The organism is Streptomyces sp. B3I8 (assembly GCF_030816915.1).
Lineage (GTDB): Bacteria > Actinomycetota > Actinomycetes > Streptomycetales > Streptomycetaceae > Streptomyces.
Genome location: NZ_JAUSYN010000002.1, coordinates 567,548 through 625,218, shown reverse-complemented (window position 1 = coordinate 625,218; position 57,671 = coordinate 567,548). Strand labels below are relative to the sequence as shown.

The following is a 57,671-nucleotide window of genomic DNA, read 5'->3' as shown; positions in this document are numbered from 1 at the left end:
AGGTTGTAGCGCCTGCGGTCGGCGGGGTTGCGGCGGCGCTCGACGTGCTTGTTGCGTTCCATCTCGTCGATCACCGTCACCACGGTGGTCGGGTCCAGGTTGAGCAGCCGGCTCAGATCCTGCTGGGACAGCTCGGGCCCACCCGCCAGGGCGGCCAGCACGAAGAAGTAGCGGATGCGCATGCCGACCCGGGCCAGCGCCTTCTCGGCGTCCTCCACCAGCACCAGACCCGCCTTGTGCAGCAGGTACCCGGGGCGCTCGGCGATGAGGAAGTCCGCTCGCGGGGACTGCCGCGCCTCGGGCCGTCCGGCGTGGGTGGTGCGCGCCATGAACCCGCTCCTCTCGATGATACGAAACTCCGACCATCAAGATAGCAACGTTCCCGGCCGGAGATCCAGTCCGCATCCGGCCAGGACCTTGCGCGGGCCCGGTCCGCGTGACCTGGACGCACGCCGCAACCGGGTGTACCGGCGGGCCCGTCCGCGTGCGGGGTGCCGCGCGGGCGATCGCGCGCGGGCCCGGCGCGCGCACGCCGACGCTCCACCGGGCCCGGCGGTGCCGGCCCGAGCGGCCTGTTCACGCCCCCGTTACGGGCCGAGCGGCCGTCCACCCATGAAATGGCAAAATCTTCCGGCCGCCTTGCGGCCCGTTGTTCGGCGGAATGAGTGGTTCACCTGCACCGCGCTTGGTCGGACGCCTATCCGGGGTGCGCGGTACTGCCCCACGGAAGGGGCTCGGTAAACAAAAATGTGAGCTGGATCACAGGCTTTATGAATAGCTGCCCTGCTACGCTCCCTCTCCGTTGGCCGGAACATCACGCACAGTGGCTTAGGGGAGTGCATTGTGTAGGCTCGATTCGAGTCGCGTATCTGTCAGCCAGAGAGTCCGTACACGAGGCAGCGGGAGTAGCTTCGAGGGAATTCACGGGGAATAGCACGTCGTAGTCCGTTGTGGCCCGGCCCGGGTCACGGGGAACAGTCCGACGGCACATCATTCGACCGCGGGTCGTCGTGGGGGAATCGTCTCGACGCCAGGGTCCCGCATGCCCATCCATGCTGGTCAGCCCGGGTGTAGGTGCCTCCCACCCGGCCTCTCGATCTTCTCGTCGCCTTGCGCCGCGCCCTGTGCGGACCGCAATTCGACGTGCGCCATTTCATCATTCTCGGCTATCCGTCGCCGTTGACCGGCCGGTCGGTATGCCCTGCCCTCTCGTCAAAGACCGTACCTCTCGCGCGAAACGGAAATCGACGCGTCATGACCCAGTTAGAGTCCGAGTCACCCACTGTCACCCCCATCGCATTGGCGGAGTCGCTCGAGAAATGGTTCGGCGACCCCGGCACGGAGTCCAACTCCCTCAATTTTTCCTCAGCTCTGGAACTGGACGAGCGCAATGAACTGCCGGCCGCCGGAATCGAGCGGCTGCGCGGGTTCGGATTCAACCGCTTTTTCGTCCCGGAGCAACTCGGCGGTAACTTGCGCGCCGCCGAAGACATCCTCATGTTGACCCGTGTCATCGCCCGGCGGGACATGAACGTCGCCGTCAGCGAGAGCACCCAGGTGTGGATGATGCTCGCCTGGATCGGCGGCACCCCCGAGCAGCAGGCCAAGCACGCGGCCAGCGTGCTCCAGGGCGGGGTCGTGCCGTGCCTGGCCTACTCCGAGCCCGAGCACGGGGCCGACCTCGCGGCCAACACCTTCCGCGCCACCCCGGACGGCGGCCAGTACGTCCTGTCCGGCGAGAAGTGGCCGATCAACCGGGGCCGTACCTCGACCCACGTGGTGCTGCTCGGCACCACCGGCGACGGGACGACCCCGGCCAAGCGCCGGCAGTCCATGTTCCTCGTCGACCGCTCCACCGTGCTCTCCGGCGAGGTGACCGGCGTCCCGCGCGTCCCCACCTACGGTCTGCGCGGCTGCGACATCAGCGGTGTCGCCTTCGACGAGACCCGGGTGGACGGCTTCGCCCGGCTCGGCGCCGAGGGGGAGGGACTCGAACTCGCCCTGCGCGGCCTCCTCGTCACCCGCACCTTCTGCACCGGCCTGTCCCTGGGCACCGGCGACACCATGCTGCGCACGGTCGGCGACTTCCTCTCCGACCGTGTGCTCTACGACGGACCCGCCGCCGAGATCCCCTACGTCAACGAGTCCCTCGCCAACGCCTACCTCAGCCTGCTGGTGGCGGAGTGCGAGAGCCTCGTCGCGATGCGCGGACTGCACCTGTACACCGAGCAGTTCAGCATCTGGGGCAACCTCGCCAAGGTGCAGGTCGCCCGCCTGGTCGACTTCAGCGCCAAGGCGCTCGCCCGCACCCTGGGCGCCCGCTACTTCATGCGCGCCCACGAGCACGTGGGCACGTTCCAGAAGATGTACCGCGACAGCGCCGTCGTCTCCGTCTTCGACGGCAGCGAGCCCGTCTGCATGGACAGCATCGCCCTCCAACTGCCCGCCCTGGCCAAGGCGTACGGCAAAGACCGCGACGAGGACTGGCGCCCGCTGTACGACCTGCGGGCCGAACTGCCCGTCTTCGAGCCGCACCGCGTCAGCGTGTTCGGCCGCGGCCGGGACGCCACCTTCGCCAGCCTGCCCCACCTCCTCGACCGCCTCGCCGCGCTCGAACCCTCCGGCGGCCTCGACGCCGGCCGGCTGGCCGCCCTGCGCACCCGCGGGGAGGGACTGCGCGAGGAACTGGAGGCGCTGCTCGCCCGGGTCCAGGACGCCCGCCGCACCCCGGCGGGACAGGACCCGGCGGACACCGCGACGACGTCGACCAAGACCACCGCGCCCGCCCTGATCCGGATCGCCGAGGAACTGAGCGCCCTGCACGCCAAGGTGGCGGCACTCGGCATCTGGCTGTTCAACCGCGACCACCTCGGCGAGTTCTTCGCCGACGGCGCCTGGCTGGAGGCCGCACTGAACCGCGGCAAGGTCCACCAGTACGAGACCGGCGACCTCGACCCGGCCGCCGCCCGGACCCTCGCCGCCGAGATGCACCGCCAGCGCACGGAGGGCGAGTACTTCTCCCTCCTCACCGTGCGCATGGCCGAACCCGGCGCCCCCGAGGAGGACGGCACCGACCGGCCGTCCGCCTCGCCCACCGCCGCCTGAACGTCACCCACCCCCACCCGGACCACCGGAAAGGTTCCGATCCGAGATGAGCAGCACGGACATGACGCTGGACGACGTCCGCAACGTACTGATCAAGGCCGTGGCCGCCGAAGCCGGCATCGCCCCCGCCGAACTGGCCACCGACCGGCCCTTCACCTCCTACGGCCTGGACTCCATGGCGGCACTCACCGTCGGCATGGAGATAGAGGACTCCTTCGGCCTCACCGACCCGCCGGTGGACCTGCTCTGGGACCACCCCACGGTCGACTCCCTCGCCGAGGCGCTTGTGGTGCTGATCAACGGCGGGACGCCCGCCGACGGCGCCGTACCGGCCCGGACGGCCGCCGCGGACGGCAAGTGATGAGCAACCCGATACCCGCCAACCACCAGCAGGCCGGGCTCTGGTTCATCCACGAGACCGACCCCGGGTGCGCGGCCTACCACATCACCTTCGCCGCCGAGGTCACCGCCGACCCGGAACTCGGCCCCCGAGTCCTGGACGTCGTCGAGGACCTCACCCGCGAGCACGACGCCCTCCGCATCGCCTTCCGCGCCGGCCCCGAGGGGCCCGAGCAGTGGGTGTCCGGCACCGTCCGGCCCGACATCCGGCACGCCGACGTCCGCGGCACCGACCCGGCCGAGCTGCGCGACCGCATCCGTACCGACAGCCGCGAGCCGTTCGACCTCGCCCGCCCGCCGCTGTGGCGCGTCCACCTCTACCGGACCGCCGAGCGCACCTGGGTGTTCACCGTCGTGATGCACCACATCGCGATCGACTTCTGGTCGCTGGCGCTCCTGCTGTCCGAGGTGCGCGGCCGCCTGGAGGGCACCCCCAACCGGTTCACTCTGGACGGCGGCTCCTTCGCCGCCTATGCCGAGCAGCAGCGCGACTTCCTCACCGGCGAGCGGGCCGCCGCCCTCCTCGCCGGTGAGGAGGAACGGCTCGCCGACGCGCCGCCCGCCCTCGACCTGTACGGCGACCGGCCCCGGCCGCCCGCCCCGTCCTACGACGGCGCCTCGGTGCCCTTCGGCCTCAGTGCCGACACCACCGAGGCGGTACGGCGACTGGCGCGCGAGTCCTCCACGACGCCGTACACCGTGCTGCTCTCCGCCTACCTGGTGCTGCTCAGCCGGCTCAGCGGCCAGGCGGACGTCATGGTCGGCACCCCCACTTCCGGCCGTGTGCAGCGGCAGTTCCGCGACGCGCTCGGCAACTTCGTCAACACCGTCGTCGTCCGCGGCGAGGTGAACGAGGAGTCGACCTACCGTCAGCTCCTCGCCTCCTCCCGCGAGCGGGTGCTGCGGGCCACCCGGGCGCAGGAACTGCCCTTCCCCTGGCTGGTCCGGGAGCTCGCGCCGCCGCGCGACCCCAGCCGCACACCCCTGTACCAGGCCGGCTTCGCCTGGGACCGGCTGCCGTTCCTGAACGACATGGACGACTTCTTCCTGCTGGAGCCCGGCGAGGGCACCGAGCTGGAGCTGGCCGGGGCCACCCTGCGGCCGTACCCGCTGCCGCAGCAGGAGGGCCAGACCGACCTCTGGATCGAGATGGGCGCGGAGCGCGCCGGCGCCTACGCGGGCGTCCTGCGCTTCAACACCGACGTCTTCACCGAGCGGACGGCCCGGGAACTGGCCGCCTCCTTCGTCACCACCGTGGAGACGCTGGTCACCCGCCCCGACGAGCCGCTGGGCAGCCTGCCCCGGGGCGACGAGCGGCAGCGGACCCGGATCGCCGACTGGGGCACCGGACCCGCCCGCACCGTCCCCGAGGCCGGACTGCCGCACCTCTTCCGGGAGCAGGCCACCCGCACCCCCGAGGCGATCGCGCTGGTCGCCGGGAAGACCGGGGAGGAGCAGTGGAGCTACGCCCGGCTGCTGACCGAGGTCGAGACGGTCGCGGCCGCGCTGCGGACTGCCGGGGTCGTCGCCGGGGACCGGGTCGCCGTCATGGCCGACCGCGGCGCCCCGCTCGTGGCCGCCCTCCTCGGCGTCCTGGAGGCCGGGGCCGCCTACGTCCCCCTGGACCCCAGCCTCCCCGCCGAGCGGCTGGCCTACATGGCCGAGGACTCCCGCGCCCGGCTGCTGCTCAGCAGCGGCACGCTGGCCGACAGCCACGTGCCCGGCCTGCCGGTGCTCGACCTCGACGACCTGCCGCCCGCCGCCCCCGGCGGCGAGCGCGCCTTTGTCGGGGCCGGTGACCTCGCCTACGTCCTCTACACCTCCGGCTCCACCGGCCGCCCCAAGGGGGTGGCGATCCCGCACCACGCCCTGACCAACCTGCTCCTGTCGATGCGGGAGGACACCGGCTTCACATCCGACGACAGCCTGCTCGCCGTCACCACGGTCTCCTTCGACATCGCCGGCCTGGAGCTGTACCTGCCGCTGCTCACCGGCGGCAGGGTCCTCGTGTGCGACAGCACCACCGCGGCCGACGGAGCCGCGCTCGCCGTCCGCATCGAGGAGTCCGGCGCCACCTGGATGCAGGCCACGCCCACCTCCTGGCGCATGCTCCGGGACGCCGGCTGGCAGGGCTCCGAGCGGCTCAACGTGCTCTGCGGCGGCGAGGAACTCCCCCTTGAACTGGCCGAGTTCCTCAGCACCCGGGTGGCGAGCCTGCGCAACGTCTACGGGCCCACCGAGACGACCATCTGGTCCACCTCGGGCCGCGTCGACCCCGCCCGGGGCATCGACATCGGCACGCCGCTCGCCAACACCCGGCTCCACACCCTCGACCCGCAGGGCCGGCAGGTGGAACCCGGGTTCCCCGGCGAGCTGTGGATCGGCGGCGACGGCCTCGCGCTCGGCTACTGGGACCGCGAGGAACTGACGGCGGAGCGGTTCGTCACCGGACTCCCCGCCGCCCCCGAGGACCGGCTCTACCGCACCGGCGACCGGGCCCGCTTCACCAGCGAGGGCCGGCTGCTGCACCACGGGCGGCTGGACAACCAGGTCAAGCTGCGCGGCTACCGCATCGAGCTCTCCGAGGTCGAGACCGTCCTCGAAGCGGTCGACGGGGTCGCCACGGCCGTGGTCGTCGTCCGCGACGACCGCCTGGTGGCCTACCTGGTCGCCGAGTCCGGCGTCGAACTGAAGCAGGCGGACGTGAAGTCGGCGGCCGCGCTCTCCCTGCCGCCGTACATGGTGCCCGGCGTCGTCATGGTCCTCGACGAACTGCCGCTGACCGCCAACAAGAAGATCGACCGCAACCGGCTGCCCGAGCCCGTCGCCACCTCCGACGCCGGGTTCGCCAAGCCGCGCGACGCCACGGAGATCACCCTGGCGCGGATGTGGACGGAGATCCTCGGCCTGTCCCAGGTCGGCATCCACGACAACTTCTTCGACGTGGGCGGCCACTCCCTGCTCGCCGTCCGGCTCAGCGCGGCCATCCGCGAGGAGTGGGACGTGGACGTGCCGATCTCCGTCATGCTCCGCCAGGGCACCGTCGCGGAACTCGCCGCGCTCGTCCGCCGCGGCGGGCAGGACCAGGACGGCGAGCGCGTCCCGGTGGTCACCCTGCGCGAGGGCGACCCCGCCCACCCGGACCAGCGGCCGGTGTTCCTGTTCCACCCCTTCGGCGGCACCGTCTTCTGCTACGTCGAACTCACCCGCCACCTCCCCGAGGGCCGGCCCGTCCTCGCCGTCGAGGCCCCCGGCATCGAGAGCGAGGGCGAGGCCGAGGTCAGCGTCGAGGCCATGGCCACCCGCTACCTCGAGTACATCAAGGCCCTACAGCCGAACGGTCCCTACACCGTGGGCGGTTGGTGCTTCGGCGGCGTCATCGCCTACGAGGTGGCCGTCCAGCTGCGCGAGGCGGGCGAGAGCACCGACCTCGTGTTCGGCATCGACAGCCGCGCGCCCGTCGAGGAGAACATCCCGGAGTCCTCCGACGACGCGACGATCCTGTCGTGGTTCGCGCGGGACCTCGCGGTGCCCTACGGCAAGACCCTCGACATCCCGGCGGAGTACCTGCGCGAACTCGGCGGCGACGCCGCGTTCGACCACATCCTGAAGGAGGCCGCCGACCTCGGCGTCCTCGCCCAGGACGCCGACCGCGCGCAGATCCTGCGCTACTTCGAGGCCTACCTGGCCAACGGCATCGCCCTGCAGACCTATCTGCCGGAGCCCGCCGACGTCGACCTGGTGCTGCTGCGCGCCGTCGACGAGACCACCGACTACGGGCCCACGCTCGGCTGGCAGTCACTGATCGAGGGGTCCCTGGACGTCATCGACGTCCCCGGTGACCACAACTCGGTGATGTACCCGCCGCACGCCGAGAAGGCCGCCCTGGCCGTCGGCCCCCACCTTCAGTCGCACCCGGCCTCGCGCCACGGAGAAGGAGAGACGAACGATGAGCAAGGATGAGACGGTCAGGGCCGAGTACACCTTCAGCGTGCCTGTCCCGCCGCAGGAGGCGTTCGCCCGCATCTCGGACCCCGAGCAGGACCCGGAGTGGCAGGCGGCCGTCACGGGCGTCACCCTGCGGGGCGGCGAGCCGCGGCCCGGCTGCCGGTACGACATCGTGTTCCAGCTCATCGGCAAGCGCATGGAGTTCACCGTCGAGATCGACGAGTTCGAGCCGGGCCGCCTGTCGAAGTTCCACACGCTGAGCGGGCCCGTGTCCTACCAGGGCACCTACGCCTACACCGCCAACGAGGACGGCGGCACCGACGTGCACTGGACGTTCGACGTCCAGCCCGGGGACTACTTCGGCATCATGCCGAAGACCCTGCTGCGCAAGGTTCTCATCAACTCCGTCAAGAAGGACTCCGGCAAGCTCGCCGCCCGGCTCGGACAGGAGGCACGCACCCGATGAGCACACCCCCGGAGCAGACCAAGGTCGTCGTCACCGGCCTCGGCACGACCACCCCGCTCGGCGGTGACGTGGCCGCCACGTGGGACGCGCTCCTGCGCGGCGAGAGCGGCGTCCGCGTGCTGGACGACGAGCCGTGGACCGAGGATTCGCCGCCCGTCCTGGGCGGCCGCATCAAGGTCGAGCCCGGCGCCGGGCTCGACCACCAGCAGCGCCGCCGCTTCAGCCGCTCCGCACAGCTCGCGGTCACCGCCGCGGCCGAGGCGTGGAGCGACGCCGGGCTCGACGGCGCCTCCGTCTCCCCGCACCGCGTGGCCGTCGCCGTCTCGGCCGCGCTGGGCGACATGAACGCCATCATCAACGGCTGGGAGGCGCTCAAGGAGCGCGGCTGGCGGCGGGTGCCGCCGATGACCGTGCCGATGTCCATGGGCAACGGCTCCGCCGCGGCCGTGGCCCTGATGGTCGACGCCCGTGTAGGGGTGCACACCAGCGTCAACGCCTGCTCCTCCGGTACGCAGGCGCTGGCGACGGCGGTCGAACTGATCCGTCGCGGCGACGCCGACATCGTCGTGGCGGGCGGTACCGAAGCCCCGCTGCACCCCCTGGTCCTGGCCTCGTTCTCGGCCATGCGGGCCCTGTCCACGCGGGTGGACGACCCCGCCGCCGCGTCCCGCCCGTTCGACGCGGACCGCGACGGCATGGTCCTCGGCGAGGGCTCGGGCATCCTCGTCCTGGAGTCCGAGCGGCACGCCCGCGAGCGCGGCGCCCGGATCTACGCCGAGCTCGCCGGGGTGGGCATCACCTCCGACGCGTACCACATGGTGCAGCCGGACCCCGAGGGCGCCGGCAGCACCCTCGCGGTGCGGGCGGCGCTGAAGGAAGCCGGCGTCTCCCCCGAGGAGGTGGCGTTCTACAACGCCAACGGCACGTCCACGCTCCCCGGCGACGCCGCCGAGGCCAAGACGGTGCGGGACGTGTTCGGCGACGGCCGGGGACCGGCGGTCACCGCCCTGAAGTCGATGACCGGCCACACCCTGGGGGCCGCCGGCGCCCTCGAGTCCATCGCCACGATCCTCAGCCTGCACCACGGCCTGGTGCCGCCGACCCGCAACTTCGAGCGCCTCGACGACGGCGTCGCACTCGACGTGGTGCACGGCTCGCCGCTCAAGCTGGGCGACGGACAGAACATCGCGGTGAAGAACTCTTTCGGCTTCGGCGGGCACAACGTGGCCCTGCTCTTCCGGAGCGGCACGCGGTCCGTCCGCGCCGGGGAGCGGACGGAGGGCAGCGGCGGATGAGCGGGCACCACGACGTCCTCGTCACGGGGCTCGGCGCGCTGACCCCCCTGGGCGCCACCGCGGCCGACTCCTGGCAGGCGCTGCTCGACCAGCGCTCCGGCGTGCGCGCCCTGCCCGGGGACTGGCCCGAGGACCTGCCCGTACGGATCGCCGGGACGGTCACCGCCGACCCCGTCGACATCCTGGGCCGGGTCCAGGCGCGCAGGCTGGACCGCGGCGAGCAGCTCGCCGTGGCCGCCGCCCGGCAGGCCATGGAGGACGCGGGCCGGCCCGAGGTCGAGCCCGAGCGGCTCGCCGTGGTCGTCGGCACCGGTATCGGGGGCGTGCTCAGCACGCTCGGCCAGAACGAGCTGTACGCGAGTTCCGGCATGCGCAGGCTGTCCCCGCACGCCGTGCCCATGCTCATGCCGAACGGTCCCGCCGCCTGGGTCAGCCTCGACCTGGGCGCGCGGGCCGGGGCACGGGCGCCGGTCAGCGCCTGCGCCTCCGGCGCGGAGGCGATCGCGCTGGGACTGGACCTGATCCGGCTCGGCCGCGCCGACGTCGTGGTCGCGGGCGGCACCGAGGCCTCGGTGCACCCGTTCATCGTGGCCGCGTTCGCACAGATGAAGGCGCTCTCCCGGGACGAGGGCGACCCGGCCGGGGTGTCCCGGCCCTTCGACGCGGAGCGCACCGGCTTCGTGATGGCCGAGGGCGCGAGTGTCATGGTCCTGGAGCGCGCGGACTTCGCGCGCGCCCGGGGCGCGCGCGTCTACGGCGCCCTGGCCGGCGCAGCCGTCAACTCCAGCGCCCACCACATCTCCGCCTCCGACGCGGAGGGCCAGATACTGGCGATCCGCGCGGCACTGCGGGACGCGGAGCTGGAACCCGGCGACATCGGGCACGTGCACGCGCACGCCACCTCCACCGAGGGCGGTGACCTCGCCGAGGCCGACGCCGTCGCCAAGGCGGTGGGCGACCACCCGACCGTCACGGCGACGAAGTCCATGACCGGGCACATGCTCGGCGCCTCCGGGGCCTTCGGCGCCACGTCCGCGCTGCTCTCCGTCCACCACGGGGTCGTCCCGGCGACCCGGAACCTGCGGACGGTCGACCCCAGGATCCACCTGGACGTCGTCGCCGGGGAGAACCGTACGGACCGCCCCGCGGCGGCCCTGGCCAACTCCTTCGGCTTCGGCGGGCACAACGTCAGCCTCGTGGTGACGCGGGAGTCCTGACCGGATCGACGGCCCTCTCCTCCCTGACAGGGCCAGGGAGGAGAGGGCCGTCCGGCGTGTCACAGGGCCCGCGGTTGTGAGGGGGCTTCCGGGGTACGCGGGAGCCATGAGTACGCAATGGACGGTAACCACCGCGGCGAGCGGCTTCTCCGTCATCGGACCGGTCGTCGCGGGCGTGGTCGTGGTCGCGCTGCTGATCGGCGCGGTGTGGAAGGGCTACCAGACCCGACGGCGCGCGCCGGCCCCGCCCCGCCCCGAGGAACAGCCGAGGATGCCCGAGGGCGGCCCCGTCCGCGAGGAGCAGCAGGTGCGGGAACCGCACGAGATGCCCCGCGACGACGAGCACCGCCTCACCCCGCACGAGATGCCCGCCCACGGCAACGCCTCGTCCCGGACGGACCCGGAACAGAAGCGACCCCGCTGGAACCAGGGCGGCAGCGGCGGCTTCGGCAGCGGCGGCCCCGGCAGCACCTGACGGTCGCGGTGGACTCCGGCACCGTCCGGCAGTACGTACATGAGGGGCCCGCGCCGAGCGCGCGGGCCCCTCGACGCGCGCCCGCGCACCCACTCCGCCCGCGCCACCGGTGGTTTGGGGCCGGGGAGCCCGGCTACCCGGACAGGGTGACTACGACGACATCTCGGACGACGACTCAGGAGGAGCTCTTCCGGTTCCTGGAGGACCGCTTCGCGTGCGCCCAGACGTGTACCGAGTGTGCACGTGCCTGTGCCCTGCGCGCGAGCCTCGTGGATCCGGGCGGGCCGGCGGACCAGGAAGCGGTACGACGCAAGGGCATCATGTGCGCCGAGGTGTGCGACGCCACCTGCCGCGTCCTGTCCGAACAGGGCAGCCAGGACGAGGCGGCGCTCCGCGTCCAGGTCGAGTGGTGCCGGGCGGCGTGCCTGGAGAGCGCGCACGTCTTCGACGACCACCCGGGCGCGGAGGACACCGCCAAGGTCTGCCGCGAGTGCGCGCAGGCCTGCACGGACTTCATGGCCACTCTGGCCTGACGGGCCGGTGGCCCCACGGCCCGCGGCCGGCGCCCGGGGAGAGCCGCGTGCGGTGCGCCGGCGGGTACGGGTGCGTCGTGGTGGGCTCGCGCGGTTCCCCGCGCTCCTGAAGACGGGGCCGCGCCCCGCCCGCGGGCGCGGGGAGCCGCGCGATCCCAGGGTGACACCCGGGGGCGCGTTAGCCTGGGCTCCGTGGACACCCCCCACAGCCACCACGGCGAGCGTGCCGATCCCGGCCTCTTCACCCCGGCCTCCGTGACCTGGCAGGCGCACGGCGACCCGATGATGTGGGTGGCCGGCATCCGCGCCCTCTACCTCCAGGCCCTGCACCCCCGCGCAGTCCGCGGAGTGATCGAGAACTCCGACTTCCGCGACGACGCCTGGGGCAGGCTGCGCCGCACCGCCGACTACGTGGGCACCACGACCTACGGCACCACCGAGGCCGCCGAACGCGCGGGCGCCCACGTCCGCCGCATCCACGACAGGCTCCGCGCCACCGACCCGGACACCGGGCGGACCTACCGCGTCGACGACCCCGAACTGCTGCTCTGGGTGCACTGCGCCGAGATCGACTCCTACCTGCACGTGCTGCGCCGCTCCGGTTTCCCCCTCACCGACGTCCACGCCGACCGTTACATCGCCGAACACCGCGTGAGCGCCCGGCTCGTCGGCCTGGACCCCGGCGAAGTGCCCGGCGACCGGGCCGAACTCGCCGCCTACTTCGCCTCGGTACAGCCCTCGCTGGCCGCCGGGCCCGATGCCCGTGAGATCGAGGACTTCCTGCGCCGCCCCCCGGTCCACCCCCTCCTCGTCCCGGCCCGCGCCCTGCTCTGGCGGCACGTGGCGGACCTGTCCTACGCCGCCCTCCCGCCGTACGCCCACGCGCTGTACGGCCGCCCCGCCCCGCCGCCCGCCACCGTCACCCGACGGCTCCGGCGCACCGGCGCCCTGCTGCGCACCCTCCCCGCGCGCCTGCGCTGGCAGCTCCCGCCGCAGCACATACTGCGCGCCACCGCGCGCCTCGGTCCGGGTACCCGTCCCGACCCGCGCCGCCTCACCCCCTGAACACCACGCCCTCGCAGACGCACCCTGGCCCACCCCGCCCCCGCGTGTTACCAAGGACCACATGCCCGCACCCCAGGGACACCCCGCCGCCGACCGCTACGACGCCGTGATCGTGGGCGGCGGCCACAACGGACTGGTCGCCGCCGCCTACCTCGCCCGGGCCGGCCGGTCCGTGCTCGTCCTGGAACGCCTGGACCACACCGGCGGCGCCGCCGTCTCCACCCGCCCGTTCCCCGGCGTGGACGCCCGGCTCTCCCGCTACTCCTACCTGGTCAGCCTGCTGCCGTCGAAGATCGTCCAGGACCTCGGCCTCACCTTCCGGACCCGCCCGCGCACGATCTCCTCGTACACCCCCGTCGAACGCGCCGGCCGCCCCACCGGACTGCTGGTCGGCGGCGGAGAGCGGCGCACCCGCGAGGCGTTCGCCCGCCTCACCGGCTCCGACCGCGAGTACGAGGCCTGGCAGCGCTTCTACGACATGACCGGCCGTCTCGCCCGCCGGGTCTTCCCCACACTCACCGAGCCCCTGCCGACCCGCGCGGAGCTGCGCCGCCGCATCGACGACGAGGAGGCCTGGCGGGCCCTGTTCGAGGAACCGGTCGGCGCCGCCGTCGAGGAACGCTTCACCGACGACACGGTCCGCGGCGTCGTCCTCACCGACGCCCTCATCGGCACCTTCGCCGGTGCCCACGACGCCTCCCTCGCCCAGAACCGCTGCTTCCTGTACCACGTGATCGGCGGCGGCACCGGCGCGTGGGACGTGCCCGTGGGCGGCATGGGCGCGCTCACCGACGCCCTGGCGGACGCCGCCCGGGAGGCGGGCGCCCACCTGCGCACCGGCCGCGAGGCCGTCCGTATCGACACCGACGGCCGCACCGCCGAGGTCACGCACCGGGGCCCCGACGGCGAGGCCGCCGTCGCCGCACGGCACGTCCTCGTGGGCGCCTCGCCCGAGGAACTGGCCCGGCTCACCGGCGACACCCCGCCCGCCCCCGCCGAGGGCGCCCAGCTCAAGGTGAACATGCTGCTCACCCGGCTGCCCCGGCTGCGCGACACCGCCGTCGACCCGCGCGAGGCGTTCGCCGGCACCTTCCACATCGCCGAGGGCTACGAACAGCTCGCGACCGCCCACGCCCAGGCCGCCGCCGGCGCACTGCCCACCGCGCCGCCCTCGGAGATCTACTGCCACTCGCTCACCGACCCGAGCATCCTCGGCCCCGATCAAGCCGCCCGGGGCCACCACACGCTCACCCTGTTCGGCCTGCACACCCCGGCCCGGCTCTTCGCCGCCGACAACGACGGCCGCCGCGAGGAACTGCTGACGGCCACCCTCGCCCAACTCGACGCCCACCTCGCCGAACCGCTCGCCGACTGCCTGGCCACCGACGCCGAGGGCCGCCCCTGCATCGAGGCACGCACCCCGCTCGACCTGGAACGCGACCTGCGGCTGCCCGGCGGCAACATCTTCCACCGCGAACTGTCCTGGCCGTACGCGCAGGAGGGCGTCACCGGCCGCTGGGGCGTGGAGACCGCGCACGCCAATGTCCTGCTGTGCGGGGCGGGCGCGGTGCGCGGCGGCGGGGTGAGCGGCATCCCGGGCCACAACGCGGCCCGGGCCGTACTGGAGGACACCATCTGACGGGGCGCCACCGGAGGGCGGCAGTGGTGGCGGGCCCGGACCGGACCCGCCACCACCGTCCCTCAGCCCCTGACCCGCACCACCCTCAGCGCGGGCGAGGAGCGGATGTCACGCTCGCAGAAGCGGAACGTCACCCACTTCTCCTGGGAGAACAGCCGGGTCTGGTCGGCGTAGTGCGCCGAGTTCGGGTTCGAGGACTGCGAGTACGTCAGCAGCGTCCGGGCCACCGGGCAGCCGCTGCCGTCCCAGCCGACCGCCTGCACATGACTCGACCCGGTGGTCACCTCGGTGTAGCCGCCGGCCGGCGCGTCCCACACCGACTCGACCTTGTTCCACACCCCGAGCGACTCGGTCCCGCCCGGCACCGGGATCCGCCTGCCGTCGCGCACCACGAACTGGTGGGCGCCCAGCGGTTCGTCGAGCCCGATCCCGGCCCCGTCGAGCTCCCGTACCGCGTCGGCGAGGGCGGTGGCGAAGGCGGGCGTGGCGGTGTTCAGCGTGCGCGGGGTGCTCAGCGGGGCCGTCGCGGAGAACGGGACCTCCCACAGTCGGTCCAGTGGCAGGGCGCCGCTCAGCTTCCGCCAGAACCGGTCGAAGAGCAGCGCGCCCTTGCTGTCGGTGCCGGCGGTGCGGTTCCAGTCCGCGAGAACCCGGCACGCCTTCGACACGTCCACGGTCGTCCCGTCGGACGCCGTCGCCGTACCGCCGGGCAGTGCGGCGCAGGCCCGGGCGGTGTCACCGGCGGCCAGGTCGGCCACCGGCACCCGGTCGGCGAACTGCTGCCGCTGCAGGTCCCGTACGGTCAGACGGCCGCGCGCGGCCATCGCGGACACGTCCTGCACGGCGCCCCGTGTGCGCGGGCTCACCGGCGCGGCGATCCGGCCGAACACCCGCTCGTAACCGGTCAGCGGACGGTCCGCGTTGGCCAGCCACGCGCTGTCGTTGCTGTTCTCCGCGTACGGCGCGTCCTTCAGCGTCGGCATCCGGGAGGGCCCGAAGGTGCCCGCCTGGACGGCGTCCGCGTCACTCCCGAGCGCACAGGCGCCGCGGGAGCCGTCGAGGACCGCGAGCCCCGCGGAGGAGTACGTGGCCCGGCCCAGCGGGGTGGAGCAGCGCGCCTGAAGGCCGTCGGTGATGCGGGGCAGCACCTGGGACTGGGTGAACAGGGAGTGTCCCGAGGAGTCGGCGGCGATGGTGTTCACCCACGGCAGCCCCTGGTTCCGCTCCAGGGAGCGCTGGACGTCCGCGGTGCTCCGGGCCTTGGCGAAGCCGAGGGAGGTGTCGGCGAAGCGGAGGTTGGCCGCGTTGGGGTCGTTGAGCGCGTACGCCGTCGTGGCCGTCCAGGGCAGGGGTATCTGGCTGCCCATGGAGGTGATGACCGGGCCGTACCGCGTCCACCACTGGGCGCGGGTGACCGGCGCGGCGTCCTTCACGGCGACGGTCACGGTCCGCTTCGTCATCCGCTCCCGCCGGCCGTCGACCAGGTAGACCGTGGGGTCGGAGGGATCGAGGGTGAGCTGGTACAGGTTCTCCGGGGTCCCGGTGGCCACCGTGTGGCTCCACGCCGTGCGGCCGTTGAAGCCGATGGAGGTGATCGGCAGACCGAGCAGCGAACCGCCGGCCACGTTCAGCTCGCCCGGGACGGTGAGCTGGGACTGCCAGAAGCGGCGGCCGCCCTGCCACGGGTAGTGCGGGTTGCCCAGCAGCAGACCCCGGCCGTCGGCAGTGGTGGCCCCGCTGAAGGCGACCGCGTTGGACCCCATGTCGCTCCGGTCCTGCGCGAACATCTCCCGCGCGGCACGGGCCGCCGCCCGCGGGTCGGGGGTCACCGCTGCGGAGCGCTCGTCCGACGCACCGGCGGCGGGTGGACGCGCGGTCGCCAGCGAGTCGACGACGCGGCCCTGACCGGCCAGGACGACCACCGCGTAGCCGCGCACGGCCACGTCGAGCGGGGTGACCGGCCGCACCCAGTCCGCGCCCTCGCAGGCGGGGTCGGTGATCCGGTGCCGGGCCAGCCAGGCGTTGTACCCGGCGGCCCAGCCGCGCATCAGCTCGCGCACCTCCTTGCTCGGGCCCAGCGGCGCGCGCTCGGCGAGCAGCTTCTCCACCGTGTGCGCCCGGCGCACCCCGCGGAAGTAGAGGTCGCTGGTCAGATTGGTCGACGCCGAGGACAGCGAGCCGTCCGGCCGCGCGTCGGCGCCGAACCAGCGCGAGCGCTCCCCGCGCAGCGTGACGAAGCCGTCGGCGAGCGTGCAGACCTGGTCGGCGGCCTGGGCGTAGCCCTCGCCGAAGCCGAGGTCCGGGTAGTCCTCGGCGACGATGTGCGGAATGCCGTACTCGGTGTAGCGGATCTCGGCCGACAGCCCGCCGGCGGAAGGACGTTCCGGATGGTGTGCCGCGCCCTGGGCGGCGGTCGCGGGCAGGGTCCCCGCGGTGGCGAACAGGACGGCGGCCGCGACGGCCGCCCATCTGTGACGAATACGCATGGTGCCCCTCAACTACTGTGTCGGAAGGGAGCGTTGAGCCTAACAAGGGGCATGCGGGCCGGTGGGGTGTTGCCGTGACCCGACCCCGGGTTGACCGTGATCACGCCATGCCCGTGGCCGTCGGCCGCGGACCCCCGCGCACCCCGCGGGACGGCGCGCCGCTTGCCCCCGCCCCCGCCGCACCCCAGGATCACGGGCAGAACGGGCCGGGCGGAGGGACAGGGCATGGCGCGATCGGCAGGGGCAGGAGCGGAACACGGTGGCGGCGGCAGCGCCGGACCCGGCGGGGTCAAGGCCGGTCGGAGTGTCACCGTGGACGGTGTCCTGCGGCGCAGCGCCGGCCGCACCCCCGCACGCGTCGCGCTCCACTTCGGCGACCGGCACTGGACCTACGCCGACCTCGACGACGCCGTCTCCCGCGCCGCCCGCACACTGCTCGACGCCGGGCTCGCCCCCGGCGACCGGGTCGGCGCCTACGGCCACAACTCCGACGCCTACGTGATCGGCTTCCTGGCCTGCGCCCGGGCCGGACTGGTCCACGTACCGGTCAACCACGCCCTCACCGGGGACGACCTGGCCTACCTCGTCGGGCAGTCCGGCTGCTCCCTCGTCCTCGCCGACCCGGACCTCACAGGGAACCTGCCCGCCGGCACCCGCGCCCTGCCGCTGCGCGACGCCGAGGGCTCGCTGCTCGCACGGCTCGCGGCGACCGAGCCGTACGACGGTCCCGAACCGCGCGCCGAGGACCTCGCGCAGCTCCTCTACACCTCGGGCACCACCGCCCTGCCCAAGGGCGCGATGATGACGCACCGCGCGCTGGTGCACGAGTACCTGAGCGCGATCACCGCACTCGACCTCCAGGCCGGCGACCGCCCCGTGCACGCGCTGCCGCTCTACCACTCGGCCCAGACACACGTCTTCCTGCTGCCCTACCTCGCCGTCGGCGCCGAGAACATCCTGCTCGACGCCCCCGACGGCGACGTGCTCCTCGACCTGATCGAGTCGGGCCGCGCGGACAGCTTCTTCGCCCCGCCGACCGTGTGGATCGCCCTGGCCGGCCGCCCCGACTTCGCCACCCGCGACCTCGGCGGACTGCGCAAGGCCTACTACGGGGCGTCGATCATGCCGGTGCCGGTCCTCGAACGGCTGAAGGAGCGGCTGCCGCACCTCGCCTTCCACAACTGCTTCGGCCAGAGCGAGATCGGCCCGCTCGCCATGGTCCTCGGCCCCGGCGAGCACAGGGGCCGCATGGACTCCTGCGGGCGCCCCGTGCTGTTCGTCGAGGCCAAGGTGGTCGACGAGGAGGGGCGGGACGTGCCCGACGGTGAACGCGGCGAGATCGTCTACCGCTCACCCCAACTCTGCGAGGGCTACTGGGACAAGCCCGAGGAGACCGCCGAGGCCTTCCGCGACGGCTGGTTCCACTCCGGCGACCTCGCCGTGCGCGACGCCCACGGGTACTTCACCGTCGTCGACCGGGTGAAGGACGTCATCAACTCCGGCGGCGTACTGGTCGCCTCGCGCCAGGTCGAGGACGCGCTCTACACCCACGAGGCGGTGGCCGAGGCCGCCGTGATCGGGCTGCCCGACGCCCACTGGATCGAGGCCGTCACGGCGGTGGTCGTCCCGCGCGGCGAGGTCACCGAGGAGCAACTCCTCGCGCACGCGCGAGACCGGCTCGCCCACTTCAAGGCGCCCAAGCGGGTGCTGTTCGTGGACGCGCTCCCGCGCAACGCCAGCGGCAAGATCCTCAAGCGGGAACTGCGGGAGAGGTTCACGGAGGAGCAGTCGGGCGAGCCGGGGGAGCGCGAGGAGCGGAAGGAGCAGGAGGAGCGGAAAGAGCAGGAGGAACAGTGGCCGCCGGGCGAGCCCCGCGAATAATCCGGTGACCGCACCGCCCGCCGCTCACCACAATGGGCCCCACCAGCACAGGGATTCCGCGCACAGGGGAGGACTCCCGCGAAGAGAGGGCCCGCCCGTGTCCGCCACCCACGTCCTGCTCTCCGGCGTCGTCGGCTCCACCGCGTACGGACTCGCCCACGCGGGCTCCGACGTGGACCGGCTCGGCGTGTTCGCGGCCCCCACCGAGGACCTGCACGGCCTGCACCGGCCGAAGGAGTCCCACGTCACCACCGCGCCGGACCGCACCCTGCACGAGGCGGCGAAGTGGTGCCGGCTCGCCCTCGCCGGCAACCCCACCGTGCTCGAACTCGTCTGGCTCCCGGAGGAGTTGTACGAGGTGCGCAGCGAACTGGGCGACGAACTCGTCGCCCTGCGCTCCACCCTGCTGTCCGCCCCGCGCGTCCGCGCCGCCTACCTCGGCTACGCCGCCCAGCAGTTCCGACGGCTCCAGGCGCGCGGCGACGGCTCCTTCCCGGCCGACGTGCGCAGGCGCACCGCCAAGCACGCCCGCCACCTCAAACGCCTGTGCCACCAGGGCCACGAGCTCTACGCCACCGGCCGGCTGACCCTCCGCGTGGAGGACCCGGAGGAGTACCACCGGTTCGGCGAACAGGTCGCCGCCGACCCGTCCGCCGCCCGGCCCCTCCTGCGCCACTACGAGGACGCCTTCGCCACGACCCGAACGGTGCTGCCCCCGCAGCCGGACGAGGCGCCCGTCGAGGCCTGGCTGCGCCGTGTCCGCGCCCACCTCTACACGCCGGACGGCCGGACCGGCGCCTGACCCGGAAGGAGCCGGACCAGCGACCGACCTGTTGCGCCGGCAGGAGCCGGGCCCGCGACCGAGCGGTCGGGAGCGGACCTCACCCGTGCCCCCGCCCTCCGCGTCGATGCGCGGCAGGACCCGGTGCAGCCACCGCGGGGTGCGCCACGCGTGCCGGCCGAGCAGCGCGACCAGCCGGGCCACGAGGACGACGACGAAGTGCCGGGCACACCACTCGCCCAGACGGCCCAGCCGACCGGGCGCGGGCCCGCCGACCTTCACCACGGACGAAGTCGACGGTATGGTCCGCTCCAGGACGACGAGGTGATGGCGAGGGACGATCCAGGACGGCTACAGGGGTGGGGGTGGCGAAGGGACGACGAGGTGGGACGACGACGGGACGCCCCTCCCTCGATAAGCCGGGCAGGCCCCCCTGTCCTGCCGGACGCGTCCGCACGGGCGCCCTGCCGCGCCCGGGGGACCCCGTTCCGGGAAGCGTCCCTTCACGTGCCCTGTCGGTGCCCGGAACCGGTCGCTAGGCTGACCGCGGACGACGAAACGGGAGGAGCACGGCCGTGGCCGAGAGCACCATCCAGCAGCACGCCCTCACGGGTTGGGTCAAACCCGACCTGGACCTCACCAACGCGGAGTGGCACTCCAGCAGCAAGGGGCGCGGAGATGTCCAGATCGCCTTCGTCGAGGGCTTCATCGCGATGCGCAACAGTGGCCGCCCCGAGAGCCCGTCCCTGATCTTCACCCCCGCGGAATGGGGCGCGTTCGTCTCCGGCGCGCGGGAGGGCGAGTTCGACCTCACCTGAGCTGACCCGAGCTGAGCCCCGGCCCCAGGTCGGACGCGGGCGCGGACACGTACCATGGCGGCATGTCCTTCCTCCGCCGCCGCAGCGCCACTCCCGCCGGGCCCGAATTCGACGTACTGGCCATGGATCCGGGCGACTGGCCGGGCAATCTCGGTGCCGGCCTGCTGCCCGCCCCCGACGGCAGCTGCCAGGGCGTGTTCCTGCGCTACGACCTGTTCGGCGGCCGGGGCCCGGCGATGATCATCGGCAACCTCCCGGAGGGATCCCCGGCCCGTGAGGTCGACGAGGGGGAGATCCCCTTCGAGGTGGCCCAGCTCCTCCTCGCCCTGGAGAACGACGAGGAGGTCACCGTCGTCGGCACCGAGGACGTGCCGGTACTGCAGGGCGACAACCTGCTCGTGGTGCGCCGCCTCAAGCTGTCCGAGAGCCGCATCTCCTGCGTGCAGTTCGACCGCAGCGACAACGTCCTGGTGACCATCACCGCCTGGGACCGCCCCATCACCGACGACCTCTACGCCCTGCTCAAGCCGCTCCCCGCGGAACTGTTCCAGCAGGGCTGACCCGCCGGAGTCGGCACGGGACACACAGGGGCCGGACCCGCCTCCCGGCGGACCCGGCCCCTGACCGTTTCCTTCGGCCCGTGACTCAGGAGGCCGAGGGAAGCACCCGGACATCGGCGGCCCGCACGAAGCCGACCCGGTGGCCGTACTGGATCTCGTAGTACATGTCCTTGCCGGTCACGACCTTGTGCGAGGCCTCGTCGAAGGTCACCGCGTAGTAGTACTGGCCCGGCATCGCGTCACCGACGACGTACTTCTGGCCCGCCGGGATCCGGTACGGCAGCGGCGAGACGGCCTGCGCCGGGACGCCTGTCGGGTACGCGGACGCCTCCGGGTAGGCGCGGCCGTAGACGGGGACGTCGGCGGCCCCGGCCTTCGGCGTGACCACCAGCCCCTTCGCGTGCACGGCCGTCGGCTGCTTCGCCGGGTTCCGGAACCAGGCCTTCTGGCCCAGGTACCAGATCGCCGTCCAGTCCCCGTCCCGGCCGGCCACCGCGTACTGCTGGCCGGTGGAGACCCGAGAGGCGAGGTCGTTCACGTCGATCGTGGAGTCGCCGCCCCCCGGCCGCAGGCCGATGTCCTTGATCAGCGGCGCGCTCTCGTCCGGCGCCGTGTACAGCCGCACCTCGCCGGAACCGTGCGCCGCGCACGGCTGGTCGCCGTCGGTGCAGCCCGTGTACACGGGCTTGTTGGCCGCGTAGTCGGGCCGGATCGTCACCAGGCCGCCGTGCGCGTCGGCCGTGCCCTTCAGCGGGGCGCCCAGCAGGTCGAAGTAGTGCTGCCAGTCCCAGTACGGGCCGGGGTCGGTGTGCATGCCGGGCACGGTGGAGGTGGTGGGGCCGGGCACGTTGTCGTGGCCCAGCAGGTGCTGACGGTCCAGCGGGATGTCGTACTTGTCGGCGAGGTACTTCACCAGCCGCGCCGAGGAGCGGTACATCGCCTCCGTGAACCAGGCGTCCGGATCGGCGAGGAAACCCTCGTGCTCCAGGCCGATCGACCGGGAGTTCACGTCCCAGTTCCCCGCGTGCCAGGCCACGTCCTTCGCCTTCACATGCTGGGCCACGTGCCCGTCGGTGGACCGCAGGGTGTAGTTCCACGACACGTAGGTCGGGTCCTGGACGAGGTTGATGACCCCGTCCCAGGCGCCCTCGGTGTCATGGATGACGATGTACTCGATTCTCTGCGAGGCGGGGCGGTCGCCCAGGTCGTGGTTGCCGTAGTCGTCGTCCCCGAACTCCTCGTACGGTGCCGGGATCCACTCGCACGCCACGGACTCGGGGCACTCGGTGCCGGCGGCGTGGCCCTTGCGCAGGCCCGCGCGGCGCAGTGGTGCGGTGTCGGGCCGGACGCCGGGACGCGCGGGCAGGGTGACGCGCTGCCCGGTGTCCGTGGTGCGCCGCTCGCCGGTGCGGATCACGTCGTAGACGTCATCGGCGTACGCCGACGCGGTCGCCGTGTCGTCCGCGCCGGAGAACCGGGCGACGGCCCCGTACCAGTCGGCCGGGTCCGCGCTGAGCGGCTCGCCGAGTGCGCGCTGCGCGGCGGCCAGCAGGGCGGCGCCGCCCCGGATGTTGGCGGCGGGATCCTCGCGCAGGGCGGCGGCGGTGAGGCCGGTGAGACCGGCGGCCCTGCCGAGCGTCTTCAGCCGGGCCGGCAGCGCGGCGGCGGCCGGGACACCGGGCGCCGCGGAGGCCGGGCGCGGGGCCGGGCGCGGGGCCGGGCGTGCGGTGTCGCCGCGGGCGTCGCCGACACTCTCCGGGTGCGCGGTCGCGGTCTGTCCCGGGTGCGTGGCCGTGTGGGCGAGCGCGGTGCGGGCGTCCGTCAGGTGCATCGGACCGTAGCCGCCCGACACGCTCGGCGCGCCGGCGTGGGTGTCCCAGCGCGACTGCAGGTACGAGACGCCGAGCAGGACGCTCCCCGGCACGTGGTACTCGGCGGCCGCGGCGGCGAAGGCGCGCTGCAGCCCGGCCGGGGTGCCGCCGGTGCGGACATCGCCCTGGCCGGCCGCCGGGGCGGCGCCGAGCAGGGGGAGCAGCAGTGCGGCGGACGCGGCGACGGCGGCCGCCGTCCTGCGGGTGGGTCTGTGTCCGGTGGTGGGGAATCCTCGCAAGGCAGGCCTCCTGGGCGGTCGAGCGCGACGGGGCGTGCGGGGCCGAACGTGCGTCAGTGCTATCGGCTCTCCGACGATCCGTCAATCATGTGCCGGAAGCCGGGTTCCACCCGGTCTACGGCACGTGCTCGGGCCTGCGGGGCGTCAGTGGAGTGGACCAATGACCCGGACGGGCGAGTGGGGGGCCGTGCGAGGGGGACGCCCGTCGGCGGCGGGGAAGCCGGTGCGTGGCCGGCGCGGGTCCCCCCTCGCGTCAGCGGGTGCCGACCGCCGCGCGGACCGCGCGGCGGGCCAGCTGGCAGTCGTCGTGAAGACGGCGGAGCAGCAGGCGCTGCTCCTCGCCGGACGGCGTGGCGCCCGGGGCCGTCGGGGCGCTGTCGTGCATCGAACGCTGCACGGCCGTCTCGTACGTACGGATCTCCCGGGTCAGCACAAGCATCAGGTTGACCAGGAACGCGTCCCGCGAGGCCGGGCCCGCCGACTGCGCGATGCCGCTGATCTGCCGTCGCGCCATCGGGGCGTCCCCGAGCACGGTCCACAGCGTCGCCAGGTCATACCCCGGCAGGTACCAACCCGCGTGCTCCCAGTCCACCAGGACCGGACCCGCGGGGGAGAGCAGGACGTTCGACAGCAGCGCGTCGCCGTGACAGAACTGGCCCATGCCCTGGCGCCCCGCCGCGTGCGCGATGCCGTGCAGCAGCTTCTGCAGGTCGCCCATGTCCCGGTCGGTGAGGAGCCCGAGGTCGTGGAAGCGGGAGATGCGCTCCGCGTAGTCCAACGGGGCGTCGAACGTGCCCGCCGGCGGCCGCCACGCGTTGAGCCGGCAGATCGCGCCGAGCGCCGCCCGCACGTCCGCGCGCGGCGGGGCCTGCACCGGGTGCCGGTGCAGCGCGGCGACCCGGCCGGGCATCCGCTCGATCACCAGCGTGCAGTTCTCCGGGTCCGCCGCGATCAGCCGGGGCACCCGCACGGGCGGCCGGTGCCGGACGAACGCGCGGTAGGCAGCTATTTCGTGCCGGGTCCGCTCGGACCACATCGGCGAATGGTCCAGTAAACACTTGGCCACGGCCGTGTTGCGGCCCGTCGTCCCCACCAGCAGGACCGAGCGGCCGCTGCGGCGCAGCACCTGCACCGGGGTGAACTCCGGGCAGATGCGGTGCACCGAGGCGATCGCCGTGCGCAGCTGCGCACCCTGGGGGCCGGACAGGTCGAGCCTTCCGCCGATCGGCGCGCCGGCCGCGCCGGGCACGCGCCGGGACCGTCCGAGCGCCGGGGTCTGGGGACGTGCGGGGTCGAGGTAGGGGCCGCCCACTCCCGGCCGGCGGGTGCGCAGCGACGGGGACGGGGCGGACACGGAGGACGATGCTGCGTACATGGGTGAACACGGATCCCTTCGTGTGCCGGTGAGTTGCCGCGCCGCTCCGGCCCGGCCGCCGCGCGGCGCACCCTGGGGAATGTCCCTGGGCGGCCGGGTCGGGGTGGCGCTTTCCTACCTGACACCCAGGGGCCCCGGGCACACCATCTGGCGCACCCTGGCGAACCCTGGCGAATAGTCCCGGAGCAACTGACAGGCGGTTACTGTCAACTCAGCCGAGTACCTGGGGGCTTGACGTGAGCGGACAACCCAACACCCGTCTGGCGGACCTCTTCGGCCTGACCGGATGGTCCAAGGGAGAACTCGCGAGGCTGGTCAACCGGCAGGCGGCGGCCATGGGCCACCCCCAGCTGGCGACCGACACCTCCCGCGTTCGGCGCTGGATCGACATGGGAGAGATCCCGCGCGATCCCGTGCCACGGGTGATGGCGGCCCTGTTCACCGAGCGTCTCGGCCGTGTCGTGACCATCGAGGACCTCGGTCTGGTCCGGCGCGGGCGTACGGGGAAACGGCAGGTCGGCGGGGACGTGGAACATCCCGACGGAGTGCCGTGGGCGCCCGAGCAGACCGCTGCGGTCCTCACCGAATTCACGGGAATGGACCTCATGCTCAACCGACGCGGCTTGGTGGGCGCGGGCGCCGCGCTCGCCGCGGGCTCCGCACTCAGCAGCGCCATGCACGACTGGCTGCACACCGATCCGACCCTCTCCGCCGACGCCCCCGATCTCGACCATCCCCTGCACGCCGACCCCGCCGGGTACGACCGCTACGAGGCCGCCCCCATCGGGACGCAGGAGATCGAGGAACTGGAGCGCTCGGTCGAAGTGTTCCGCGCCTGGGACGCGGCCCGCGGCGGCGGGCTGCAACGCAAGGCGGTGGTGGGTCAGCTCAACGAGGTGGGAGGCATGCTCTCCTACCGGCACCCCGATCCGTTGCAGCGGCGCCTGTGGGGCGTCGCCGCCAACCTCGCCGTCCTGGCCGGCTGGATGTCGCACGACGTCGGCCTGGAACCCACGGCCCAGAAGTACTTCGTCATCGCCGCCCACGCCGCACGGGAGGGCGGCGACCGGCCCCGCGCCGGGGAGGCGCTGTCCCGCGCCGCCCGCCAGATGGTGCACCTGGGCCGGCCCGACGACGCGCTGGACCTGATGGAGCTCGCCGAGTCCGGCTCCGGTGAGGAGGTGCTGCCGCGCACCAGGGCGATGCTCCACACCATCGAGGCCTGGGCGCAGGCGTCGCTGGGGCGGGGCCAGGCCATGCGACGCACCCTCGGACAGGCGGAGGAACTCTTCGTCTCCGACAAGGGGGACGTGCCGCCGCCGAGCTGGATGCAGCTCTTCGACGAGGCGGACCTGCACGGCATGCAGGCCCTGGCCTACCGCACCCTCGCCGAGCACGAACCGGGCGCGGCGGCCATCGCCCAGCAGCACGCCAAGAAGGCGCTGCGCCTGCGGGAGGGTGGGCGCGAGCGGTCGCAGATCTTCGACCACATCTCGCTCGCCTCGGCCTGCTTCATCGCCGACGACCCGGACCAGGCCGACCGCTACGCACGGCTGGCGCTGAACTCCATCGGGTCGAACTCCTCCCACCGCACCTGGGACCGGCTGCGCGAGATGTACCGGCTCACCGCCCGGTACTCCAGCTACCCGAAGGTGCGCGACCTGCGCGAGGAGATCGAACTGGTGATGCCGCCCGGCTGGAAACGCAAGGGGGGAGGCAGCACCGCCCGCGCCTGACACCCCGTCGGGGAACCACCGTCCACCGTAGGCACCCGGTGGTGGTGTCAGCCGACGACCCTGGCCACCAGGACGCAGGCGTCGTCCTGCCGCTCGGTCCCGCCGAACTCCTCGACGACGGCCCGTACGCAACTCTGCGCGTCCCGGGCCGCGCCGAACCGCTCGGCCAGCCCGAGCAGCCGGCGGGTGCCCCGCGGGCCGGGCTGCCGGGGGACCAGACCGCCGGTGTGCAGGAGCAGCAGGTCGCCCGGGCGCAGCGGTTCCTCGGCCGCGCCGTAGGAGGCACCGGAGGTCGCCCCGAGCAGGACGCCGTCCGGTGCCTCCAGCGCACGCCCCGTCCCGTCGCGGAACAGCAGCGGGGCGGGGTGTCCCGCGCGCGCCCAGCTCAGGGTGCGCGTGGCGGGCCGGTACCGGCAGCACAGCGCCCCGCCCAGTGCGGGCTGCGCGAGTGAGGCGTCGAGCAACTGGTTGAGCCGGCCCAACAGTTCGCCCGGCGGGGCGCCGGTCACGGCCATGCCGCGGACGGCGCCCAGCAGCATCGCCGCCCCTGAGGTCGCGGTGACACCGTGCCCGGTCAGCTCCCCGACGCTCAACAGCGTCTCCCCGTCCGGGAGTTCCAGCGCGTCGTACCAGCCGCCGCCGACCGGCGCCCCGGCGGACGACGGCAGACAGCGGGCGGCCAGGTCCAGGGCGCCGGGGCCCTTGCGCGGGAGCCGCAGGGGACCGCGCCACGGCGGCAGCACGGCCTCCCGCAACTCGACCGCGACCCGGTGCTCGGTCTGCGCGAGCCGGCGGCGCCGGTGCAGCGAGTCGCGGCTCTCGCGCACGGTCCTCCGCTGTCGGCGCACTTCGCTGACGTCCCGGAACACCGCCCACATCGAGACGGTGGAGCCGTCGGCGTCGAGCACGGGTTCGCCCATCATGTGCACGGTGCGCTCCGCGCCGTCCGGGCGCAGGACGCGGAACTCCCCGTCGATGGGCCGGGCGTCGATGAGACAGTCCGTGACCGTCGTGGTCAGCCGCGCGCGGTCGTCCTCGTGCACGAGGGAGGGGAGTTCGTCGAGGGTGAGGGCGGGGGCCGCGGGGTCGCGGCCGAGGATCCGGTACAGCTCGTCGGACCACGCGGCCCGGTCGGTCAGCAGGTCCCACTCGGCGGAGCCGACCCGGCCGAGCAGGGGCCCGCCGGAGGACGGCCGCGCCGGTGCCCGCGGGCCGGCCGCCGGGGCGCGGTCGGTGGGAAGGGGCGGGGGACCGTCCCGCAACTGCGCCAGGTGCGCGTCCACGTCCGCGAGTTGCCGCAAGGCCAGATCGCACAGGGCACGCTGCCAGCGGGCCTCCGGATCGGCGCCGTCCGAGGGCGCCTCGCGCCGTACGGCGTCCATGTCGCCGCGCAGCCGCCGGGTCCGCGAGATCAGCGCGTCGACCGCACCGCGCGGGGGCGGCTGCGCGGCGGAGCGGTCCGCGGGCGGAGGGGACGGCATGGCGTACTCCGGGGGACAGTGCGACCGACTGGTGAAGAAGGACCGCTACGACTGTCGCACAGCCCGTCGCGTGCTGTAAGGGATTTGGCAACATGGGGGACGGTGATGCGGGTGGCATATGACGGTGTCTACAGGGCGCCGTGGACACCGGCGGCCCGGGAGGCGGAACAGCCCGCGCCCCTCACGCGTACAACGCCGGGCGCGGGGCCAGGTTCACCGGCGTGCGGGTGCCGGTGCGCAGGGAGCGGACACCCGCCTCGGCCGTCGCCGAGGACGCGTAGCCGTCCCAGGCGCTCGGGCCGGTCACCCGGCCGGCCCGGCACGCGTCGACCCAGGCCCGCAGTTCGCGGTCGTAGGCGTCCGCGAACCGTACGAGGTAGTCCTGGGGCACCCCCCGGAACTCCCGTTCCGGTGCCGTCACCGTCATGCCGTGCTCCTCGCCGATGCGCGCGCTGCCGCCCTCGCAGACCGCCTCGCACCGCACCTGGTAGCCGAACCCGGTGTTGACGAAGATCTCCACGTCGACCAGCACGCCGCCGTCGGTCTCCATCACCACGAACTGCGGGTCGACGAGCCCCTTCGGGGCCCGGCCCGTGCTGCCGGGCCGCAGTACGGTCACCGCGGTGGGCTCCTGGCCGAGGAGCCAGCGGGCCGCGTCGATCTCGTGCGACACCGAGCTGTCGACCAGCATCGCCGAGGTGAACCCGGGCGGCGAGGAGACGTTGCGGTGGACGCAGTGCAGCATCAGCGGGCGGCCCAGCCGGCCCTCGTCGAGGAGGGCCTTCAGCCGCAGGTACTCCGCGTCGTAGCGGCGCATGAACCCGACCTGGACCAGCCGCCGGCCGTGCCGCGCCTCCGCCTCGACCACCCGCAGCGCCCCCTCCGCGTCGGGCACCAGCGGCTTCTCGCACAGCACGGGCAGATCACGGGCGAACGCCTCGTGCAGCGCCGCCTCGTGGGCGGGGCCCGGCGAGGCGATCAGCACCGCCCCGACCCCCGGCGCGTCCAGTGCCGCGGCGACCTCGGCGTGCGCCGACGCACCGTCGATGCCGGCCACCGCCGCCTCGGCCCGCGCGGTGTCCGGGTCGGCGACCGCCACCACCCGGGCGCCGCTCGTCACCCGGTCGAGACGACGGATGTGGTCGGCCCCCATGTGACCCGCACCCAGTACCGCGACACCCAGCAGTCCGCTCACGTCCGTACGCCCCTTCACGATCACCGGCCTCGGCGTAGCGTAAGCCGCCCGTACGCGGGGAGGGAGGTCAGCCTTCTCGCTCCGGTCCGCACGAACTGCCGTCCGGCGGTGTGGTGCCGTAGAGCAGGAAGGCGTCGACCTTGCGGTGGACACACGGCGAGGTGGCGTAACCGGTGTGCCCCTCGCCTCTGTTGTCGAGCACCACGGCGGAGGGGCCGAGCCGCTTCGCGGTCTCCACCGTCCAGCGGTACGGGGTCGCCGGGTCGCCGCGGGTGCCGACCAGCAGCATCTTCGGCGCGGGCACGTCGCGCACCTTCTCGCGCACGAAGTCGGTGCCCCGGGGACGGCCGTAGCACATCAGCACCTCGGACAGACGGTAGCGGCCGAAGACCGGCGAGGCCTCCTCGTACCGGGCACGCAGTCGGCCGAGGTCGCCGACCACCTGGGCGGCGGTGCGCCGGTCGGGGTCGTCGGCGCAGTTGACGGCCATGAGCGCGGCCGGAAGGTTGTCGACGGGCACGTCCTCGGGATCGACGAGCCCGCCGTCGGCCCGGGAGGCCCCGGCGGCGGGGGAGGGGCCGGTCCGAGGGCCGTCCTCGTGCGCCGGGCCGGAACCGGTCAGGTCCGCGTACCCGGGCACTCGGCCGGGGCCGGGGCCGGGCGGTTCGACGGCGATGGGGCCGGTGGTGGGTACGGCGGAACCCGGCGCGGTGGCGGCGGGCCGGTCGTCCCGGGGCGGGACGACCGTGCCTCCGCCGGTGAAGCCGGTGAGCCGGCCGGCGTCGCCGCTCTGGATCAGGTCGGCGAGCGCCTGCTCGAGCGCCGGCCAGAACTGCTCGCTGTAGAGGCCCTGTCCGACGGCGGCCACCAGGTCCTGCCCGGTGAACGTGCCGCCGAAGTCGGTCGGCAGCGGTTCCTCGTCCAGCGACCGCACCAGCCGTACCATCTGCTCCCGGGCCGCGCGGGCGTCCTGTCCGAACGGGCAGGCGATGTCCTCGGCGCACCGGGCGAGGAAGTCCTCCAGTGCTCGCTGCTGCCCCGCCGCGCTGACCACGCCCTGCTCGTCCGGTGATTCCGTGAGGGTGTCGACACCGTCGAACACCATCCGCCCGACCTTCTTCGGGAACTGTGCCGCGTACACCGCTCCGAGCCGGGTGCCGTAGGAGAAGCCCAGGTAGTCGAGCCGGTCGTCGCCCAGCGCCTGGCGCATGACGTCCAGGTCGCGGGCGGCGTTCACCGTGCCGATGTGCCGCAGCACCGGACCGGAGTGCGCGACGCACTGGGCCGCCGCCGCCCGCAACGTCTCCAGCGCGGCCCGGGGGTTCCGCTCGACGGCGCCGTCCTCGGTCGCCGCCAGCATCCGGTCGGTGCCCTCGCCGCAGCTCACGGGGGAGGAGCGGCCGACGCCGCGCGGGTCGAAGGTGACCACGTCGTAGCCGTCGGTCAGGCCCATGAAGTCCTTGCCGCCCAGGGCCAACTGGGGGACGCCCGGGCCGCCGGGACCGCCGAAGTTCAGCAGCACCGAGCCCCGGGACGGGCCGGACGCACGGTAGCGGGCCAGCGCCAGGTCCAGCGTGCCGCCGGCGGGGTGGGCGTAGTCGAGCGGCACGGTGACCTTGCCGCACTGCAGGTCGGCGGGCATGCCGGCGCCCTCGCACGCGGACCAGACGACGCGCTGCCGGTAGAAGCGCGACAGGTCGGGGGCGGTGGCGCGGGGAGTGGTGGCGTGCGTCGCGGCGGGTCCGGCTTCCGGGGCCGCCGCCGGGGCGCCGCCCGGGACCAGCAGCGCGAGCGCCGTCGCCGTGACCGCCGCGGCGGCCGGCCGGCATCCGAACATCGGCAGCATGCGGCCTCCCGGTACGCCCGGTAGCGCACCGGGACTTCCCCCACTCCAGCCGTGCCCACCCCGGGCTCACCATAGGCGGGCCGGGCCCGCAACGCCTCCGGACGGAGGACGGGGAGCGGGGAGCGGGCGGTGCGTCAGCGGGGCGCGCGGGACGGGTCCGGCACGGCGGGCTTCTCCGGGCGGTCCCGGTCCGGCCCGGTGGCCGCCGGGCGGGGGACGAACGCCCAGTTCATCCGGGGCTCGACGACGTACCGGAAGACCGCCCGCACCGGTGCCGCGCACAACGCGGTGATCATGCCGACGGCGAGCGCGGTGACCGCCAGCTCACCGGCGGGGGTGTGCAGCCAGGGGTGGTCGTACCAGCCCCAGAAGCGCGACGACTTGATCAGGAAGCCGTGCAGCAGATAGCCGTACATCGTCCCCGCGCCCAGGGTGGTGAACCACCGGTGGCGGCGCGGCACCCAGGCGAGGAAGCACGCCGTCAGCACCACCGCGAGCAGGAACAGCGCGGGCGTGCTCAGCAGCCCCGCCCACGCGGGGGCGCCCTGGCCGGTGACCGAACCCCGGTGGTACAGCCAGCCCGCGTCGAACGACGGGGCCGCCCAGTACGCCGCCGCCAGTACGGTCGCCGCCACGGGCAGCGCCAGAAGCCGTGCCCGGCGGGTGCGCAGACGCTCGAAGTGCGACGGACGCAGGGTCAGGCCGAGCACGAAGTACGGCAGGAAGCCCAGGACGCGCTGTATCGACAGGTCGCCGCCGAGGTCGGGCGAGCAGGCGGCGAGCATCGCCAGACCGAGGGCGACGGGGAGCGGGTGGCGCAGCATCAGCCACAGGGGGGTGGTCAGCCGCCAGATGAACAGCGCGACCAGGAACCACATCACGTACCAGGGGTCCAGCAGGCTCAGCGGGTAGCCCGGGTCGTCCTGGGCCCACCGGTAGAAGAGCGTGTACGCCGTCTCGAAGACCAGGTACGGCACGACCACGCCGGTGACCAGCCGCTTGAGGCGGCCGGGTGCCATGTCGAAGCTCCGCGAGAAGTAGCCGGAGATCATGGCGAAGGCGGGCATGTGGAAGGCGTAGACGGCGAGGTACACGGCGTGGACGGCGCGGCTGCCGTAGGTGAGGGGTTCCCAGGCGTGACCACAGGCGACCAGCACGATCGTGAGGTACTTCGCGTTGTCGAAGAAGGGGTCGCGGCCGCGGGGTCCCGCCGGGGTGCGGGAGGGGGGAGCACCGGGGGCGGTCCTCCCGGCAGGGGGCCGGGGCGGGGGTGAGGGTTGTGAGGCGGTCGGGGTGGGTACGGGTGGGGACGGCTCGGGGGCCTGGGGGGCGGCCCGGTGGGTGGCCTGAGGGGTGTCGGGCACCGCATCTCCCGTGCGCGGGGACGTTGGACGGACCAGTCGCGCCTGCCCCGCCGCACGCGTCCCATGCCTGTCGTCGCGCGGCCCCGTCCCAATGGCGCAGCACAAGCGCCGGACCGGCGGTGCCGCCACGCTCCTCGGTACGGTTCCCGTGCGGCGTTCCTCGGTCACTGTCGCCGGTGCGCCGCCCCGCCCGGCGGCGGCCCGGCGCACGGGCACCGGGCGGGGCGGCGCACCGGCGAGGCCCCGCACCGGTCAGACGTCCCCCAGCCGGGCGAGTCCGCGCAGCAGCGCCGTGCGGCCCTGCCGCGGCACCGTCCACAGCGTCGGCCCGCGCACGCCCCACCGTTCCAGGAGCGTGCCCGCGGCGAGGAAGCCGGTGGTCGCGGCGCGCTCCATCAGGGCGACCGGCAGCCGAGTGCGCACCAGGTCCCCGGCGACCACCACCGCCGGGTCGGGGGTGCGCACGGTGGGCCGGCCGGAGTGGGTGCCGACGGCGAACAGCGGGCAGTCCGCCCGCCACTCGTGGCGGGCGTCGACCACCCGGGCGTCCCGCGTCTCGGGGTACACCCGGTGCAACTGCTCGACCAGCCGCCGCTGTTCGTCCTCCCGGCCGGACCCGTCCAACCGGCCGGACCGGTCGGCGGCCTGCCCGGCGGTCCGCCCGTCCAGCGCGTACGCGTGCAGTTCGACGACCGAGCCGCGGGTGCGCGCCGCCCAGCGGGCCGCCTCGCCCTCCCACCGTTCCAGCACGCTGACGTTGTCCAGCGACCCGAACCCGCCGGTGCCGAGGAATCCCGGCCGGTCGGGCGCCACCGGCCGGTCCAGCCACAGCCGGCTGACCAGGAACGGCGGCGCGGTCCGCAGCCGGGCGATCGCGGCCCGCCATTCCCCGGTGGCCAGCCGCGGCGACCCGTCGACCACGGCCTTCAGCCCGCCCGTGTCCAGCGCGAGCACGAGCGCGTCGTACCGCGTCGCGGGAGCACCGGACACGCGCAGCACGCACCCGCCGTCCGCCGCCGGGTCCACGCCCTCCACCGCCGTCCCCGTACGGATGTCCACGCCGAGGCCGGTCAGGTGGCCGGCCAGCGGATCCCACAGGGCCGTGGGGAACGGCTCGCGGGGGACGTCGAAGAGGAGGCCCTCGCCGGAGCCGAGGAAGTAGATGTGGAACATCAGCACCATCTCGGCCGCCGACAACTCGCCCGGGTCGGCGAAGAAGCTGCGCGAGAACACCTCGAAGGCCAGGTGGTGCGCGGCCGGCGGGAAACGGATCGAGGCGAGGAAGTCGCGGGCGCTGACCCCGTCCAGCCGCTCGTACACCTCCGGTACGCGCACGTCCAGCAGGGGCAGTGCCGCCCGCGGCCGCATCCGCAGCAGGTCGAGGCCGCGGAAGGCGGGGCTGAGCGCGGCGAAGCCCAGCGCGCTCCACGGCGGTGTGCGCGGCACGTGCCGGAAGCTGTCGCGCAGGCCGTCGGCGTGCACGAGAGGGTAGTCGGGGAGGCCGGTGAGCAGGTCCAGGTCCGGGTCCGTCCGGCGCAACAGGGCACGCAGGTTGTAGTACTGACGGAAGAACGCGTGGAAGCCTCGGCTCATCGTGACCCGGCTGCCGTCCGCCAGCGTCACCGGCCGGCCCGCCAGCCGGCCGCCGAGCACCGGCTCGCGCTCGTACAGCGTGACGCGCACGCCCCGTTCGGCCAGCCCGGTCGCCGCCGCCAGCCCCGCGATGCCGCCGCCGACCACCGCGACCGACGGGGCCTCGCCGGTGACGCGGGGGCGGCCCGGCGCCGGGTCCAGGCGGACCGCCCGGCGGTCCCGGCCGCGACCGGGGGAGACGGCGCCCGCCGGGGGCCTCACGCGGGCACCCGGCCGACGAAGGTGTGCGTGATGCCCGTCTGCCAGCCCGGCAGCGGCAGCACCCGCACCTCCGCGAACCCCGCCCGCGCGAGCCGCTGCCCGAAGGCGCCCGCCGTGTCGAAGTCGACGACGCTGCGCCACAGATGGCGGTAGAGGGTGCCGTCGCCGCACGCGCGGCCGAGCGGGGTGACGAATCCCCGGCACACGACGTCCCAGACCAGCCGGTCCGATCGTCGGCCGCCCAGCGCGTACTCGTGCACCGCGAGCCGCCCGCCCGGCGCCAGCAGCCCGCGCAGACCGGCGAGTACGGCGTCCGGGTCGGCCACATTGCGCAGCAGGTACGCCGCGAACACCGCGTCGAACGGCCCGCGCACCCCCTCCTCGGCCAGCCGTTCGGCGGACGCGTGGACGAACGTGACGGGCGTGGCCCACGGCTTGACGGCCGCGCGCGCCAGCATGCCCGCCGACGCGTCCACCGCGGTGACCTCCGCCCGCGGCAGCACGGCCCGCAGCGCCGCCGTCGACGCGCCCGTGCCGCAGCCGACGTCGAGGACCCGCGTCCCGGCACCGCCCTCGGGCAGACCGAGGCGGCGGACGGAACGCCGCAGGTGGGCGTGGTAGCCCGGGTTGAGGGCGACCAGCGTGTCGTACCGGGGCGCGGCCCGGTCGAACGCGCCGGCCAGCGCCTCGTCGCGCAGCAGGGTCATGCGAACTCCTCGGCGGGGGTGGGCAGCTGGTGGTCAGGTGGCGGGGAAGGGGCGCCGGGGCAGGCGGCGCAGCTCGGCCGCCGAGCGCAGCATCGGGCCGACCGGGGCGTGCAGGCCGACGGCGAGATCCTCGTACAGGCCGGTGCCGCCGTCGAGGAAGCGCAGCAGCCGCGCGGCCGGCACCCGCTCGAACAGGCGGCTGAAGAACTCCGCGCCGTCCACCCGGCCGGTGTCCAGCGCCCGCAGCAGTACGGCGTCCATCGCCCGCGACCGGGCGGAGTGCGCCGGCGGCGGCAGCGGACGGCGGCCCGCGCGGACGGCGGCGGCGATCGCGCGGTTCTGCCGCTGCACGGCCGCGAACGTGTATCCCGTCGACGGGCGGGTGGCGCCGCCGGCGGCGCCGATGCGGAAGACGGACTCGCCGGCGGCGCGGGCGAAGGGCGCGTCGGTCATCGGGATGACCCCGGACTCCGTCGCCACCACCTCCAGCGGCCCGAGCCGCAGCACGTCCCCGGTGTACGCGCGCAACGCCGCCTCGTAGGCCTCCAGGGACAGCACGGCGCGGGAGAACTCGGTGTACTCCACCAGGGCCTCGTGCGGCCCGGTCGGCAGCACGTAGCCGAACGCCAGTCCGTGCGCCGGACGGGGGACGCGGAAGTCCATCAGCTCCACCACCCCGGGGTCGAACACGGGCCGGGCGGTCCGGACGAACCAGCCGCGGAAGTGCTGCAGCAGCGTGGTCCGGGCGGCCGGCAGGCTGCCCAGCGGCCGCGAGTCGAACACCCAGCGGGCACGGACGGCGAGGGGGGAGCCTCCCGCGTCGGTGCCGAGGACCTCCGCACCGCCGGGCACACCCCGCACGGTCTCCACCACCACCTCCCGGCGCCGGACCGCGGGCCGTTCGGCGAGCCGTCGGTCCGCGAACGCCTCGAACGCGTCCGACCGCAGCATCTTGTAGCGCAGCGGGGCGATCTCGCCGACGGTCGCCCTCCCTGCCGGACCGTGCACCCGCAGCCGCTGCCAGGCGGCGGTGACCGCGCTGTCGTACGGGCCCGGACCGCGCTCCCAGTAGCACCAGGTGCGCGGCGGGGGGCGCAGCGGGCCGGGGGGCGCGTCGAGCAGCGTCACGGAGGGGCGGGCCGGTGCGGCGGACGGGGCGGAGAGCAGGAGGGCGAGCGAGAGCCCGGCGGCTCCCGCCCCCACGATCACCACGTCCGCGTCGTCGCTCACCCGAGGTCTCCTTCGCCCGTCCGTCGCCGGTCCGTCGCCCGTTCGTCCTTCACACCGTCCGCCGTCAGGGATTCTGTCCGACCCCTCGCTTCGGATGCGGTCGGGCGACGGGCCGCGGTGACGGCAGGTGCGGCTACGGCACGTCGGGTGACGACCCGCGCGGTGACGACCCGCGCGGTGACGGCCCGCGCGGTGACGGCCCGCGCGGTGACGGCCCGAGCCGTCACGGCCGCCCGGCCGTCGTCGTCAGGCGTGGGACTCCTCCTCCCGCAGGCCGCGCCGCAGTTGGTGCAGGCCGCGCCGGGCGTGGCTCTTGACCGTGCCGAGCGGCCAGCCGGTGCGCTCGGCGATCTGGGTCTGTGTCAGGTCCTCGTAGAACGCCAGGCGCAGCACCCGCTGCTGCGCGGGCGGCAGCCCGGCGAGCGCGTGCCCGACCAGCACCCGGTCCAGGACCGCCTCGGACGGCTCGTCGGTGTGGGCGACGGCGGCGAGGGGCGCGGTGGTGAAGGCCACGGAGGTGAGCAGATCCAGCCGCCGGGTCCGGGCGGACAGGGCGTCGGCGATCTTCCGCCGGGCGATGCCGACGATCCACCCGGCCATCGCCCCGCGCTCGGGACGGTAACCGTGCCGCCCGCGCCACACACCGAGGAACACCTGCTGGGTGACGTCCTCCGCCTCCCGTACGTCGCCCAGCGAACGCGCGGCGAGCGAGTGCACCAGGGCCGACCAGCGGTGGTACACCGCCGCGAGGCACGCCTCGTCGCCCTCGGCGAGGCCGCGGGCGAGCTCCTCGTCGCCCGGGCTGTCCTGGACGGTGGCCGGGGGTGCGGTCATGGGTGTCGGCTCCTCGTGCGGCGGCGGTGCCCGGTTCGGGGTACCTGTCCCGATGCCCGCCATTGTGGGAGCCAGACATGATCGACTCGCGCCGATCGCCCGTTGTGTGCACGGTGAGTGTCGCGGCACGGGCCGCCGCGACCGGCTCCCGGGCGTCCCCTGGCCCACCCGCGCCCGGACTCCCCGCCGCCGGGGTTCGCGCGGCGTATCCGTGGCACCCGGAGCCACGGAACACGCGGTGCGTGCGGAAGACGCGCGGTGCGTACGGAAGCCGAAGGAGACGCCCATGTCCGCGACCCCGGAGACCACGGACGTCCTGGTGGTGGGAGCCGGCGTGGCCGGGCTGGCCTGCGCCCGGGACCTGGCGGCCGCCGGCCGCTCCGTCCGCGTCCTGGAAGCCTCCGACGACGTCGGCGGCCGGATGCGGACCGACCGCGTCGACGGCTTCGTCGTCGACCGCGGCTTCCACGTCTTCAACACGTCCTACCCGCAGGTCAGGCAACGGCTCCCGCTGCGCGACCTGCGGCTGTGCCCCTTCACCCCCGGCGTGCTCGTGCACACCGACCGCGGCAGGCTGCGCCTCACCGACCCCAGCCGGGACGGCCGCTCCGTGGCCGGCCTGCTGCGCGGACGGCTCGCCGGCCCGCGCGACCTGCTGGCGCTGGGCGTCCTGTCGGCCCGGGACATGCTCGGTCCGGCGGCGCTCATCGAACGCGCCGAGGACCGCACCACCCGTACCGCGCTGGCCTCGGCCGGGTTCTCCGAGGGTTTCGTGGAGCGGTTCTTCCGGCCGTTCCTCTCCGGGATCTTCCTGGAGGACCAGCTGGAGACCTCGTCCCGGTTCTTCCACCTGGTCTGGCGCAGCATGCTCCGCGGCACGCTGTGCCTGCCCGCCGGCGGCATCGGGGCCGTGCCCGACGCGCTCGTGAAGGCGCTGCCCGCCGGCAGCGTCCTGCTGGACACGGCCGTCGCCGGGCTCACCGACGACGGTGTGCGGACCGCCCACGGCGACCTGCTGCCCGCCCGGGCCGTGGTCGTCGCCACCGGCAAGGGGCCGGCCTCCGCGCTGCTGCCGGGGCTCGACGTGCCGGCCGGCCGGGTCGTGACGACGTACTACCACGTCGCCCCGCGCCCGCCGCTGGACGAGCCCACTCTGCTCACCGACACCCGCATGCGTTTCCTCAACACCTGTGTCGTCAGCCGGGTCGCGCCCACCTACGCGCCGCCCGGCCACGCCCTGATCGCCACCTCCGTCCTCGGCGAGGACCACTTCCAGGTGCGCAAGACGGTGACGTCGGCGCTGGAGGAGGTGTACGAGACGGACACCGCGGGCTGGGACCTGCTCACGGCCCGCACCGTCCGCGACGCGCTCCCCGCCATGCCGCCGCCCCAGCCGCTGAGCCGCACCTCCCGCGTGGCACCGGGCCGCTACGTGTGCGGCGACCACCGGGCCACCGGTTCGGTCCAGGGCGCGCTGGCCTCCGGCGCCCGCGCCGCCCGCGAGGTGCTGGAGGACCTGCGCGCCCTGCGTGGGCGGCGCTGAGACCGGTGCCGGGGGGAGGCGGGGGCCGCCGGGAACCCCGGAGTCCGGGCGGCGTACCCCGGGGCCCTGGCACGCTGCGCCGCGTTCAGGCCCGCGCCCGGCGGAACCGCTCCAGGCCCTCCGCGAGGTCGACCACCCGATCGGCGTAACCGCGGGCGGCCTCCCGGGCACGGCCCCGCAGCTTCCACGGCTCGTGCACCCCGGTACCCGGCACCTGAGCGAGTTCGGGCACCCAGCGGCGTACGTACCCGCCCTCCGGGTCGAACCGCTTCCCCTGCACCACCGGGTTGAGCACCCGGTTCGGACGGCTGTCCGTCCCCGTCCCGGCCACCCACTGCCAGTTCATCTGGTTGTTGGCGAGGTCGCCGTCGACCAGCAGATCGAGGAAGTGCCGGGCGCCCACCCGCCAGTCCACGTACAGCGTCTTGGCCAGGAAACTCGCGGTCAGCAGCCGGCCCCGGTTGTGCATCCAGCCCTCGTGCCGCAGCTGGCGCATCGCCGCGTCGACGACCGGATAGCCGGTGCGGCCCTCCCGCCACGCCTCCACCTCCTCACGGGCGGCCTCGACGGTGCGCCAACGGTCGTGCCGGGTGCGGTAGTCGGCGTGCGCGGCGGCGGGCCGGGCCGCCAGCACCTGCCGGTGGAAGTCCCGCCAGGCGAGCTGCCGTACGAAGGCCTCGGCACCTGGGCCGCCGAGGTTCCTCGCCCCGTGCACCACCTCGACCGGGGAGAGGGTGCCGAAGTGCAGATGCGGGGAGAGCCGGGAGGTCGCGTCGCCCGCGAGGTCGTCGTGCCGGTCCTCGTATTCCCCGACGTCCCCGACGTCCCCGACGCCCTCGACGTCCTCGACGCCCTCGCGCAGCCATGCGGCGAGCCGCGCCCGTCCCTCGCGTTCGCCGCCGGGCGCGAGCCCCGGCGACAGGCCGGACAGCTCCTGGCGGGCGGGCGGTTCCCGCGAGCCGATGCCGTCGGGGACCGGCACCGAGCGGGGAGCGTCGAGCACGGGCCGGACGCGCTGCTCGGACCAGCGCCGGAAGTAGGGGCTGAAGACGGCGAAGTGGTCCCGGCCGCCAGGCGTCACCGCGCCGGGCGCCAGCACCGTGGTGACCGCGTCGTGCACCAGCAGCCGTCGGCCCGCCGCCTCCAGCGCGGCGCGCAGCCGGTCCTCGCGCCGGCGCGCGTGGGCGCTCACGTCGGCCGCCATGTGCACCTCACCGGCGTCCACCTCGGCGGCCACCCGGCACACCTCCTCGACCAGGTCGCCCGAACGCACCACCAGCCGGCCGCCGCGCTCGCGCAGCCCGGCGTCGAGGTCCCGCAGGCAGTCGGCGAGGAACGCGAGCCGGTTGGGCACGGCGAACCCGGCGGCGTCCACCGCGCGGTCCCGCACGAACAGCGGCACCACGGCGGACGCCCCGTCGAGCGCGGCGCGCAGCGGCGGATGGTCGTGCAGCCGCAGATCGGCGGTGAACAGGACGACGGAGACGACGGAGGTGCGCATGCGGGACTCCGGAGGGAAGGGAGGGCGGGCGCGCGCCCCCGTCGGGGGACGGGCGCGCGCGTGGCGGGTCAACGGGTGCCGGGGCGACGGGACCGGGGCCGCCGGCCCGGTCCGGTGGGTGTGCCAGGTCCAGCAGGCGTGCCCGGTCCGCCCGATCCGCCCGGTGTGTCCGGCTCGGCGGGCCTACCCGGTCCGCCCGCGCTGCCCGCCCTGCCCGGCACGTTCGGCCCGTCGGGTGCGGTGCGGGCGGCCGCGCGGGCGATGTTGCGGGCCATGCCGCCGAACACCAGCGCGTGGAAGGGGGAGACGCCCCACCAGTACAGGTGGCCGAGCAGCCCGTGCGGATGGAACAGGGCGCGCTGACGGTAGCGGGTGCGGCCGTCGCCGTCCGCGTCGACGCGCATCTCCAGCCAGGCGAGCCCCGGCAGCCGCATCTCGGCGCGCAGCCGCAGCAACCGCCCCGGCTCGAGCTCCTCCACCCGCCAGAAGTCCAGCGAGTCGCCGACCCGCAGCCGGGCGGCATCCCGCCGGCCCCGGCGCAGCCCGACCCCGCCGACGAGGCGGTCCAGCAGGCCCCGCACGTTCCAGGCGAGCGGGAAGGAGTACCAGCCGTGCACCCCGCCGATGCCCTCCACCACCCGCCACAGCGCCTCGCGGGAGGCGGTCACGGTCCGTTCCCTGCGGTCGGTGTAGAGGCTGCCGCCCGCCCAGCCGGGGTCCGTGGGCAGCGGGTCACTGGGCGCGCCGGGGACCGATGCCGAGGACCAGCGGGTGGCGACCTCCGCCTGGTGGATCCGCCGCAGGGCCAGCCGGACCGCCTCGTCGAAGCCGAGCAGTGGGTCGTCGCCCGGCAGGTAACGCTCGATGTCGTGCTCCCGGCACACCACCTCGTGCCGCAGCGACTCGGTGAGCGGACGGGCGATGCCCGCCGGCACCGGGGTCACCAGTCCCACCCAGTGGCTGGACAGCCCCGGCGTCAGCAGCGGCACCGGCAGGATCAGCCGGCGCGGCAGCCCGGCGACGCGTGCGTAACGCAGCATCATCTCCCGGTACGTCAGCACCTCCGGGCCGCCGAGGTCGAAGGCGCGGCTGACGTCCGCCGGCAGCCGCCCGGCGGCGACGAGCGCCCGCAGCACGTCCCGCACCGCGACCGGCTGGATCCTGGTGTGCACCCAGCTCGGGGTGACCATCACCGGGAGCCGCTCGGTGAGGTACCGGAGCATCTCGAACGAGGCCGAGCCGGAGCCGATGATCACGGCGGCGCGCAGGGCGGCGGTGGGCACGCCCGAGTCCAGCAGGATCCGGCCCACCTCGGCCCGGGACCGCAGATGCGGCGACAACTCCCGCTCGGGCACCCCTGCGGGGGTGAGGCCGCCCAGATAGACCAGGCGCCGTACGCCCGCCGCGCGCGCCTGCTCGCCGAAGACACGGGCCGCCTCGCGGTCGGTGCGCTCGAAGCCGGGGCCGGTGTTGAGCGCGTGCACGAGGTAGTGGGCGACGTCGACGCCGTCCATGGCCGCGGCGACGGACGCGGCGTCGGTGACGTCGCCCTGTACCACCTCCGCCCGGGCCGCCCAGGGATGGTCGCGCAGTCTGCCGGGCGAGCGCGCCAACGCCCGCACCCGGAACCCGGCGCCGAGCAGCTCGGGCACCAGCCGCCCGCCGATGTATCCCGTGGCACCGGTGACCAGGCAGAGGGGGCCGGGCCCGTTCGCGTCCGCGCTCCCACCGTTCGCCGTGCTCATGCCCGCCGACTCCTTCCGTCTCGCCCGCGCCGTTCCGCGCCGTACCGGCGAGGGTGCCGTCCCACCGTCCGTCCCACCCGTCGCATCCTTCCGCCGCGCGGCGGCGGGCGAACGATGGGTTACGCCGATCCGGTGGCGGTGGCGGTGGCGGTGGCGGTGGCGGTGGCGGTGGCGGTGGCGCGGGCCGGGCCCGGCCCGCGCGACGGAGGTACCGGGTCGGCCGTCCGAGGCAGGCCGTGGGTCCGCCCGTCCGACCGAGGTCCCGGGGCGTCGGCCCACGTGGCGCGCGTCCGGCGGGTTCGTGTTCTGGTGGTCCTCGGTGTGGACCACAACATCTTCCTGATGTCCCGGGCCCGTGAGGAGACCCTCCGCTTCGGCGTGCGGCAGGGGGTGCTGCGGGCGCTGGTCGCGACCGAGGGGTGATCACTTCGGCCGGTGTGGTGCCGGCCGCGACGTTCGCCGCGCTCGGGGTGATTCCGCTCGCCTTCCTCGTCCAGGTGGCCTTCATCGTCGCCTTCGGCGTGCTGCTGGACACGCTCGCCGTGCGCTCCCTGCCGGTCCCCGCGGTCGTACGGGACGCGGGCCCCCGTGCCTGGTGGCCGGCCCGGTTCGGCGGACCGGCGTCCGGTGGATCGGCGTTCGGCGGATCGGCGAAACGTGACGGTCGTGCGCATCCGTGGCCTCCGCCCACGCGGAAACACTTCACAGAAGCACGAGCCCACCTCCGCCCCCAGCGGAAGGAACCGCGATGCACCTCCCAGGCCCGGACCGTCCGACGACCCGACCGTGCTCCCCGCCCGCGGGGGCGCGCCCGCCCCACCTGTCCGCCGGGGGCCTGTCCGCCGGGCACCCATTCACCGGGCACCCGTCCGCCCGGCGCCCGGCCCGCGGAGCCGGCCGATGATCGGCGCGGTGCGCACTGTGCGGGGGCGGACCGACCACGTGGTCGTCGTCGGCGCCGGGCTCGCCGGGCTGTCCGCCGCGCTCCACCTGCTCGGTGCCGGGCGCCGGGTGACGGTCGTGGAGCGGGGCGAGGGGCCCGGCGGCCGGGCCGGACGGCTGGAGCGCGGAGGATACCGGTTCGACACCGGGCCCACCGTGCTGACCATGCCGGACCTTGCCGAGGCCGCCTTCGCCGCCGTCGGCGAGTGCATGCGCGACCGGCTCGACCTGGTCCCGCTGCACCCCGCCTACCACGCCCGTTTCGCCGACGGCAGCGCGCTCGACGTGCACACCGACCCGGACGCGATGGAGGCCGAGGTGGAACGCTTCGCGGGACCCGGCGAAGCGGCGGGCTACCGGCGCCTGCGGCACTGGCTGGAGCGGCTCTACCACGCTCAGATGGGCCGCTTCATCGACGCCAACTTCGACTCCCCGATGCAACTCGTGCACCCCGACCTCGCCCGCCTGGCCGCCCTCGGCGGCTTCGGCCGGCTCGACGCACGCATCGGCGGCTTCCTGCGCGACGAACGGCTGCGCCGCGTCTTCTCCTTCCAGGCCCTGTACGCCGGCGTCCCGCCCGCCCGGGCGCTCGCCGCGTACGCCGTCATCGCCTACATGGACACCGTCGCCGGGGTCTACTTCCCGCGCGGCGGCATGCACGCCCTGCCCCGCGCCATGGCCGACTCCGCCGCCGATGCCGGTGCGGACCTGCGGTACGGACACACCGTCACCGCGCTGGAGCGGAAAGGGGACCGCGTCACCGCCGTCCGCACCGAGGACGACCGCATCCCCTGCGACGCCGTCGTCCTCACCCCCGACCTGCCCGTCACCTACCGCCTCCTCGGCCGCGCCCCCCGGCGCCCCGTCCGGCTGCGGCACGCACCCTCCGCCGTCGTCCTGCACACCGGGACCGACCGTACCTGGCCCGGACTCGGCCACCACACCCTCTCCTTCGGCCACGCCTGGGAGGGGACCTTCCGCCAGATCACCCGCACCGGAGAGCTGATGTCCGACCCCTCCCTGCTGATCACCCGGCCCACCGCCACCGATCCCGCGCTCGCCCCGCCCGGACGGCACGTCCACTACGTGCTCGCCCCCTGCCCCAACACCGACATCGGCCCCTCGGCCGCCGAGTGGACCGACCTCGCCCCGCGCTACCGCGACCGGCTCCTCACCGCACTCGAACGCCGGGGTCTGCCCGGTCTCGGCGCCGCCATCGAGGAGGAGTGCCTGGTCACCCCGGCCGACTGGGCGGCCGAGGGACACGCGGCCGGCACCCCCTTCTCCGCCGCCCACACCTTCGCCCAGACGGGACCCTTCCGGCCCCGCAACCTCGTCCGCGGCACCGGCAACGCCGTCCTCGCCGGCTGCGGCACCACCCCCGGCGTCGGCGTCCCGACGGTCCTCGTCTCCGGCCGCCTCGCCGCCGAGCGCATCACGGGCGCCGGGCGCGGCACGGGCCCCGCGCGCGGCGCCGACCGCCCCGCCGCCCGTCGGGGTCCGCGCCCCGCCGGACAGGGAACCGCTCCGTGACCCGGCGCGAGCTGGACGCGGCCGGTATCACCGACCCCGCGCTGCGCGCCGCCTACACCGCCTGCCGGGAGCTCAACGCCCGCCACGGCCGTACGTACTTCCTCGCCACCCGGCTGCTGCCGGCCGAACGCCGGCCCGCCGTGCACGCGCTGTACGGGTTCGCGCGCTGGGCCGACGACCTCGTCGACCTGCCCGACCCGGCCACCGGCACCGCGGGCAGCGCCGCCGCCCTCGACCGGCTCGAACAGCGCCTGGTGGCCGGGCTGCGCGACGGCGACAGCGAGGAGCCGGTGGTCCGCGCCCTCGCAGACACCGCCGACCGCTACGCCATCGACCACCGCCACTTCACCGACTTCATGGCGTCCATGCGTGCCGACCTGACCGTCACCGACTACCCCGCCTACGACGACCTGCGCGGCTACATGCACGGCTCGGCGGCCGTGATCGGACTGCAGATGGTGCCCGTCCTCGGCACCGTCGCCCCGCGCGCGGAGGCCGAACCGTACGCCGCCGCGCTCGGCCTCGCCTTCCAGCTCACCAACTTCCTGCGCGACGTCGGAGAGGATCTCGACCGGGGCCGGATCTACCTCCCCGCCGACCTGCTGGCCGCCCACGGCGTCGACCGCGCCCTGCTGCGCTGGAGCAGGGACACCGGCCGCCGCGACCACCGCATCACCGCCGCGCTGCGCGCCGCCGAGGACCTCACCCGGGGCGTCTACCGGCAGGCGGTCCCCGGACTCGCCCTGCTCGACCCCGTGGCGCGGCCCTGCATCAGGACCGCGTGCGTGCTCTACGGCGGCATCCTGGACGCCGTCGCGAGCGACGGCCACGCCGTGCTGCACCGCCGCGCCGTCGTCCCCCGGCGCCGCCGGCTCGCCGTGGCCGTCGACGGCCTGGCCCGCGTGACCGGCGCCCGGCTGCACGCCCGCCGCACCGCCACGGGGCCCGGCGGTCCCCGGTACACCCCCGTGGCCGTACCCCCCGCACCCGAGGTCAAGGAGAGGGAGACCGTATGACGTCCGCCCCGGGCGGCGGGAACCGCCCGCCCCGCACCGCCCGGCTGCCCCTGCGGCTGCGGCGCCACGCCCCGGCCTGGGCGGCCCAGCGGCCCACGTGGCGGGAGGCCAGACCCGCTGTGATCTCCGGCCTGTTGAAGCAGGCGCTGGCCCGCCCCACCGGTAACTGGTTCGTCGTCGGCGCCTCCCGGGACGTCCCCGCCGACCGCCCCCTCGCCCGTACCGTCGCCGGACACGAGGTGGTCCTGTGGCGCGACGCCGACGGCGTCCTCGTGGGCGGCCCCGGCATCTGCCCGCACCTCGGCGCACCCCTGCGCGAGGGCCCCGTCCGCTGCGGCACCCTGGTGTGCCGCTGGCACGGGCTGGCCCTGGACGGCACCGCCCGCGCGGGCTGGCAGCCGTACCCGGTCCACGACGACGGCGTGCTGGTCCGGGTTCGGCTGGACGAGGCCGGCGGCGAACCCCCGCTGCCCGCCCCGCTCGTGCCGCCCCGTCCCGACACCGCCGGCGCGCTGGCCGCCGTCCACGTCACCGCCGGGACCTGCGAGCCGGAGGACGTCGTCGCCAACCGGCTCGACCCCTGGCACGGTGCCTGGTTCCACCCCTACTCGTTCGTCGACCTCACCGTCGTCTCCGTGCCCGACGGCGGGAGCGAGGACCCGGACGAGGGGCTGGTCGTGGACGTGGCGTTCAAGGTGGCGGGGCGGCTCGTGGTGCCGGTCCGCGCCGAGTTCACCGCGCCCGGACCCCGCACCGTCGTCATGCGCATCACCGAGGGGGAGGGGCAGGGGTCCGTCGTCGAGACCCACGCCACCCCGCTCGGCACCGACGGCCGGGGCCGCCCGCGCACCGCCGTCGTCGAGGCCGTCCTCGCCGTCTCCGACCGGCGCGGGTTCGCCCTCGCCCGCAGCGCCGCCCCCGTCGTACGGCCGCTGATGCGCGCCGCGTCCGGCCGGCTGTGGCGCGACGACCTCGCCTACGCGGAACGCCGCTGGGAGCTGCGGGCCACCGGCCGCTTCCCGGGGTGAGCCACCCGCGTACCACCGGCGTCCGACAACGGAACGCCGTGCCCCGCACATGTCCAGGCGGAACCGGGGCAAGCGGAGGAACACGACGGTGGACGGCAGGCGACGGAAGTCGAATCGGAGGTGGCATCGACGATGAGCGCGAAGGTGCTGGAGTTGTTCCCCGCGGGGGCCCCGCGCGGATCGTGGCCGGCGGAGGAGTTCGCCGCGCAGCGCCGCGCCGAGGGCGAGGCGGCGACCGTGGTGATGGACCTCGAACAGGACGCGTTCCTCGTGGTGGTCCCCGCGACGGACGACGAGTAGCCGCCGGGGCGAACCCGGGCAGGGCGGGAGAGGGGCGTTCGTACCGCTGACGGACGCCCCTCCCGCATGGTGTCATGTACCTGATTCGACGACCCTTGCCGTGCACCGCCCCGCCGAAGGGCTCCGCCATGCGAACACCCCGCACTGCGGCAGTCGCCGCAGCGTCAGGCGCCGCCGCCCTGGCCGCGCTGCTCACCGCCCCCATGCCCGCCGCCGCCCTGCCCGACGGCACGGTCCCCGCCGACGGCACCTACTACGTCCAGAGCGCCGTCACCGGGCTCGCCGCCGCCGACGCCTCCGGCACCGTCGAACAGCACAACCCCCGGGGCGACGAGGACCACCAGCAGTGGATCCTGCGTGCCGACGGCCCGACGTACCGCCTCGAAAGCACCGGCGCCGCGGGCAGTTGCCTCGGCCGGGCCGGCGACGCGGCGAGGACCGTCCCCTGTACGAGCGCCGACGCCGCCTGGGAGATCACCCCGCTCGGCGACGACCGCCAGACCCTCCGGGTCCCCGGCACCGAGCGGTACCTCACCGTCGCCGCCAAGCCCTCCGGCGCCTCCTACCCCGCCCCGCTCGCGGTCGGCGGCCCCGGCGACCTGGCCGCCTGGTACCTCACTCCGGTCACCTCGCCGACCCGCCCCATGCCGCCCGCCGATCAGCGCACCCTGGACCAGGTCACCTTCCTCACCGCGCACAACGCCTACGCCAACGGCGTCGACGGCGGCTTCGCCCCGCCCTTCGTCAACTTCCTGCCCAACCAGTCCCGCGGCATCGACCAGCAACTCGCCGACGGCGTACGCGGGTTCATGCTCGACCTGCACCAGACCCCGGACGGCGCCATCCTCTGCCACGACAGTTGCACCCTGGTCAGCCGGCCGGTCGCCCTCTGGGTGGACCTGCAGCGCATGGTCGACTTCCTCGCCGCCCACCCCGACCAGTTCGTCACCGTCTTCCTGGAGGACTACGTCGACGCCGGCGTCCTGCGCGCCGAACTCGACCGTGTCCGGGGCCTGTCCGACGTCCTCTACCGGCCCGACCGGACCGGTGTACGGCAGAACGGCTGGCCCCGCATGGCCGACCTGATCGCGGACAATCACCGGCTGCTGCTCCTCACCGACCACAGCCGCGCCGCCGACGAGTCCACCGGGCTCACCCGGGACAGCTTCGGCGTGATGTACCAGCGCGAGTGGACCGTGGAGAACTACTGGTCCATGGGGTCCGGCGTCGGTTCCTCGGACTGGTCCTGCTACAGCCGGTGGTACGACGCGGGCACCACCCTCCCGCTCACCCGCACCGAGCCCGGCTTCCGCCCGCTGTTCGTCATGAACCACTTCCGGGACGCCACGATCACCTCCACCGCCCGCACCGACAACACCAAACTCGCCGACCGCGCCCAGCGGTTCTGCCAGCCCGCCGCCCGGAAGAAGCCCACCTTCCTCGCCGTGGACCGCTACGACCTCGGCGACCCGGCGGCCGCGGTGAACACCCTGAACACCTACGTGTATCCGTGACACGCGGGTGTGGGTGTCGGCCGGGGGCCGTCCCGACGGTGTCCGGCCGCGTGCCGTCCCGCGCCCCTGATGGGGGCGCCCCGGCTGTCCGGCGAAGAGCGTTCGGCACCTACGGGACACCGAGACCACGCCTGGGGGCACGGGGAACTGCGCGACCCGCCACACTCCACCCGCACCCGCCGACCCACCGCGCCCCCGAACCCAGACGCGCCCCCCGCGACACCGCTGAGATCTATCCCAGTCGGCGTCGCAGGAACGACACCGTGCTCTCCCATGCCGCCGCCGAGGCCTCCGCGTCGTACGACTCCGGTCGGCCGTCGTTGAAGAAGGCGTGGCCGGCGGGGTACACCCGCAGGTCCGCCTCGACGCCCGCGTCGCGCCGCAGCGCCTGCGCCAGTTCCTCGAGACGTTCCCGCGGGATGCTTCCGTCCCGCTCCCCGTAGTGCCCCAACACCTCGGCCCGCAGCCCGGAGAAGTCCGGCATGTCACCCTGGATCACGCCGTAGAACGGCACCGCCGCGCTGACGCGCGGGTCCTCCGCCGCCTGGTACAGCACGAAGCCGCCACCCATGCAGAAGCCGACGGACCCGACCGTGTCCGAGGTCACCTCCGGCAGCCCCAGCAAGTGGTCGACCGCCCCGGAGAGCAGCTCCACCCCGCGCGCCACCGGCAGTTCCCGCATCATCCGCAGGGCCTCCTGGCTGTCGTGGGCGACGTTGCCGCCGTACAGGTCGGGGGCGAGGGCCACGAAGCCCTCCGCGGCCAGCCGGCGGGTGACGTCGGCGATGTGGTCGGTCAGGCCCCACCACTCCTGAATGACGACGACCCCGGGCCCCTGCCCGGACGGCGGGAGCGCCAGGTACCCGTGGGCCGTCGTACCGGCGCTCGGGAAGGTCACGTTCTGGTGGGCGGGGGCACCGGTGGACTTCGGCAGTTCGGACGACACGCTCAACTCCTGAGGGGGGAAGCGGTGAAGCAGGCTTCGGTACGGGCGCCGGAGCCGCAGCTCCGGCGCGATCTTCAACCTTGCCACGTACACGCCCCCGTGTTACGTATAACCTACGCCCATGAACCGCATCGCCCTGGTCACCCTCGTCGTCACCGACTACGACGAGGCGATCCGCTTCTACACCGACGCCCTCGGCTTCCGCCTCGTCGAGGACACGCCCCGGCCCGACGGCTCCCGCTGGGTCGTCGTCGAACCGGCCGGGACGCCCGCCGCCGGCACCGGCCTGCTGCTCGCCCGCGCCAAGGACGACCCGCAGCGCGCCCGGGCCGGCGACCAGACCGGCGGCCGCGTGGGCTTCTTCCTGCACACCGACGACTTCGCCGGCGCCCACGCCCGGATGCGCGCCGCGGGTGTGACCTTCCTGGAGGAACCCCGGCACGAGCCGTACGGCACGGTCGCCGTCTTCCAGGACCTGTACGGCAACCGCTGGGACCTCCTGGAGCCCGCCGCCACCTGAACCACCCGCACGACCGCAACCCTTCACGAAGACACGAAGACACGAAGACAGGCAGAACAGACCGGCATGACCACCTTCACCGACATCCCCGGCACCACCGCCCCCGGCACCACCGCCCCCGGCACCACCGCCCCCGGCGCCCCCGCCCTCGACACCGGCACCCTCCGCCGGCTCCCCAAGGCCGTCCTGCACGACCACCTCGACGGCGCGCTGCGCCCCTCGACCCTGATCGAGCTGGCCGGGCCCGTCGGCCACCGCCTCCCCGCCACCGACCCGGCCGCCCTGGCCGGGTGGTTCCGCGCGGCCGCGGGTTCCGGCGACCTCGTGCGCTACATAGCCACCTTCGAACACACCCTCGCCGTCCTGCAGACCCGCGAGGGCCTGCTCCGCGCCGCCGAGGAGTACGTCCTCGACCTCGCCGCGGACGGTGTGGTCTACGGCGAGGTGCGCTACGCGCCGGAGCTGATGGTCAACGGGGGACTGGGCCTCGCGGAGGTCGTGGAGACCGTGCAGGAGGGCCTCGCCACCGGTACGGCCAAGGCGGCGGCCGACGGCACCCCGGTCCGTGTGGGCACCCTGCTGTGCGGGATGCGCATGTTCGACCGCTGCCGTGAGGTGGCCGAACTCGCGGTGGCGTACCGGGACGCGGGCGTCGTCGGCTTCGACATCGCCGGCGCGGAGGACGGCTTCCCGCCCGCCGACCACCTGGACGCCTTCGCGTACCTGCGCCGCGAGAACATGCCGTTCACCATCCACGCGGGCGAGGCCCACGGGCTGCCCAGCATCCACCAGGCGCTGCAGGTGTGCGGCGCGCAGCGGATCGGCCACGGCGTCCGCATCATGGACGACATCGTGGACGGCCGGCCGGGCCGCCTGGCGAGCTGGATCCGCGACCGCCGCGTCGCCCTGGAGATGTGCCCGACCTCCAACCTCCAGACCGGCGCGGCCACTTCGCTCGCCGGCCACCCGATCACGACCCTGCGCGACCTCGGCTTCCGGGTCACCCTCAACACCGACAACCGGCTGGTGTCGGGCACGACGATGACCCGGGAGGCGGAACTCCTCGTCCGGGAGGCCGGCTGGACGGCCGCGGACCTGCGCACGGTCACGGTCGACGCGCTGGAGAGCGCGTTCCTGCCGTACGCCGAGCGCCGCGCGCTCATCGAGGACGTGGTGCTCCCGGGATACGCGGCAGTGCTCTGACCGGGGCGGTCAACGGGACACCGCCGGGCCGTCAGCCCGTCGGGGCCTCCAGCAGGCCGCGTACGTAGGCGGCCTGGCCGGCGTGCTGGAGGTCGTCGGAGACCACGCTCACCAGGCGCGCGCCCAGGGTGACGGGCGGGTCCCAGCGTTCGTCCACGATCCGCTCCAGGTCCTGGGCGTCGATGCCGCGCAGCCAGGACAGGGTCTGCTCGTGGACGGCGTCGTAGTACCCGGTGAGCAGGTCGGCCGAGTCGACCCGCACCTCGGCCACCTGTGCGGGGGTGTGGCCGTACCCGGTGTCCCGGGCGGGGAGGTCGAGGGCGAACCGCTTCTGCCAGCCCCCCGACAGCCAGACCTGCTCACGCCCGGCGACCTCGGCCACGTGGTCGTCCTGGACCCGGGTGAGGTGCCACACGAGCCAGGCGAGGGAGTTGGCGCCGTCGGCGGGGGGAGCGTTCAGCGTGTCCCGGGGGAGGCCGTCGACGGCGGCGTGGACCTCTTCCCGGATGCGGCTGTACGCGTCGATGAGGATGTCCTTCGCATGCATGCGTCCACCATGACCCATCCTCCTCCCCGGCGCGACCGGCCCCCACCGGCCGTCAGCGGACAACGCACCCAAGGGGTTCAAGGGGCGAAGCCCCTTGAAGGGACGGGAAGGGCAAGGGCGGCGGGGGCGGAAAAACCATGTCGCGCCGCCCCCGGGCCGCTCCCTCAGCCGCCACCCTCGCCCCCCTCCAGCAGGCTCATCAACGCCCGCGCCGCGGGACTCGTCGCCGCCTCCGCCGGCAACAACGCCACCGTCTCGTACGCCCGCTCACCCACCCCCTTCAACGCCAGCGACACCAACCCCGCCGCCTCCCGCTTCGCACCGAAGTGCCGCGGCACCACCGCCACCCCCAACCCCTCCTGCACCAACTCCAGCAGGCTGTGCACGTCGCTCACCTCCAGCGCCACCGTCCGCCGCACCCCCGCCTCGGTGAACACCGCGTCCGTCGTACGCCGCGGACCCCAGTCGGGGTGGAAGTCCACGAACTCCTCCCCGCCCAGCTCCTCAGGCGTCACCGGCCCGCCCCCCGCCAGCCGGTGCGCCGGATGGCACAGCACCGTCATCGGTTCCGCCGCCAACGGCACCGACCGCAGCTGGTCCCCGGCCACCGGCGTCCGCACCGCGAACGCGAGGTCGACCCCGCCCGCCGCGACCTCCTCCGCGAGCGCCCCCGACCCCGCCTGCCGCAGCCGGATCTCCACGTCCGGATGGCGCCGCCGGAACCCGGCGAGCAGCCGCGCCACCCGCACCCCGGCGATGCACTGCTCGGTGCCCACGCACAGGGTGCCGCGCAGCACGCCCTGCACCGCCGCCACGGCCTCCCGCGCGGCCCGCACCCGGTCCAGAATGCGGACGGCCTCGGCGAAAAGGGCCCGTCCCGCCTCGGTGAGCGTCACACTGCGGGTGGTGCGCACGAACAGCGGTGCCTGGAGCTCCCGCTCCAGCGCGCGCACGGACGCGGACAGGCCCGACTGCGACACCATCAGCCGGTCTGCCGCACGGGTGAAATGCCGGTCCTCGGCGACGGCTACGAAGTGCCGCAAGTGGCGAAGTTCCATGATTGAGAAGCGTAACCGCTGAGTTCCATCCGATTCTTCTGTTGGACCGCTGGCCGTCGGCGGACGAGAGTGGTACGCGCGCCGGCGCCGACCCCGCGCCGGACCCTGACGAGACAGCCTTCCTGGAGTGCACGTGTACACGGCAGATCCCGCACGCTACGAGGCCATGCCCTACCGCCGCACCGGGCGCAGCGGCCTGAAGCTGCCCGCCCTCTCCCTCGGCCTGTGGCACAACTTCGGCCCCGACCGGCCCGTGGAGACGCAGCGGCAGATCCTGCGCCGCGCCTTCGACCTCGGCGTCACGCACTTCGACCTCGCCAACAACTACGGCCCGCCGCCCGGCGCCGCCGAGTCCGCGCTCGGCGAGGCACTGAAAGCGGACTTCACGCCCTACCGCGACGAGCTGGTGATCTCCACCAAGGCCGGCTACCTGATGTGGCCGGGCCCGTACGGCGAATGGGGCTCGCGCAAGTACGTGCTGTCCTCGCTCGACCAGAGCCTCACGCGCATGGGCCTGGACTACGTCGACATCTTCTACTCGCACCGCCCCGACCCGGAGACTCCGCTGGAGGAGACGATGGGCGCGCTGCACTCCGCGGTCCAGCAGGGCAAGGCGCTGTACGTCGGCGTCTCCAACTACTCCCCGGAGCAGACCCGCGAGGCCGCCCGCATCCTCGGCGAGCTGGGCACCCCGCTCCTCATCCACCAGCCGCGCTACTCGATGCTCGACCGGCGCCCCGAGGAGGAGGGGCTGCTGGACGCGCTGGACGAGCTGGGCACCGGCTCCATCGCCTACTCCCCGCTGGAGCAGGGCCTGCTCACCAGCCGTTACCTGGACGGCATCCCGGAGGACTCGCGGGCCGCGAGCGACAGCCCGTTCCTGACCGCCGACAAGGTCACCGAGGACCTCGTGGACCGGCTGCGCACGCTGAACGGCCTGGCCCGCGACCGGGGCCAGAGCCTGGCGCAGATGGCGCTGGCATGGGTGCTGCGCGGGGGCCGGGTCACCTCGGCGCTGGTCGGCGCGAGCAGCGCGCGGCAGCTGGAGGACAGCGTGGCGGCCACGCGCGCGCTGGACTTCGACGCGGAGGAACTGGCCCGGATCGACGAGATCGTCAAGGGCTGACGAGAGCCTCCGGGACGCGGAATTCCGCTCGCGGCGGGTGAGGCGGCGCCCACCCGCCGCGTTTCGGCCACGGCCGAGGCGGAATATGTCAAGAGACTGGCTGAATCCGCATGGTGACAGTGAGTCAGGAGTGGCGATACTCGAACACAGGGCAATGCGGCGACGATCGGAACGCGCTGCGGCATTTCACCGTCGGCCCGCCCAGGTGCACAGCGAGCGAATTCCGGAACGACGGGCCTGGCCCGGCAGTGAGCGCCGCACTGGGGGAACGAACGTGCACGACGAATTCCTGTGCCATGTGACCGCCTACGGCATCTGCGGCGGCCAACGGGTCGGTGTGCCCCTCGGCACCTATCGCGCCCCGACCCTGGCGCTGGCGCTGTGGTGGATGCGCGACCGGGCGTTATGGATCGCCGAACGACTCGACCCGCACCCCGACAGCCCCCTCTATCCGCCGAACGCCATCGCCCCGGTCGGCGAGACCGTCCCCGACGTCCCGACCCTGCTGCGCGGCTGGTGCGGCGACGACGGCCAGCAGGAACTGGCCGCCGACGAACTGGCCGCCGGACGCCTCGTCCGGATCGCCACCAGTGACGACACCACCGAGTACGAGCTGATGGCCGAGTCCGTCGACGCCCTGCGCATCCAGCGCTTCGCCTCCGCGCTGTCGACCCCGGCGGCCTGACCGTACCGGGACCGGCCGATCCGGACCGCACCGGGTCCGAGCCCGACCGGGTCCGACACGACCGGAGCGACCCGACTCGACCGGACCCGCGCGGACCGACCCGCGGACCCACGCGGACCGACCCGGACCGGTCCTGACCGCACCGGCGCGGACCGGCCCTGACCTCGTGTTCACCGGCTTGTGCCGCGCTCCCGCGGCGGGAGCGGGGTCCCGCGCCCGCGTACCGGCGGCGGCCACCGGCGGGCCGCCAGGCCGCCCAACAGCCCGGCCACCAGTCCCCAGGCCAGCGCCGTACCGACCGCCGACCACAGGCGCGGGCGCAGGAACAGCACACCGGAGAGTCCGCCGCCGAGATCGCCGACGCCGATCAGTGACAGTCCGTAGTGCGCGGAGATCCGGGTCGTCGCGCAGACGCCCAGGACCGTCAGGGCCAGGGCGACCCCCGTGCGCACCCCGTGCCGCCACAACGGAAGCCGGGCGGGGGAGCGGAGGGCGGCCACATACGCGGCGGACAGCACCAGGACGGCGTCCACCACGGCCAGCCACCACGCCCGCCCGTCGTGCCGGGCCAGAGTGCCCAGGTCCAGGGTGGATACGTCGCGGGTGCGCAGCACCTCGTCGAGAAGGTGCGGCATCGGCAGTCCGAACGGTCCGTCCACCCTGCCGTCCCAGACCGCGCCGAGGCCGAGAGTGAAGACCGGCCACACCACGTTCGGCAGCCCCAGCAGGACGACCGCGAGGGTTCGGACCGGATGGCCGCGGGTACCGGCCACCACCAGCGCGATCACGGCGCCGACCGCGACGCACCCGAGCAACAGCCCCACCATGGCGTACGCCACCGGGCGCGCCCCTTCGAGCAGACGCGGAAGCGGCACCGTACGGGAGGCCACGGCGGTGAGGGCGAGAACGCCGGCGGGCCAGAGCAGGCCGAGGAGCACGGTCGTCGGCACGTCCGTGGTGAAGCCGATCTCGGGGGAGAGCCCGAGGATGTCGCCCAGGTCGCCGAGCGTGCCTTCGCCGAGGGGGATCCGGAAGGTGTGGTGGGCGGTGAGGGACACGGCGAGCACGGCGGGGAGCCAGAGGACGCCGATGCGGGCGGCGTACGCGCCGGGGTGCGTCCCGGGGGCGCGGTGCCGGAAGGCACCGGCCAGGACGAGGGCGCCGGCGAGGGAGACCGACAGGGGGATCAGGGTGAGACCGGCGCGGGAGCCGGCGAGGTCGCCGGCGTGGCCGTCGAGCGTGACGGTGCCGCCGAGGGCGGCGACCACGGTGGCCAGGACGACGCGCGGGTAGCCCCCGGCGGGCAGGTCGGTCGCGCCGGCCGCGGCCAGGCCGAGAGCGGCGGTGCCGGCCATGGTCAGGAAGCCGGCGAGGACGGCAAAGAGGGCGTGCAGCCAGGGACGGAGGGTGTGCACGGTGTCACGTTATGCGCACGGCCGGGGTGGCGCGCGTCGGCCTTTCCCGAGGGTGCGGGTCCGGGCGCGGGATCACACCGCCCTCACCACCCACGCGTAGTCGCCCCGGGCCCGTACCGCGCCTGCCGGGATCTCGCCCAGGTCGGTCAGGAGCTTCTCCAGGCGGCCGTCCGCCGCGTCGAACGCGAGGTCCGTCACCGTGCCCCGCTCCTCGCCGTCCTCCGAGAGAACCCTCAGGCCGACCGCCTTCGGCACCGCTCCCTTGCGCGCCTCGCCCTCCGCCGCCGAGCGCACCAGTACCGCGTCCGACCCCACCGCGTGCAGCGCCTCCCACGGCAGTGCCGTCGTCCGGCGACGGCGCCCGGAGACCCGTACGCCCGTGATCCGGCCCCGCGCCACGTCGATCTCGAACGCCACGACGGTCCCCAGTTCCGCCGCCTCGCCGAGGGTGACCACCGGCAGCCCCACCGTGTGGGAGTACAGCGTCATGGCAGGACCTCCTTGCCGTCACGCACCCGGTACGCCGCCACCTGGTCCGCGAACTCCGTCAGATCGTCCGCGACGAAACGGGTCGCGTCGCCCGGGATCACCAGGGCCCGCCCGGACACCGCGAGGGTCTCACCGCGCGGCAGGTACACCTTGCGCCGGCGCCGCCGCGACCCCGGCACCACCGCGTCGCGCGCGGAGACCAGGAACCCGGCGACCCGGCCGCTGATCCCGCCCTCGACCACCACGTCCAGCACCACACCGACCTCCGCACCGGTGTCCGTGAGGACCCTGGCGCCCAGCACCCGGCCTCGCGCCGCCTCCTTGCGCGCCACCACCGCGGCCGGTTCGGCGAGCACCTCACGGCCGCGGATCATCACCGCGTGCGGACCCAGCGCGTGCACCGCCGTCCAGGGCAGGCTCTGCCGCAGCGGCCCCGCCAGCAGACCCCGGCCGCTGAGCGTGAAGCCCGTGACCCGTCCCGCCGGGCCGTCGAAGACCGTGTCCTTCACCTGCGCGACCACGTCCCCGCCCAGCGTGACCACCGGACGCCCGGACAGCCGGGCCGCCTCCACCAGTGCGCTCATCGCACGCCCCACCTCCCGCTCCGGCCGCCGCGCCGCACCGTGATGACGGTCCCCGACCGCCGGCTCGCCTGCAGCCACAGGACGAGCCCGAAGAGCACCGCCACGGCCACGACCGCGACGACCAGCCACACCCACAGGACCATCGCGCACCTTCCCCTGCCCCGGCCCGGCCCCGTCGGCCGGACGCGTCAGTGTCCGTCTGCCCCGCCCCGGCCCGGTGAAGCGCCGCCCGCTCGTCCACCCACACCGCACCGCTGCGGGCGCCGGCCGGGCCGTGACAGGCTCGGCGGCTTCGGTGGGACTGCCGGGACGATCGCGGGGTACGAGCACCCGTGCGGCGCCCGTGGACGCGGGTGGGCCGCAGGCGAACGGCCCGGCGAGAGAGAACAGAATGACCCAGTATCTGGACGGAGCGGTGATACCGACTGACTTCGACATGCCCGTCGAGCCGCTGCGACGGGCCGCGCATTATTCGGGTGAGCCGGGCTCCGTCGCCGAGGCCCGGTCCTTCACGGAGCAGTTCCTGCGACAGCTCCGCTCCGAATGGTGCGCACCGGTCGACACCCGGGCGGTCGGCGATCTGCTCCTGGTGGTGAGTGAGCTCGTCACCAACGCGGACCGGCACAGCCACGGTCCGTACATCCTCGAACTGGAGGGCACCGACGCCGCGGTGACCGTCGCGGTCTACGACAGCAGCGCGGCCCTGCCCCGCCGCTTCCCCCGGGACCCCGCACGCGTGGGCAGGCACGGACTGGAGATCGTGCACGCCGTCGCGGACCGGGTCACCGCGGAACTGGTACCCGTCGGAAAGTGCGTCAGAGCCGTCGTCGCACTGCGCCGTTGACCCGACGGCCCGACACGTATGCTCACGCCATCGACGCGACATGTCGACACAAGACACCGGCCTTCCGAGGGAGTGAGCGTGGCGGAGCGTCCGCCGCCGCACGGCGGGTCGCGGGTGGGTACGGCGGATGCCGGGTGGGTCCTGGACCCCGCGGCCGTCCTGCTGCTGGTCGAGGACGACGCCGGGGACGCCCTGCTGGTGCGCGAGACGCTCGCCGACAGCGGTCTGTCGATGGACGTCACCTGGCGCAAGACCCTCGCCGAGGCACGGGTCTTCCTGGAACGGCGCGGCCCGTCGTCCGTCTGCGTCCTGCTCGACCTGCACCTGCCGGACACCCAGGGCCTGGACGCCGTACGGCTGGTGCGTGAGGAACGGCCGGACGCCGCCGTCGTGGTGCTCACCGGGCTCGCCGAGAAGGAGGCCGGGCTCGCCGCGGTCGCCGCGGGCGCCCAGGACTTCCTCGCCAAGGACGGGCTCACCCCGGAGGCCCTCGGCCGGGCCGTCCGCTACGCCCTGCAGCGCAAACAGGTCGAACGCTCCGCCGCCGAGGTCCAGGCGGGCCGGCTGCTCGCCCGCGAGAACGCCCGGCTGGAGCGCGGACTGCTGCCCGTCCCGCTGCTCCGCTCCGGCTTCCTGCACGTCTTCTCCCGCTACACACCGGGCCGCGACCACGCGCTGCTGGGCGGGGACTTCTTCGACGTCGTGGAAACCACCGACGGCACCCTGCACGCC

48 protein-coding genes and 1 pseudogene (2 of these 49 running past the window's edge) are annotated in these 57,671 nt (G+C 74.4%); 28 read left to right on the top strand and 21 right to left on the bottom strand.

The window, feature by feature from the left end:
- On the bottom strand, positions 1–329 hold the 5' portion of the coding sequence (locus tag QFZ64_RS04995; RefSeq protein WP_307062726.1) for a MarR family winged helix-turn-helix transcriptional regulator. 169 nt of this gene lie to the left of the window's left edge; only the first 329 of its 498 coding nucleotides appear in the window; its start codon is at positions 327–329; its stop codon lies beyond the left edge, outside the window.
- Positions 330–1,254: 925 nt separating this feature from the next.
- On the opposite strand from QFZ64_RS04995, the gene QFZ64_RS04990 reads away from it, so the two are divergent.
- From QFZ64_RS04990 to QFZ64_RS04945, 10 genes are all read left to right on the top strand, one after another.
- Entirely contained in the window at positions 1,255–3,105 is a 1,851-nt protein-coding gene (locus QFZ64_RS04990) for an acyl-CoA dehydrogenase family protein (RefSeq protein WP_307062724.1), read from the top strand.
- 46 nt (positions 3,106–3,151) lie between these two features.
- Entirely contained in the window at positions 3,152–3,466 is a 315-nt protein-coding gene (locus QFZ64_RS04985) for an acyl carrier protein (RefSeq protein WP_307062722.1), read from the top strand.
- A complete protein-coding gene (locus tag QFZ64_RS04980; RefSeq protein WP_307062721.1) occupies positions 3,466–7,467 on the top strand; it encodes an amino acid adenylation domain-containing protein in 4,002 nt (1,333 codons plus the stop codon). Before QFZ64_RS04985 ends, QFZ64_RS04980 begins: the two co-directional genes overlap by 1 nt.
- Complete coding sequence (locus tag QFZ64_RS04975; protein WP_307062719.1) at positions 7,454–7,918, top strand: SRPBCC family protein; 465 nt, start codon at positions 7,454–7,456, stop codon at positions 7,916–7,918. The genes QFZ64_RS04980 and QFZ64_RS04975 overlap by 14 nt, the downstream gene beginning before the upstream one ends.
- Entirely contained in the window at positions 7,915–9,213 is a 1,299-nt protein-coding gene (locus QFZ64_RS04970; RefSeq protein ID WP_307062718.1) for a beta-ketoacyl synthase, read from the top strand. The genes QFZ64_RS04975 and QFZ64_RS04970 overlap by 4 nt, the downstream gene beginning before the upstream one ends.
- Positions 9,210–10,430, top strand: a complete 1,221-nt coding sequence (locus tag QFZ64_RS04965; RefSeq protein ID WP_307062715.1) for a beta-ketoacyl synthase — start codon at positions 9,210–9,212, stop codon at positions 10,428–10,430. The genes QFZ64_RS04970 and QFZ64_RS04965 overlap by 4 nt, the downstream gene beginning before the upstream one ends.
- A gap of 106 nt (positions 10,431–10,536) precedes the next feature.
- Positions 10,537–10,905 (top strand): DUF6479 family protein, encoded by a 369-nt coding sequence (locus QFZ64_RS04960; protein WP_307062713.1) that lies wholly within the window; start codon positions 10,537–10,539, stop codon positions 10,903–10,905.
- Between the two features lie 146 nt (positions 10,906–11,051).
- On the top strand, positions 11,052–11,438 hold the full coding sequence (locus tag QFZ64_RS04955) for a ferredoxin (protein ID WP_307062711.1): 387 nt from the start codon (positions 11,052–11,054) through the stop codon (positions 11,436–11,438).
- Between the two features lie 192 nt (positions 11,439–11,630).
- Complete coding sequence (locus QFZ64_RS04950; protein WP_307062710.1) at positions 11,631–12,503, top strand: oxygenase MpaB family protein; 873 nt, start codon at positions 11,631–11,633, stop codon at positions 12,501–12,503.
- A gap of 61 nt (positions 12,504–12,564) precedes the next feature.
- Positions 12,565–14,142: an NAD(P)/FAD-dependent oxidoreductase gene (locus QFZ64_RS04945; RefSeq protein WP_307062709.1), complete on the top strand. Its 1,578-nt coding sequence runs from the start codon at positions 12,565–12,567 to the stop codon at positions 14,140–14,142.
- 62 nt (positions 14,143–14,204) lie between these two features.
- Here the strand turns inward: QFZ64_RS04945 and QFZ64_RS04940 are convergent, their stop codons facing one another.
- The gene (locus QFZ64_RS04940; protein ID WP_307062708.1) at positions 14,205–16,628 is read right to left on the bottom strand and encodes a penicillin acylase family protein; all 2,424 of its coding nucleotides are present in this window, start codon (positions 16,626–16,628) and stop codon (positions 14,205–14,207) included.
- A gap of 225 nt (positions 16,629–16,853) precedes the next feature.
- Here QFZ64_RS04940 and QFZ64_RS04935 point away from each other — a divergent pair, with 225 nt between their 5' ends.
- From QFZ64_RS04935 to QFZ64_RS04920, 4 genes are all read left to right on the top strand, one after another.
- Positions 16,854–18,509, top strand: a complete 1,656-nt coding sequence (locus QFZ64_RS04935) for an acyl-CoA synthetase (RefSeq protein ID WP_307062706.1) — start codon at positions 16,854–16,856, stop codon at positions 18,507–18,509.
- Positions 18,510–18,606: 97 nt separating this feature from the next.
- A complete protein-coding gene (locus tag QFZ64_RS04930; protein WP_307062704.1) occupies positions 18,607–19,311 on the top strand; it encodes a DNA polymerase beta superfamily protein in 705 nt (234 codons plus the stop codon).
- A 554-nt stretch (positions 19,312–19,865) separates the two neighbouring features.
- A complete protein-coding gene (locus tag QFZ64_RS04925; protein ID WP_307062701.1) occupies positions 19,866–20,108 on the top strand; it encodes a DUF397 domain-containing protein in 243 nt (80 codons plus the stop codon).
- Between the two features lie 62 nt (positions 20,109–20,170).
- Complete coding sequence (locus QFZ64_RS04920) at positions 20,171–20,668, top strand: hypothetical protein (protein WP_307062699.1); 498 nt, start codon at positions 20,171–20,173, stop codon at positions 20,666–20,668.
- 85 nt (positions 20,669–20,753) lie between these two features.
- On the opposite strand, the gene QFZ64_RS04915 is transcribed toward QFZ64_RS04920, so the two are convergent.
- The gene (locus QFZ64_RS04915; RefSeq protein WP_307062698.1) at positions 20,754–22,778 is read right to left on the bottom strand and encodes an N-acetylmuramoyl-L-alanine amidase; all 2,025 of its coding nucleotides are present in this window, start codon (positions 22,776–22,778) and stop codon (positions 20,754–20,756) included.
- Between the two features lie 253 nt (positions 22,779–23,031).
- Positions 23,032–24,153, bottom strand: coding sequence for an aminoglycoside phosphotransferase family protein (locus QFZ64_RS04910; protein ID WP_307062696.1), 1,122 nt, complete (start codon positions 24,151–24,153; stop codon positions 23,032–23,034).
- A gap of 236 nt (positions 24,154–24,389) precedes the next feature.
- Between QFZ64_RS04910 and QFZ64_RS04905 the strand changes: the two genes are divergently transcribed.
- Complete coding sequence (locus QFZ64_RS04905) at positions 24,390–25,889, top strand: hypothetical protein (protein ID WP_307062694.1); 1,500 nt, start codon at positions 24,390–24,392, stop codon at positions 25,887–25,889.
- 47 nt (positions 25,890–25,936) lie between these two features.
- Here the strand turns inward: QFZ64_RS04905 and QFZ64_RS04900 are convergent, their stop codons facing one another.
- The 8 genes from QFZ64_RS04900 to QFZ64_RS04865 form a co-directional block, all read right to left on the bottom strand.
- Positions 25,937–27,370: a PP2C family protein-serine/threonine phosphatase gene (locus tag QFZ64_RS04900; RefSeq protein WP_307062692.1), complete on the bottom strand. Its 1,434-nt coding sequence runs from the start codon at positions 27,368–27,370 to the stop codon at positions 25,937–25,939.
- A gap of 181 nt (positions 27,371–27,551) precedes the next feature.
- Positions 27,552–28,565, bottom strand: a complete 1,014-nt coding sequence (locus QFZ64_RS04895; protein ID WP_307062690.1) for a Gfo/Idh/MocA family protein — start codon at positions 28,563–28,565, stop codon at positions 27,552–27,554.
- A gap of 67 nt (positions 28,566–28,632) precedes the next feature.
- Positions 28,633–30,411: an alpha/beta hydrolase gene (locus QFZ64_RS04890; protein WP_307062688.1), complete on the bottom strand. Its 1,779-nt coding sequence runs from the start codon at positions 30,409–30,411 to the stop codon at positions 28,633–28,635.
- Positions 30,412–30,545: 134 nt separating this feature from the next.
- Positions 30,546–31,775 carry an acyltransferase family protein gene (locus QFZ64_RS04885; protein ID WP_307062686.1) on the bottom strand — a complete coding sequence of 410 codons (1,230 nt, stop codon included), beginning with the start codon at positions 31,773–31,775 and terminating at the stop codon, positions 30,546–30,548.
- Between the two features lie 252 nt (positions 31,776–32,027).
- Positions 32,028–33,629, bottom strand: coding sequence for an NAD(P)/FAD-dependent oxidoreductase (locus QFZ64_RS04880; protein ID WP_307062684.1), 1,602 nt, complete (start codon positions 33,627–33,629; stop codon positions 32,028–32,030).
- The gene (locus QFZ64_RS04875) at positions 33,626–34,336 is read right to left on the bottom strand and encodes a class I SAM-dependent methyltransferase (protein WP_307062683.1); all 711 of its coding nucleotides are present in this window, start codon (positions 34,334–34,336) and stop codon (positions 33,626–33,628) included. The genes QFZ64_RS04880 and QFZ64_RS04875 overlap by 4 nt, the downstream gene beginning before the upstream one ends.
- A 33-nt stretch (positions 34,337–34,369) precedes the next feature.
- Positions 34,370–35,566 carry a lycopene cyclase family protein gene (locus QFZ64_RS04870; protein WP_307062681.1) on the bottom strand — a complete coding sequence of 399 codons (1,197 nt, stop codon included), beginning with the start codon at positions 35,564–35,566 and terminating at the stop codon, positions 34,370–34,372.
- A 246-nt stretch (positions 35,567–35,812) separates the two neighbouring features.
- Complete coding sequence (locus QFZ64_RS04865; protein WP_307062678.1) at positions 35,813–36,400, bottom strand: sigma-70 family RNA polymerase sigma factor; 588 nt, start codon at positions 36,398–36,400, stop codon at positions 35,813–35,815.
- Positions 36,401–36,686: 286 nt separating this feature from the next.
- On the opposite strand from QFZ64_RS04865, the gene QFZ64_RS04860 reads away from it, so the two are divergent.
- Complete coding sequence (locus QFZ64_RS04860) at positions 36,687–37,943, top strand: NAD(P)/FAD-dependent oxidoreductase (protein ID WP_307062676.1); 1,257 nt, start codon at positions 36,687–36,689, stop codon at positions 37,941–37,943.
- 85 nt (positions 37,944–38,028) lie between these two features.
- Here the strand turns inward: QFZ64_RS04860 and QFZ64_RS04855 are convergent, their stop codons facing one another.
- A complete protein-coding gene (locus QFZ64_RS04855) occupies positions 38,029–39,444 on the bottom strand; it encodes a deoxyribodipyrimidine photo-lyase (RefSeq protein ID WP_307062674.1) in 1,416 nt (471 codons plus the stop codon).
- A 68-nt stretch (positions 39,445–39,512) separates the two neighbouring features.
- Positions 39,513–41,189, bottom strand: a complete 1,677-nt coding sequence (locus tag QFZ64_RS04850; protein WP_307062673.1) for an SDR family oxidoreductase — start codon at positions 41,187–41,189, stop codon at positions 39,513–39,515.
- A 306-nt stretch (positions 41,190–41,495) separates the two neighbouring features.
- Between QFZ64_RS04850 and QFZ64_RS04845 the strand changes: the two are divergent.
- From QFZ64_RS04845 to QFZ64_RS04820, 6 genes and pseudogenes are all read left to right on the top strand, one after another.
- Positions 41,496–41,821: pseudogene (locus QFZ64_RS04845) on the top strand (MMPL family transporter); the annotation flags it as partial.
- A 268-nt stretch (positions 41,822–42,089) separates the two neighbouring features.
- Positions 42,090–43,664, top strand: a complete 1,575-nt coding sequence (gene crtI, locus QFZ64_RS04840; protein WP_373430550.1) for a phytoene desaturase family protein — start codon at positions 42,090–42,092, stop codon at positions 43,662–43,664.
- Positions 43,661–44,680: a phytoene/squalene synthase family protein gene (locus QFZ64_RS04835; protein ID WP_307071576.1), complete on the top strand. Its 1,020-nt coding sequence runs from the start codon at positions 43,661–43,663 to the stop codon at positions 44,678–44,680. Before crtI ends, QFZ64_RS04835 begins: the two co-directional genes overlap by 4 nt.
- Positions 44,677–45,708 (top strand): DUF5914 domain-containing protein, encoded by a 1,032-nt coding sequence (locus QFZ64_RS04830; RefSeq protein WP_307062669.1) that lies wholly within the window; start codon positions 44,677–44,679, stop codon positions 45,706–45,708. Before QFZ64_RS04835 ends, QFZ64_RS04830 begins: the two co-directional genes overlap by 4 nt.
- A gap of 132 nt (positions 45,709–45,840) precedes the next feature.
- Positions 45,841–46,008 carry a hypothetical protein gene (locus QFZ64_RS04825; protein WP_307062667.1) on the top strand — a complete coding sequence of 56 codons (168 nt, stop codon included), beginning with the start codon at positions 45,841–45,843 and terminating at the stop codon, positions 46,006–46,008.
- A gap of 128 nt (positions 46,009–46,136) precedes the next feature.
- A complete protein-coding gene (locus QFZ64_RS04820; RefSeq protein ID WP_307062665.1) occupies positions 46,137–47,522 on the top strand; it encodes a phospholipase in 1,386 nt (461 codons plus the stop codon).
- Positions 47,523–47,754: 232 nt separating this feature from the next.
- Here the strand turns inward: QFZ64_RS04820 and QFZ64_RS04815 are convergent, their stop codons facing one another.
- Positions 47,755–48,468, bottom strand: a complete 714-nt coding sequence (locus QFZ64_RS04815; protein ID WP_307062662.1) for a dienelactone hydrolase family protein — start codon at positions 48,466–48,468, stop codon at positions 47,755–47,757.
- A gap of 121 nt (positions 48,469–48,589) precedes the next feature.
- Here QFZ64_RS04815 and QFZ64_RS04810 point away from each other — a divergent pair, with 121 nt between their 5' ends.
- Together QFZ64_RS04810 and QFZ64_RS04805 are read left to right on the top strand one after the other, a co-directional pair.
- Positions 48,590–48,988, top strand: coding sequence for a VOC family protein (locus QFZ64_RS04810; protein WP_307062660.1), 399 nt, complete (start codon positions 48,590–48,592; stop codon positions 48,986–48,988).
- 66 nt (positions 48,989–49,054) lie between these two features.
- A complete protein-coding gene (locus QFZ64_RS04805) occupies positions 49,055–50,191 on the top strand; it encodes an adenosine deaminase (RefSeq protein ID WP_307062658.1) in 1,137 nt (378 codons plus the stop codon).
- A gap of 31 nt (positions 50,192–50,222) precedes the next feature.
- On the opposite strand, the gene QFZ64_RS04800 is transcribed toward QFZ64_RS04805, so the two are convergent.
- Entirely contained in the window at positions 50,223–50,738 is a 516-nt protein-coding gene (locus QFZ64_RS04800) for a DUF664 domain-containing protein (RefSeq protein WP_307062656.1), read from the bottom strand.
- A 164-nt stretch (positions 50,739–50,902) separates the two neighbouring features.
- Positions 50,903–51,796, bottom strand: a complete 894-nt coding sequence (locus QFZ64_RS04795; protein ID WP_307062654.1) for a LysR family transcriptional regulator — start codon at positions 51,794–51,796, stop codon at positions 50,903–50,905.
- 133 nt (positions 51,797–51,929) lie between these two features.
- On the opposite strand from QFZ64_RS04795, the gene mgrA reads away from it, so the two are divergent.
- Together mgrA and QFZ64_RS04785 are read left to right on the top strand one after the other, a co-directional pair.
- The gene (gene mgrA / locus QFZ64_RS04790) at positions 51,930–52,922 is read left to right on the top strand and encodes an L-glyceraldehyde 3-phosphate reductase (RefSeq protein ID WP_307062652.1); all 993 of its coding nucleotides are present in this window, start codon (positions 51,930–51,932) and stop codon (positions 52,920–52,922) included.
- Positions 52,923–53,196: 274 nt separating this feature from the next.
- On the top strand, positions 53,197–53,607 hold the full coding sequence (locus tag QFZ64_RS04785) for a hypothetical protein (protein WP_307062650.1): 411 nt from the start codon (positions 53,197–53,199) through the stop codon (positions 53,605–53,607).
- A 170-nt stretch (positions 53,608–53,777) separates the two neighbouring features.
- On the opposite strand, the gene QFZ64_RS04780 is transcribed toward QFZ64_RS04785, so the two are convergent.
- The 4 genes from QFZ64_RS04780 to QFZ64_RS04765 all read right to left on the bottom strand — a co-directional run bounded on the left by QFZ64_RS04780 (position 53,778) and on the right by QFZ64_RS04765 (position 56,238).
- Positions 53,778–55,022, bottom strand: a complete 1,245-nt coding sequence (locus tag QFZ64_RS04780; protein WP_307062648.1) for a streptophobe family protein — start codon at positions 55,020–55,022, stop codon at positions 53,778–53,780.
- 72 nt (positions 55,023–55,094) lie between these two features.
- A complete protein-coding gene (locus QFZ64_RS04775; protein WP_307062646.1) occupies positions 55,095–55,511 on the bottom strand; it encodes a PRC-barrel domain-containing protein in 417 nt (138 codons plus the stop codon).
- Positions 55,508–56,095 carry a PRC-barrel domain-containing protein gene (locus QFZ64_RS04770; RefSeq protein ID WP_307062645.1) on the bottom strand — a complete coding sequence of 196 codons (588 nt, stop codon included), beginning with the start codon at positions 56,093–56,095 and terminating at the stop codon, positions 55,508–55,510. Before QFZ64_RS04770 ends, QFZ64_RS04775 begins: the two co-directional genes overlap by 4 nt.
- On the bottom strand, positions 56,092–56,238 hold the full coding sequence (locus QFZ64_RS04765; RefSeq protein WP_307062643.1) for a hypothetical protein: 147 nt from the start codon (positions 56,236–56,238) through the stop codon (positions 56,092–56,094). Before QFZ64_RS04765 ends, QFZ64_RS04770 begins: the two co-directional genes overlap by 4 nt.
- A gap of 248 nt (positions 56,239–56,486) precedes the next feature.
- On the opposite strand from QFZ64_RS04765, the gene QFZ64_RS04760 reads away from it, so the two are divergent.
- Together QFZ64_RS04760 and QFZ64_RS04755 are read left to right on the top strand one after the other, a co-directional pair.
- The gene (locus QFZ64_RS04760) at positions 56,487–56,939 is read left to right on the top strand and encodes an ATP-binding protein (protein ID WP_307062641.1); all 453 of its coding nucleotides are present in this window, start codon (positions 56,487–56,489) and stop codon (positions 56,937–56,939) included.
- A 78-nt stretch (positions 56,940–57,017) separates the two neighbouring features.
- A protein-coding gene (locus tag QFZ64_RS04755; RefSeq protein ID WP_307062639.1) for a PP2C family protein-serine/threonine phosphatase crosses the window boundary here: on the top strand, positions 57,018–57,671 show its 5' portion. It continues 585 nt past the right edge of the window; only the first 654 of its 1,239 coding nucleotides appear in the window; it begins with the start codon at positions 57,018–57,020; its stop codon lies beyond the right edge, outside the window.

What these genes read in the sequence shown, in the direction of transcription:
- QFZ64_RS04830 (WP_307062669.1), top strand. Translation starts at nt 44,677, where the DNA reads ATGACGTCCGCCCCGGGCGGCGGGAACCGCCCGCCCCGCACCGCCCGG.
- QFZ64_RS04820 (WP_307062665.1), top strand. Translation starts at nt 46,137, where the DNA reads ATGCGAACACCCCGCACTGCGGCAGTCGCCGCAGCGTCAGGCGCCGCC.
- QFZ64_RS04900 (WP_307062692.1), bottom strand. Translation starts at nt 27,370, where the DNA reads ATGCCGTCCCCTCCGCCCGCGGACCGCTCCGCCGCGCAGCCGCCCCCG.
- QFZ64_RS04795 (WP_307062654.1), bottom strand. Translation starts at nt 51,796, where the DNA reads ATGGAACTTCGCCACTTGCGGCACTTCGTAGCCGTCGCCGAGGACCGG.
- QFZ64_RS04805 (WP_307062658.1), top strand. Translation starts at nt 49,055, where the DNA reads ATGACCACCTTCACCGACATCCCCGGCACCACCGCCCCCGGCACCACC.
- QFZ64_RS04975 (WP_307062719.1), top strand. Translation starts at nt 7,454, where the DNA reads ATGAGCAAGGATGAGACGGTCAGGGCCGAGTACACCTTCAGCGTGCCT.
- QFZ64_RS04940 (WP_307062708.1), bottom strand. Translation starts at nt 16,628, where the DNA reads ATGCGTATTCGTCACAGATGGGCGGCCGTCGCGGCCGCCGTCCTGTTC.
- QFZ64_RS04810 (WP_307062660.1), top strand. Translation starts at nt 48,590, where the DNA reads ATGAACCGCATCGCCCTGGTCACCCTCGTCGTCACCGACTACGACGAG.
- QFZ64_RS04965 (WP_307062715.1), top strand. Translation starts at nt 9,210, where the DNA reads ATGAGCGGGCACCACGACGTCCTCGTCACGGGGCTCGGCGCGCTGACC.
- QFZ64_RS04775 (WP_307062646.1), bottom strand. Translation starts at nt 55,511, where the DNA reads ATGACGCTGTACTCCCACACGGTGGGGCTGCCGGTGGTCACCCTCGGC.
- QFZ64_RS04890 (WP_307062688.1), bottom strand. Translation starts at nt 30,411, where the DNA reads ATGCTGCCGATGTTCGGATGCCGGCCGGCCGCCGCGGCGGTCACGGCG.
- QFZ64_RS04935 (WP_307062706.1), top strand. Translation starts at nt 16,854, where the DNA reads ATGGCGCGATCGGCAGGGGCAGGAGCGGAACACGGTGGCGGCGGCAGC.
- QFZ64_RS04765 (WP_307062643.1), bottom strand. Translation starts at nt 56,238, where the DNA reads ATGGTCCTGTGGGTGTGGCTGGTCGTCGCGGTCGTGGCCGTGGCGGTG.
- QFZ64_RS04825 (WP_307062667.1), top strand. Translation starts at nt 45,841, where the DNA reads ATGAGCGCGAAGGTGCTGGAGTTGTTCCCCGCGGGGGCCCCGCGCGGA.
- QFZ64_RS04960 (WP_307062713.1), top strand. Translation starts at nt 10,537, where the DNA reads ATGAGTACGCAATGGACGGTAACCACCGCGGCGAGCGGCTTCTCCGTC.
- crtI (WP_373430550.1), top strand. Translation starts at nt 42,090, where the DNA reads ATGATCGGCGCGGTGCGCACTGTGCGGGGGCGGACCGACCACGTGGTC.
- QFZ64_RS04980 (WP_307062721.1), top strand. Translation starts at nt 3,466, where the DNA reads ATGAGCAACCCGATACCCGCCAACCACCAGCAGGCCGGGCTCTGGTTC.
- QFZ64_RS04800 (WP_307062656.1), bottom strand. Translation starts at nt 50,738, where the DNA reads ATGCATGCGAAGGACATCCTCATCGACGCGTACAGCCGCATCCGGGAA.
- QFZ64_RS04855 (WP_307062674.1), bottom strand. Translation starts at nt 39,444, where the DNA reads ATGCGCACCTCCGTCGTCTCCGTCGTCCTGTTCACCGCCGATCTGCGG.
- QFZ64_RS04760 (WP_307062641.1), top strand. Translation starts at nt 56,487, where the DNA reads ATGACCCAGTATCTGGACGGAGCGGTGATACCGACTGACTTCGACATG.
- QFZ64_RS04875 (WP_307062683.1), bottom strand. Translation starts at nt 34,336, where the DNA reads ATGACCCTGCTGCGCGACGAGGCGCTGGCCGGCGCGTTCGACCGGGCC.
- QFZ64_RS04945 (WP_307062709.1), top strand. Translation starts at nt 12,565, where the DNA reads ATGCCCGCACCCCAGGGACACCCCGCCGCCGACCGCTACGACGCCGTG.
- QFZ64_RS04850 (WP_307062673.1), bottom strand. Translation starts at nt 41,189, where the DNA reads ATGAGCACGGCGAACGGTGGGAGCGCGGACGCGAACGGGCCCGGCCCC.
- QFZ64_RS04990 (WP_307062724.1), top strand. Translation starts at nt 1,255, where the DNA reads ATGACCCAGTTAGAGTCCGAGTCACCCACTGTCACCCCCATCGCATTG.
- QFZ64_RS04910 (WP_307062696.1), bottom strand. Translation starts at nt 24,153, where the DNA reads ATGTACGCAGCATCGTCCTCCGTGTCCGCCCCGTCCCCGTCGCTGCGC.
- QFZ64_RS04860 (WP_307062676.1), top strand. Translation starts at nt 36,687, where the DNA reads ATGTCCGCGACCCCGGAGACCACGGACGTCCTGGTGGTGGGAGCCGGC.
- QFZ64_RS04770 (WP_307062645.1), bottom strand. Translation starts at nt 56,095, where the DNA reads ATGAGCGCACTGGTGGAGGCGGCCCGGCTGTCCGGGCGTCCGGTGGTC.
- QFZ64_RS04970 (WP_307062718.1), top strand. Translation starts at nt 7,915, where the DNA reads ATGAGCACACCCCCGGAGCAGACCAAGGTCGTCGTCACCGGCCTCGGC.
- QFZ64_RS04920 (WP_307062699.1), top strand. Translation starts at nt 20,171, where the DNA reads ATGTCCTTCCTCCGCCGCCGCAGCGCCACTCCCGCCGGGCCCGAATTC.
- QFZ64_RS04985 (WP_307062722.1), top strand. Translation starts at nt 3,152, where the DNA reads ATGAGCAGCACGGACATGACGCTGGACGACGTCCGCAACGTACTGATC.
- QFZ64_RS04865 (WP_307062678.1), bottom strand. Translation starts at nt 36,400, where the DNA reads ATGACCGCACCCCCGGCCACCGTCCAGGACAGCCCGGGCGACGAGGAG.